Source organism: Cupriavidus sp. H19C3 (assembly GCF_049393815.1).
Lineage (GTDB): Bacteria > Pseudomonadota > Gammaproteobacteria > Burkholderiales > Burkholderiaceae > Cupriavidus.
In genome coordinates this window covers 1756480-1812605 of record NZ_CP184986.1, presented here as the reverse complement: position 1 = coordinate 1812605, position 56126 = coordinate 1756480, and the positions used below count along the sequence as shown (strand labels likewise).

Below are 56126 nucleotides of genomic sequence, written 5' to 3'. Positions count from 1 at the left end.
GACGGCGTCGTGCGCGTCAAGGAGCCGTGCGGCATCGGCGGACTCGGCCAGCATGTGGTGGCCAGCGAAGCCGAACTGGTGGCCGCCATCGGCGCGCTCGACCCGCGGGCGATCGCGGAAGAAGGCATCGTCCTGGAGCGGAACCTCGACGACGTGACCACCTTCAGTGTTGGCCAGGTCGAGATTGGCGAACTGCGCGCGAGCTACTGCGGCACGCAGTCGCTGACGCGCAATCATGCGGGCGAGATGGTGTACGGCGGCTCCACGCTCCGCGCCGTGCGCGGTACGCTGGAAGACCTGCTGGCGTATCCGCTGGAGAGTCACCTGCGCGATGCGGTGCGCGCGGCCATCGATTATCACGCGGCCGCGGTCGCCTGCTTCCCCGGCATGCTGGTGTCGCGCTGCAACTACGATGTGGCGATGGGCACGGATGGGGGGCAGCGCCGGCTCGGCGTGCTGGAGCAGTCGTGGCGCGTGGGTGGCGCCACTGGCGCGGAGCTTGCGGTACTGGCCGCCTTCCGCGACGATCCGCGCTGTCATCGCGCTACCGCGAGCACGCGCGAGGTCTATGGGAACCAGGTGCCGATCCCGGCGGGCGCCGACGTGTATTTCTCTGGCGAGGACAGAAACGTCGGCCCCCTGGTCAAGTACGCAATTCTGGAGTCGAGATCCGATGGCAACACATGAGGAATCCGTACAGATCCATACCGATGAAGGTGCCATCGCGGGCACCCTGATCATGCCCGCCACCAAGCTGCCCGGCGTGCTGTTCGTGCACGGCTGGGGTGGCAGCCAGCAACAGTATCTGGCGCGCGCACGCGAAGTGGCGGGTCTCGGCTGCGTCTGCATGACGTTCGACCTGACCGGGCACGCCGGTACCTCCGCGCAGTACGAGACGGTCAGCCGCATGCGCAACCTGGCCGACGTGCTGGCGGCGTACGACGTGCTGGTGCGGCATCCCGAGGTCGATCGCAACGCGATCGCGGTGGTGGGAAGTTCCTACGGCGGCTACCTGGCGGCCGTGTTGTGCGAATTGCGTCCGGTACGCTGGATGGCGTTGCGCGCGCCGGCGCTGTACATGGACAGCGGCTGGGATTCACCCAAGCGGCAGCTCCACAAGGACCAGGATCTCGTGGCCTATCGCCGCAAGGTGGTCATGCCCGACACCAATCGCGCGCTGCGCGCATGCACCAACTTCAAGGGCGATGTGCTGGTGGTTTCGTCCGAGCATGACGTGATCGTGCCCAAGACCGCGGTACTGAGTTACGTCGATGCGTGCGTGCAGGCGTCGTCCATCACGTATCGCGAACTGAAGGGCGCCGACCACGGCCTGTCGACCGAGGATAACCAGCGCGCCTACGGCAGGCTGCTGGTGGGGTGGCTGCGCGAGATGGTGACCGAGGCGCGCACCGGTCCGCCGGTGCCGGCCCGGCAATCCAAGCCGTCCAACACTTCTGCCGGCACGTCCGCCAGCGGCGCGTCGGCGCTGGCGGCCTCAACGGCCAGGCCAGGGTCGTCCGGCATCGTGGGCGTGCCTGGCGCGGCGGACGGCGGTCTCGCACCCGACGAGGCGCCCGCACCGCCAGCGGCGTCCGACGACGACGAGAACGATCCGCAGGTGATCGCGGCCTCGGCGCCGCGCGCGGCGGAATGATGGCGGTGTGGCCGCGCGCGCCGTCTCAGCGTACGGCATCCACGATGCTGGCCGTGACGCGCTGTTCCATCTCGTGCCCTGCCTTGAGGTGCTCGCGCAGCATGGGCAACAGCCGGTCGGCATAGGCGCGCAGCGCGGGATCCTTGCCGCGGGTGGCCTGGTTCTGGAACAGCAGCACGGCCTGCTCGTGCGCATCCACGGCCACGGTACGGATATACGCTTCCTCGAACTGTGGCGGCTTGAGCGAGCGCAGCCGCGCGAGTTCGGGCGCCTCGGGCACACGCTTCTGCGGCGTCACGCCTTGTTCGCGCGCAAGCTTGCGCAATGCCTCGGCGGCCGCGCCGTGGTCCTTCACCATGCGGCGCGCAAACGCCGTGACCTTCGGATCGCTGGACACCTGCAGCGCCAGCTCGCTGGCGGCCACTTCCATCTCGCTGGCCATGATCGCTTCGTCGACAAAGCGCAGGTCGTCGGTGGAGAGTGACGTGGTGGGCGGTTTGGTCGGGGCGGGATTGGGTGGTACGCGCGATTCGCCCGGCGCCGGTGCGATGGCCTGGGCCGGAACGAACGCCGATGGTTGGGCAAAGGCGGAGACAAACGCAGACGCCAACGTGGACGCCAGGGCAATGCCGGCCGCGAGGCCCGGCAGCCGGCGGCCCGTGTGCAATCCCGTCTGCCGTGACATGTCATTTTGGTTCGGCTTCATGGTGAATGCTCCTTGCGGCGACACAGGACGGGAACCCGCCCTGACCGGCGCAAGAAGCATTCCCGGCCGCTTTGTACGAAATGCGCGCGCGCCGGGCGCGGCCCCTTTTCTGCACCGGGCGCGCGTAAAACATGCAACAGCGGGGCCCGAGGCAGACTGCCGGCCCCGACGCGGCCGGATGACCCGAGCGGTGCGATGGCACAGGAAGCCGGCGTGCCGGCATCGTCCCCCGCGTTTCACGCCGTGGCACGAGACCTGCATGGAGCGCCCGCATGGCCACCTCCTCACCCGTCCGCCTGCGTCATGTCGACGACACCGAGCCCGGCATCCTGCGCAAGCGGGCCGGCACCGGCTTCTACTATGTCGATGCCGACGGCAAGCGGGTGGAAGACGCGGCCACGCTGGCGCGCATCGAAGCGCTGGTCATCCCGCCGGCCTACGAGTCGGTATGGATCTGTGCGGATCCGCTCGGCCATCTGCAGGCGACCGGGCGCGACGCGCGGGGGCGCAAGCAATACCGCTATCACGAGGACTGGACCGCGCTGCGCGACACCGACAAGTACGCGCGCCTGATGGCGTTCGGTCATGCCTTGCCGCGCCTGCGTGGCCGCGTGGCGCGCGATCTGCGCCGTAACGGCATGCCGCGCGAAAAGATCCTGGCGGCGGTGGTGACGCTGCTCGACGCCACCCTGGTACGCGTGGGAACACCGCGCTACGCCAAGCAGAACCGCACCTATGGGCTCACCACGCTGCATCGCCGCCACGTGGCCATACGCGGCAGCCGACTGCGCTTCCAGTTCACCGGCAAGAGCGGCATTACGCACGATGTGTCGGTCAACGATGCGCGTCTGGCGCGCATCGTGCGCAACTGTGCCGACCTGCCGGGACAGCGGCTCTTCAAGTACAAGGATGCCGAGGGCGGCTACCGCGAAGTGGGCTCCGCCGATGTCAACGCGTACCTGCAGGAAGTGACCGGCGGCGAATTCACGGCCAAGGACTTTCGCACCTGGGCCGGCAGCGTCCACGCGCTGGCATTGTTGCGCAAGACCGTGGCCGATAGCGAGACCGCCCGCAAGAAGGCGGTGGCGGCGGTAATCAAGGAGGTGGCGCAGCGCCTGCGCAATACCGTCGCGGTCTGCCGCAAATGCTACGTTCATCCGGACGTGCTGACCGGCTTTATGGCCGACACGCTGCAGGCCCTGCCGGGTGCGCGCACAGGCTTGCGGCTGCGGGCCGACGAAGCGCGCCTGCTGGCGCTGCTCGAGGCCACCGCCGCACCGCAACTCACCGCACGCAAGGCAGCGTAGCACCGGCCCGGAGAGGCGATGGCGGAGCTTGCGGCAATGGCGGAGCTTGCGGCGATGGCGGAGTCAGCGCGGGGGTACGTGCCCGCGCAGATCTGCTTTCGCAGTGTGGCCTCACGCATCCGGCATGGCAATTGCATCCATGAGGGCGGAGGACATCGCGTGGTGCTGCGGCAGGTTCGTAGCGCGGATGCTGTAGCTGCAGCCCCGCGGTGACCAATTCAGGCAAAACATCAAAACAATTCGTAGTACGAGGCCATTGTGGAACCAGCCGTTATCCCTTGCCCCCAGGCAGAAAGCAGCTGCCGGGCAACGGAATCTCCGGAAGCGTTGCAGGCTTCCGCCTCTGCTCAGCCCGCCCGCCTGCATCGTCTCGCCACTCTGCCACACCAGGGCAGTCGCGGCGTGCGTGCGCTGCGTGGCGCCGATTTGCGCCAGACCCGTGTCCTGCTCCATGCGCTTTGTTCGATGCGCCTGGAGTTGAGCGCGCAGCGCGCGCCGTGGTGCGCACTCACGCTGGAGAGCCGGCGCACCGCAACCATGGCGCTGTGGCAGAACCGTCCGCGTGAAATCTTTACGCGGCCCGATGTCGAAAGCGGCATCGAGGCACGGCTCGACGCCGCCTTTGTCCATGCGCATGCGGGCTGCGCGCGCGAGGCAGCCAGTGAACTCAAACGTGCCTACCTGCTGCTGTGCTGCGTGCTGACGCACGCGCGCGACGAGGCACGGGCCGGACGCGGGGGACGCTAGGGACGCTACGGCAGCGGCCCGCCTTACGGTGAAGGGCGCGCGCAAGCGCACCTGCCGGTCCGGTGCATCGACGGTCCTACCGGTGCCGCACGCGTGCCGGATGCGGGCCGATATAGCCGGGCAGCCGGCGCGCCTTCGGGCTCAGCGCCAGCTTCACGCCACGCGCCAGGGCCACCGCAAACGCATGATGAGAATCGAGCGGGCCGTCGATTTCGCGGCGGAAGAAATCGGCCCAGCGGAAATCGGGATAGGCCGTCTTGACCTTGCGATAGCCGCCGGCCAGTTGCACGAATGCCTCCAGGCTGCGATACGGATCGTCGCGCATGCCATGGATATCGTCGGGGAGCGCCTTCAGCGGTTGGCGCCGGCCATGCTCGTCGTACGGATGGACCAGGTGGTGCTTGACCATATCGAGCCAGAACGCGCGCCACGACAGGTGGCTCAGGTCCGCGCGCACGAGCGCGGGCACCGTGGCAATGCCCATCTCGTGCCACGCGCGCACCCAGTGATGATGATCCACGACGAACGGAATATGTCCGGGCCCCAGCACGATGTGGATCTGATGGCGGTCCAGGAAGGCCCATAGCCGCTCGCGTGGCACGCGCCGCGTGACATGCATTTTCTGGGCGACGTGGTAGGCCCCGACGGTGATTTGCGTCGGCCGCAACTGGTCCACCGGTACGCGCAGCCGCGCGCCCGCTTTCAGTCGGAGCGCCATACGTCGGAGCGCCATACGTCGGAGTGCCATACGTCGGGGCGCCTTACGTCGGGGCGCCTTACGTCGGGGCGCCTTACGTAATACGCCGCACGTAACACGTACCGCGCCGCTCAGCTGAGATTGAGCGTGCGTTCGGACGGATCGCTGCCGGCGGCGCCCACGCGAATGCGGTTCTCGACGTCCATGACGCCGTAGACATCGGCGGCGCTCTCTTCCGCCAGACGTTTCTGTCGGCGGTCCGTCACGGTGCCGCCCAGCGTGACGACACCGTTCGCCATGTGCACCGTGAGATCGGAGGCATCGAGATCCGGATTCAGGGCCAGGCGCTCGCACACGTCACCGAGCACGCGGTCATCGGCGCGCTGGTAATTGCGCGGACCCTGCGGCTTTCCGGCGCGCGTGCCGGCATACCCTTGCGGACGCGTGGGATGCGCGCGATAGCCGGGATCGCCGGGATAGACCCGCTGCGCGCCGTTGAACGATTGCCCGCCGCGCCCGCTGTCGCCGAAATAGCCGCCGCCGTAGCTGGGCTGGCCGCCGCGCTGCGCGCGGTCGCGCTCCATGCGCATGCGCCAGTTTTCCGGCGTGTCTTCCGCATTGCCGGTGGGATCGTAGCCGCCGTACTGCATCGTGTCGCGGCCGCTGTAGGGATTGCCGAGGCGATGGTTGGGCATGTCTTTCTCCTTGACCTGTCTCAGGGACACCCGCACGTCGATGACGGCGCCGGCAGGCACGGGCCAGCCGGACAACGTGCAGATGACCGCCCATCCCGTGCAAAAAGCATGCCCCGGCGGTGGGGTGGGATCGGTGTCGGGCGATGGCAGCTTTCGCACGCTCCTCCGTGTCGCCGAAGTGCAATCGTTGCCACAGCTTGTAACGCGGCTTGTAACCGTTACTCAGGCATTCGCCTCGGCGTGCCGCCGCGGGCACGGTGTAGTGGGGCGTGCCGTGCGGCATGGAATTTGCGCGAAGGTCCATGACATCCCGAACATGAATCAGCGCGAGATCGACATGGCAACGCCCAAGAAAATCCCTCCGCAACACCAGGAACGCCAACCGGGGCGCGAAAGCGAGATGACACCCAGGCCTGACAGCGGCGCCGACGACTATGTCGGCAGCGGCCGGCTGGCCGGCAAGCGCGCGCTGGTGACCGGCGGCGACAGTGGCATTGGCCGCGCCATCGCGGTGGCCTTTGCGCGCGAAGGCGCCGACGTCGCCATCGCCTATCTCGACGAGCACGAGGACGCGCAGGAAACCGTGCGGCTGGTCGAGGCGGCCGGGGGCCAGGCGCTGGCCATCGCCGGCGACCTCGGCGAGGTGGGCCACGCGGAGGCCGTGGTGCGCCAGGTGCTCGAACGCTTTGGCGAACTCGATATCCTCGTCAACAATGCGGCGGAGCAGCATCCACGCGAATCGCTCGAGGACATCGACACCGGGCAGCTCGACGCGACGTTCCGCACCAACGTCTTCGCGATGTTCCATGTCACGCGTGCGGCCTTGCCGCATTTGCGCGACCGTGGCTCGATTCTCAATACGACCTCGGTCACGGCCTATCGCGGCAGCGCACACCTGCTCGACTATTCCGCCACCAAGGGCGCCATTGTCGCGTTCACACGCTCGCTGGCGCTGCAGATCGTCAAACGCGGTATCCGCGTCAACGGCGTGGCGCCGGGACCGATCTGGACGCCGCTGATTCCGTCGACATTCTCGGCGGAAGAGGTCGAGGCGTTCGGCAAGAAGACGCCGATGGGCCGGCCCGGACAGCCTTATGAAGTGGCCGCGGGCTACGTGTTCCTGGCTTCGGACGCGGCGAGCTATATCACCGGTCAGATCCTGCATATCAACGGCGGGGAGGTGGTGAATGCCTGACGGCCGCCCATTCGCCTGCGCCAGATCGACCACCTGTCTTGCATCATCATCGAGGGAGCCATCATGTCATCGATCGTAGCTGGACGCTTTGCATCCGTCGCGGACGCCGAGGAAGTCGCGCGCAAGCTGTACGCGCGTGGATTCTCGGTCTGGGACGTCTCGATCATGTCGCTGGCCGGCGACGGCCCGCGCGGCAGCGGCGTATTGCTTGCGGCGCGGGCCAAGGGCGATCGCCGCGACGAAGCGGCGGACGTCCTGCAGGAGGGCGGCGCCGCCGACCTGGAAAGCGCCAGCGGCAAATGGGAGGGCGGCCAGTGGATCGATTTCGATGCGGGGTCGAAGCCGTCGCTGATGGAGGCGCCGGGCGGGGGAATGCTGGCCCGCGCCCGCATCTGGCGGCGCTCACGCCGGGCATCCCGAGTCGCAGCATGGGCAGGGCAATGCGGCGGGCGCCGAGCGCCCGCCCCATGCCGGGCCGGTGGCGCAGGAGGCGGTGGCGGTGGAGAGCACCGGTAACGAAGACCCTGGCAGCGAGCTTGAGCATTTTGTCGATCGCCAGGTCGCAAGCCACAGCTGAGGCCGGCGATGGCGCGCCATCGGATGGCGGACCTGGCGACGCTGCGTCCCACGCAGCTGACGCTCGGCTTCTACCAGGTCCAGCACAAGATGGATGTCACGCGGCGCAAGCTCGGTGGCGCGCGCCAGGGCGGACGCGACGAGGCGGGCCCCGATCCGTCCGCGGCATCGCCGGGCGGGTCGCGCGGCGAGCTGCGCAAGTTCCTGCGCGAACATCGCATCCGCACCATTCGCGGTCCGGGAGGCGCGCTCTATATCAGCGACCACCATCACTGGGCGCGCGCCTGGCTGGAGCTTGGCTGGCACCGTGCGCCGGTCAGCGTCGACGCCGATCTGAGCGATCTCGACCCTGACAGCTTCTGGCAGCGCATGGCCGCGCTCGGGCACGTGAACGTCTACGACGAGCACGGCAAGAAGGGCGATGTCGCGCAGTTGCCTCCGACCCTGATGGGCATGCGCGACGACCCTTATCGCAGCCTCGCGGCCTTTACGCGCGACGCCGGGGCCTATCGCAAGCCCGGCAATGCCTACGGCGATTTCACCTGGACCCGCTTCCTCCACCGGCACGTGGCCGAGGATATGCACAGCGTGGCGGGATTCGCGCGCGCGCTGGCGCTATCGATCAGCCTCGCGCGCAGCCGCAAGGCGCGCAAGCTGCCGGGGTATATCGGACCTTGCGAAGGGGCCGCTTAATGAGGGGCGCTTAATGAGGGCCGCTTAATGAGGGCCGCTTAATGGGCGCTGTTTTAATGGGGGCCGTTGTGGGGGCCGCTTAGTGGGCTGCACCGGTGGGCTGCACCGGTGTGGCCGCATCAGTAGGCCCCTGCAGGCGGGCCCTGGCATGCAAAGCGCCCCGCGCAGCCGCGTGCGCAACGCGGCGACGGGGCCACGGGGCATCAACCCGCACGACGTACCACCGTGCCGTGCGGGAGGGCGCTCAACGCTTGGACTTGTGCTGCGGTTTGCCCTTCTGCGTGGTGTGCGCCATGTCGTGCAGTTCCTTCTCGCTCATGGACTTGTACATCGAGCGCGACGCGCCCTTGAGTGCGCCGGCCTTCTTGTCGCCACGCTTGGCGGACAGCGCCGCGCCGGCGGCCATCTGCTGGGCTTTCGACTTTGCAGGCATGAGGATCTCCTTGGCTATATGCGTCCCAGTACCACCAGCAGCACGACGATCACGACGATGAGTCCCAGTCCGCCGCTCGGCCAGTAACCCCAACCCGAGCTATACGGCCACGCCGGTAGCGCGCCGATCAGCAGCAGAATCAGGATGATCAGAAGAATGGTGCCGATTCCCATGAATTGCTCCTTTGTTCTCGTGGATGGCGTGACATCGCCATTGCACTTTCAGGGTAGAACAGGGGAATGCCAGGCAGAGGCGGGGCCGGACTGATATCGCTGTAGGAATTGGACGACGCATGCGCGGCGTTCCGAACCGCCGGGGGCCGCGCCTGCGGCCCCGGTGGGTTCAGAATGCCGCGCTGTAGATCTCGAAGGCGTCGCGCTCGGTGACCTCGCGCGGATTGTTGACCAGCAGGCGCGTCTGCAACATGGCGTCGCTGGCCAGCCGTGTCAGATCGTCCTGCGCCACGCCGACCTCGCGCAGCGTGCGCGGAATGCCGGTGGCGGCGATCAGGCCCTCGAGATGGCGGATCAGTGCCGCGCACTTGGTCTCGCAACTGCCGGTGGTGCCAGGCACCACCACATCCGCGAGTTCGGCATAGAGCCGGTGCGCCACCGGTGCGTTGAACTTCATCACATGCGGCAGCACCAGCGCGTTCGACAGGCCGTGCGGCACATGGAAGATGCCGCCGATCGGATAGGCCAGCGCATGCACGGCGGCAACCGGCGAGTTGGCAAACGCCTGGCCGGCCAGCATCGCGCCGAGCAGCATGTTCTCGCGCGCCTCGCGATCGTTGCCGTTATCGCAGGCAAGCATCAAGTTGCGCGACAGCAGGTCGAGTGCGCGCACGGCCAGCATGTCCGCCAGCGGGTTCTTCAGGTGTGCACTGGTATAGGCTTCGATCGCGTGAACCATGGCGTCGATGCCGGTGGCGGCCGTGGCCGCGCGCGGCAGGCCAAGCGTCAGCTCGGCATCGAGAATGGCGAGGTCGGCAAACAGCTGCGGGGCCACCACGCCCATCTTGGTGGTCTCGCCCGTGGTGACGATCGAGACCGCCGTGACTTCGGAGCCGGTGCCGGCGGTGGTCGGCATCTGCGCCAGCGGCAGGCGCGTGCCGGTGACCTTGCGTACGCCGTACATGTCCTTGAGCGGCTGCGTGGCCGGCAGCAGCACCGCGATCAGCTTGGCGACGTCCATCGAGGACCCGCCGCCCAGGCCGAGCACGGCTTCGGCCCGTGCCGCACGCGCACGTTCGGTGGCTTCCAGTACGACGTGCTCCGGCGGATCGGCCACCACGTCGTCGATCACCGTGACGTCCCAGCCATGCCGGGCAAGATCTTCGAGCGCCGGCGCCAGCAGGCCGCTGCCGGCGAGAAAGCCGTCGGTCACCACCACGAGGCGACGGGCCGTGGGCCACGACTCGCGCAGCAGGGCACCGAGCCGGCGCGCGGCGCCGAATTCGACGACGAGGCTCGGCACCGTCTGGAAGCGGAACGCGTTCATGTTGTCTCCGATGTCATGTATTTGTTTGCCGTCCCCTTGGGGGATTCGATGCGGGGCGCGGCGGCATGTGAGCAAAGCCGGCGCGGCGACGCTGCACAGTATGCACCGCCGCCGCGCCTGGCGTCGGTTTCAGCTCAGCCTTCGCCTCATGGCCTCGATGTCACGCCGTGGCGCCGCCTGGCACCCCATCGCGCCCCATGGCGCACCACGGCGCCCCATTGCCTTACATCTGCAGGCACAGGTACTTGATCTCGAGGTATTCCTCGATGCCGTGGCGCGAGCCTTCGCGGCCGAACCCCGACTGCTTGATGCCGCCGAACGGCGCCACCTCGTTCGAGATCAGGCCCGTGTTGAGGCCGACCATGCCGTATTCGAGCGCTTCGGAGGTTTTCCAGGCGCGGGCGATATCGCGCGTGTACAGGTAAGCGGCCAGGCCGTATTCGGTGGCGTTGGCCGCGGCAATCGCTTCCTCGTCGTCGTGGAAGCGGAACAGCGGTGCCACGGGCCCGAAGATTTCCTCACGCGCCATGCGCATGTCGGCGGTCGCGCCGGTGATCACGGTCGGCGTATAGAACGTGCCGCCGAGCGTATGCGCGGCACCGCCGGTCACGACCTGTGCGCCCTTCGACCTGGCATCCGCCACCAGCGTGCTGACCTTGTCGAGCGCCTTGGGCTCGATCAGCGGCCCGATCGCCACGCCGTCCTCCAGACCGTTGCCGACGCGGAGACCCTGCGCGCGGGCCGCAAACTTTTCGGCAAACGCCTCGTAGACGCCGTCCTGGATATAGAAGCGGTTGGCGCACACGCAGGTCTGGCCGCCGTTGCGGTACTTGGCCGCGATGGCGCCCTCGACGGCCGCGTCGACATCGGCATCGTCAAACACGATGAAGGGGGCATTGCCGCCGAGTTCGAGCGAGAGGCGCTTGAGCGTGGGCGCGGATTGGGCCATCAGGATACGGCCGACTTCCGTCGAGCCCGTGAACGACAGCTTGCGCACGATGGGGCTGGCGGTGAGCGCGCCGCCGATCGCCTTGGCATCGCCGGTCAGCACCTGCAGCACGCCGGCGGGAATGCCCGCGCGCGTTGCCAGTTCGGCGAGGGCAAAGGCGGACAGCGGCGTCAGCTCGGAAGGCTTGATCACGATCGCGCAACCGGCGGCCAGTGCCGGCGCGACCTTGCGCGTGATCATCGCGGCCGGGAAGTTCCATGGCGTGATAGCGGCGCACACGCCCACCGGCTGGCGCAGCGTGACGATGCGCTTGTCCGCGGCGGGCGAGGCCAGCACCTCGCCGTCGACGCGCTTGGCTTCCTCGGCGAACCATTCGATAAAGCTGGCGGCATAGGCAATCTCGCCGCGTGCCTCGGCCAGCGGCTTGCCCTGTTCGCGCGTCATCAGGTAGGCGAGGTCGTCGGTGTTGGCCACCATCAGGTCGAACCACCGACGCAGAATGGCGGCGCGCTCCTTGCCCGTGCGGGCCGCCCAGGCCTTCTGCGCCTTTTCCGCGGCGGCGATGGCGCGCCCGGTTTCCGCCGCGCCCACATCGGGCACCTTGGCCAGGACTTCGCCGGTCGCGGGGTCGGTCACCGTGATGGTCGCGCCGGAGTCGGCGCCGACCCACTGGCCGTCGATAAAGACTTGCTGTTTCAGGAGCGAGGCATCTTTGAGTTGCATGGCGACAATTCCTTGGAAAAAATCGGGCAGGGGTGGATTCGGCGGGGCGTTGTTTGTTGCGTTATTACTTTGTACGTTGCTTGGTTGCTTGGTTGCTTGGTTGCTTGGTTGCTTGGTTGCTTGGTTGCTTGGTTGCTTGGTTGCTTGGTTGCTTGGTTGCTTGGTTGCTTGGTTGGTTGGTCGCTTGGTTGGTTGGTTGCTTGGTTGCGTCGTTGCTTTCTTTGTCTTTCTTGCCTTGTCATTTCTTGTTGCGTTCAATAGGTTGAATGCTATTCTGTGTATTGAACAAACTGTCGACGAGTTTATAACAAACGAACCAGCGTGGGGAGTCGCCCCCCGTACAATCCCGCCCACCATGCCAAGATCCGCCTCCCAGGACTCCCGCCCGTCCCGCCCAGCCCCGGCGCCCGCCGACACCGGTAACGCTGGGGCGCTGCCGCCCTCAGGCCCGAAGGTGACGGCCCCCGCGGTGGTTCGCGCCGTGCACGTGCTCGACGCCATTGCCGCCGCCAGCGCGCCGCTTTCGCTGGCCGAGCTGGCCCGCGTCACCGGCGCGCCCAAGAGCTCGTTGCATGGCCTGTGCGAGACGCTCGTGCATCTGCACCTCGTCAAGCGCCTGCCCGGCGGGGCCATGGCGCTGGGCCCGCACGTCATGGTCTGGGCCAATGCCTTTCTGGCGCAGACGCAGATCACCGAGGAATTCCGCGCGCTCTGGGCCACCACGCACGCGTTCGACGATGCCACGGTCACGCTGTCGATGCTCGACGATACCGAGGTGGTGTACCTGGCCTGCCACAACGGCGACCGGCCGCTCGGCGTGACCTTCCGCATCGGCATGCGGTTGCCCGCGCCCTATACCGCCACCGGCAAGGCAATGCTGAGCACCTTGCCGCCGGAGAGCGTGCGCGCGCTGCTGGTGGACCGTTGGCCCGACCCGCTCACACGCAACAGCGTGCCCAACCCCGAGGCACTCGGCATCGAACTGGACACCGTGCGCGCGCTGGGCTATTCCACCGACGACGGCCAGATGCGCGAGGGCATGACCTGTTTCGGCGCCCCGGTGTTCGATGCCAGCGGGCCGCATGCGGTGGGCGCCATTGCGGTGAGCTATCTCAGTCACGAAATCGATGCCCCCACCGCCGCCCGGGTCGGACCGCGCGTCCGCGAGCTGGCCGATCGCCTCTCGGCGAGGCTTGGTCATCGCAAATTGCTTAAAACTTGAGCAGTCCAGTGCGGTAACGCACAGATGGGCCCGGGAAGGGAGGCAGGGCGAGGATATCCACAGAACCTGTGGATATCTGTGACAGGGTTGTCCCGAGGCCGGCCGACGTGGGCCGGACCACCTTCCGCACTGCCGCGCGCGGGCGCGAGCGGGTATGCTCGGGCTTCCGCCACTGTCCGCCGAGGGCTTCGTGACCATGTTCCGCCAGCACGCCATCCGGCCCGCGACGACGCTATGCACGAAGGCAATTACCAGGCCACTCAGGCAACGACTCAGGCAACGACTCAGGCGACCACTCGGGCGACCACTCGGGCGACCACTCGGGCGACCACTCGGGCGACCGCTCAGGCGGGCCATGACGGTGCTATCAGCCCTGGCGATGTGCTGCGGGCTGGCGGGCTGCCTGCCGCAATACCGGGTACCGAGCGGAGCGCCCGCCGCCACCGTGCGGCTGCTGACCACCACCGACGACAACACCATTTTCACCATCGCCGACCGCGCCGGCTGCCCCACGCCGCGCCGGCCGGCGGTGCTGGCCGGCACCGGCAAGCAGCTGGCGGCGATGGGGCGTGAACCGGGGCTCGGCATGGCCGGGGCCTCGCCGGAGCCGCCATCGCGCACGCGCGAGCGCCGCATTGAGGCCGGGCGGCGCATCTACGTCGCGGTTTCGTCGACCGCGGCGCCACCATTGCCCGAAGTCCGGTGTGCGGCCGGCGTGTCCTTCGTGCCGCAGGCGGGCGGTCAGTATGAAATCCGGTATGTGCGTGACGACACCGCGAGCCAGTGTTCGGCCCAGGTGTTGCGGGCGGCGCCGCGTGCGGTGGGGGCAGAAAGAGGCGGCAGCGAAGCGGGGGGTGCCACCCTGGTGCAGGAACCGACGCAGCAGGGATTCCGTGCCTTGCGCCGCGAATACGTGTGCGACGCGCAATAGGAATGGCAAATCGGATAAATCGGAAGCCGGGGAATCGGAAGCTGGAGAATCGGAAGCTGGGGGGATCGGAACTCGAACCGGAACGCGAACCGGACCAGTCCAATTGGATCACGCCAATCCAATCGGAACAATGAGATCGTCAGTCAGATAGGCCAGTCCAGATCAAATCGTGCGCCGGCCGCAAGCGCAATGCCGGCGGCGGCGCGCAGGCCTGCTATTTGCAAGCCTTTGACTGCGCAGTCGAATGATGCGCAGTCGGACGATGCATTTACGCCGGCTGCTCGATCAGGAATCGCTCGGGACGCTTGCCCAGCCATGCCGGCGCACGGCCACGGCCCGACCAGGTCTTGCCGGTTTTCGGGTCCAGATACTTGGCCGGCAGCGCCGAAGTCTTGCGCGCGCCACTGGTACCGGTGCCCGCAGGGCGGCCACGACGGCGCTTGGGCGCGATATCCTCGATGGTCAGATCGTAGTCCGCCATCAGTTGGCGAATCTGGTCGATTACGCCGGCCACTTCATTGGCGCGGACTTCGCTGAGCTTGGCTTCCAGTGCTTCTTTTTCGGCCAGTAGTTGCTTGTAGGTCGGCATTTTGGATCCCCGTTCAGAGTTTGACTGCATGTTACAAGAAATCGATGCATGCCAGCATGGAATAATCTTACAAAGAAATACTGGAAATGCACGATTTAAACGCATTGCGACGCGCGCTGGTTGACTGACTTGTTTCGCCTTGTTGTCGCCTTGTTGTCGCGTTGTCGGCTAATCCGCGGACATCGCCGCAGACATCGCCGCGCACATCGCAATTTCCGCAGTCCACCCGAAATTTCTGCATTGTTTCGGGCAGGACGCGGACGGCTGGCATTCGACCTGCAACGCCACCGTCCGGAATCCTATCGAAAAGGAGCCTGCATGACTACCCAGATTTTTGTGAATCTCCCGGTTCGCGATCTCGATAAGTCGATCGCTTTCTTTACGCACCTCGGATTTCGTTTCAATCCTCAATTCACAGATGACAGCGCAACTTGCATGATTGTCAGCGATGATATTTTTGTCATGTTGCTGGCAGAGGACCGTTTTCGCACCTTTACGCCCAATGAAATCTGCGATGCGCGCCGCTTTACCGAGGTGCTGATATGCCTGTCGGTCGAATCACGCGCCAAAGTGGATGCGCTGGTCCAGGGCGCGCTCGCTGCCGGCGGTAATACTTACAAGGAGCCGCAGGACTTCGGCTTCATGTATGGACATGGCTTCCAGGACCTGGATGGACATATCTGGGAATTGGTGCACATGGATGGCATGCCGCCCAAAAAATAGCCATGTGCCGCAACCACGCAGTCAAATCCTCGCGGCCACATGTATCGAAAATATTAAGCGCGGCTTAACTGCGGATTGGAGAAATCCGTCCCGGTGCGGGAGGTGCGCGGCCAGCGACGGAACAAGAAAGGCGTCAGAGCCGGCCGGGCAGTGTAAAGAAGGGAGACATGCCAGGGCAGGACTTCGATCGTCCTGCCCGGTCTGATTGCATCAATACATGGGTGCCAGCTTTATTCAGATGGCCCAGCCTCCGGCATAGAACACGGCCAGTGCCACGGCGATGGCCACGGTGCCGACATTGAGACGGCGCCATTCGCCCGAGACAATGCGGCCGATGACGAGCGTGCAAAAGCCCAGCATGATGCCGGTGACGATATTGCAGGTCAGGACGATAAAGACGGCGCAAACCAGCCCGGCCATGGCGTCGACGAGGTCGTCCATATGCAGGCGGCTGACACTCGACAGCATCAGCAGGCCAACGTACATCAGCGCGGGCGCGGTCGCGTAGGGGGGCACCAGCGCAGCCAGCGGCGAGAAGAACATGACCGCCAGGAACAGCAGGCCCACCGTGACGGCGGCCAGACCGGTGCGCGCGCCGGCGGCCACCCCGACCGTCGACTCGATATACGCGGCAGCCGGCGCACCCCCGAAGATGGCGGAGAAGATCGAGCTCACCGAGTCCGCGGTAAGGGCGCGCCCGCCGTTGTGGATGCGGCCCTGTTCGTCGAGCTGGCCGGCCTGCCCGGCTACCGCGCGAATCGTCCCGGTGGCATCGAACACGGCGGTCATCACGAGGGCCAGCACGCTCGGCAGCACGGCGGCCGAGAGCGCACCGCGCAGGTCCATCGCGCCGATCAGCGAGGCATGGCCCGGCGATGACAGCGACGGCAGCGCAAACACGCCGGTGAATCTGACGGCGGGATCGAACAGCAGCCCCAGCGCCGAGATGGCGACGATCACCAGCAGGATGCCGCCCGGCACGCGGCGCCGTTCGAGCCCGAAGATGGCCGCCAGGCCGAGCACCGACATCACGACCGGAAACGCGGTGATACGCCCGAGCGTAACCGGCAGCCCCGCGCCCGGATTGCGTACCACCAGCCCGACCTCGTTCGAAGCGATCAGCAGCAGGAACAGGCCGATGCCGATACCCGTGCCATGCGCGACGCCCGCCGGCAGGTTGCGCAGGATCCAGGCGCGCACGCCCGTGACCGAGATGGCGGTAAAGACGATCCCCATCAGGAACACCGCACCGAGCGCCACGGCCGGTGTCAGGTGCTGGCCCAGCACCAGGCCGAACGCCATGAACGCGGTCAGCGAGATGGCGCAGCCGATGGCAATCGGCAGGCGCGCCCACAGTCCCATCAGCAGCGAGCCGAAGGCCGTGGTCAGGCAGACCGCGACGAAGACCGCGCTGGTGTCGAAGCCGGCCTTGCCGAGCATGCCCGGCACGACGAAGACCGCGTAGACCATGGCCATGAAGGTGGTGATGCCGGCCACCACCTCGCGCCGCCGGGTACTGCCGCGCGCCGATATCTGGAAGTAATGGTCGATGCGGCTGGGCGGTGTCGGGCGCGCGCGCTCGAGGTCCGCCACCGGCGACGGATAGGGCTGGTCGATCATGATGTCTGCCTCCTTGCAGGGGCGCCGCGGGAGCCGCTTCTCTGGTGGGCGCGGCTTCGCCTCGGCTCTGTCTCACTCGGTTCTTGGTGCAAGGACGATGCGCCCGGCGCATCGGGGCAAGGGTGGGGCGTGTCTGTCCTCGGCGGTGGCCGGCGCTGCCGGCTTGCCGGTCCAGGGCCTCTGACGGGCAGGATCCGGCGAGGCTCAAGGCTAGTGAAGTCATGCGTCCGCTTCATCACCGTGGCCACATGCGGGGTATGCCGTCGCCGGAATAACCGCGGTCCGGGCGCGGTCCGCGTGCTCAGGGATTTCCCTTGGTCGCCCCCCGATGTGTCGGCGGCGTACCACGCCGGTCCTCAATCCGCGCGCTGTCACACCGATATCAGATCAGGGCCCGACAATGCGGCGCCCCTCCGACGTTATGCCGACACTGCCCAAACTCCCCGCCGGTTCCGTGTACTCCGCCTGCGCCATGCAGACCACGCCCGCCCGGCTGATCGCCATGCTCGCGCTGCTGTGCGTGCTGTCGCTTGCCGCCGGCGTGGCCGGGCTGGTGGCCCTGCGCGATGCGAGCCAGGTCCAGATGGCGACGCAGGTGAGCCGCGAGGCCGCCGCCCGCGCGCTGCGCGAGGCGGAACAGAGCCTGGCGCGCGCGCACCGCGCCATCGACGCCGGCGAGGCCGCGCACCAGCTCGCCCGCACGCGCACGCTGATCCAGGCGTCGGAAGACTTTGCGCGTACCGAGGCCACCTACGCCCGTGTGCAGACCACCATGCGCAACGGCGTGCTGGTTGCCGTCACGGTGGCGCTGCTGGCCGCGGGCGCATGCGCGTGGACAGTGCGCAACGCCGCCGCGGTCCCGCTGGAGCGCGACTAAATTTTTGACCGCCGGCGCCGTTAGACGCATGGCAGTCCTTGTACATATATCAATCAACAGCCAGGTAGCGGAGCACAGCATGACCAGCGCGATGAGGGACATCGACGAGCGCACCAACCTCACCAACAACAACCAGTTCGAGTTGTTGCTGTTCCGGCTGGGCGACGCGGACGCGAGCGGACAGTCGGAACTGTTCGGTATCAACGTATTCAAGGTGCGCGAAATTCTCGTCATGCCGACCGTGACCACCGTGGTGGGCGCGGAGCCGTCGATTCTCGGCATGGCGGATATCCGCGGCCAGGTGATCCCCGTGATCGACCTGCCGCGCCTGCTGGCCTGCAAGCCAGGCACCGGCCTCAACATCATGCTGGTGACCGAGTACGCGCGCTCGACGCAAGGGTTTGCGGTGGAGGCGGTGGAGGAAATCGTACGCCTGGACTGGAGCCAGGTGGTTTCGGCCGAGACCAGCGTCAAGGGCGGGCTGGTCACCAGCATCGCCAAGCTCGACGTCGGCGGCGAAAATCCGCGACTGGTGCAGGTGCTCGACGTCGAGCAGATTCTGCGCGATGTCCTGCCGACGCGTCAGCCCGACGTGGACCCGGCCACGGTCGGTCCGCAGCTGACGCTGCGCCCGGGGACCAAGGTGCTCGCGGCCGATGACTCGGCACTCGCGCGCGGCCTGATCGAGAACGGTCTCAAGGCCATGGGGGTCGAGGTGGTCATGACCAAGACCGGCCAGGAGGCCTGGGACATGCTCGGTAGCATCGCGGAAGGCGCGGCCGGCCGCGGCAAGACCATCCGCGACGAGATCGCGCTGGTGTTGACCGACCTCGAGATGCCGGAGATGGACGGCTTTACCCTCACGCGCAAGATCAAGGCGGATGCGCGCCTGAAGTCGCTGCCGGTGGTCATCCACTCGTCGCTGTCGGGCGAGGCAAGCGAGGAGCACGTGCGCAAGGTCGGGGCCGATGCCTATGTGTCGAAGTTCCTGGCCAAGGATCTCGCCGATACCATCCGCGGCGTGCTGGCGCGGCATCCCTGATGACCAGGCGGGGCGTGACACCGGTATCGAAGCGGACGTCACTCCCGCCATACAACGTTGCGCTGATGGTCGTGCGCCGCGCGTGCACAAAATCGCATGGCGTGCAAGCATTCCGCGCCCCACTGTTGTTGCACGTAAATTAGGCACGCCAGCTCCTTCCAATGCTGGCGCGGCTTGCAGGGTTGTCAAGAGGGGGGATATCCACCAAGCCTGTGGATAGTTCTGACACCTCCGGGAGGCCCGCCGTCACGCCCGGCGCCGCGCGTTTGCATCGGCGCCCGGGCCCCGCCTTACCTTCACGCTACTTCGGTTGCGCCACGGTGCGCAGATAGGGCTTGTGTGTGGTGAAGCCCTGGGGATATTTCTTCCTTGCATCCTCGTCGGACACCGAAGTCGGGATGATCACGTCATCGCCGGGTTTCCAGTTGACCGGCGTCGCGACCGTATGCCTGGCATTGAGCTGCAGCGAATCGAGCAGGCGCAGGATCTCGTCGAAGTTGCGGCCCGAACTCATCGGGTAGAGAAAGCTCGCCTTGACCTTCTTGTCGGGCCCGATCAGGAACACCGCGCGAATGGTGGCGTTGTCCACGGCGGTCCGCGGGCCGCCGCCGCTCGCTTCCGGATGGATCATGTCGTACAGCTTGGCCACATGCAGGTCGGCGTCACCGATCATCGGATAGTTGATCTTGCAGTGCTGCGTTTCCTCGATATCGCTGGCCCAGCGTACGTGATCCTCCACCGGGTCGATCGACAGGCCGATGATCTTGGTATTGCGCTTGTCGAACTCGGGCTTCAGCTTGGCCATGTAGCCGAGTTCGGTCGTGCAGACCGGCGTGAAGTCCTTGGGGTGCGAGAACAGGATGGCCCAGCTGTCGCCAATCCACTCATGGAAGTGGATCTTGCCTTCGGTGGTGTCGGCCGTGAAATCGGGTGCCGTCTCGCCTAGTCGAATCGCCATGGTCAGGCTCCTGGTACGTTCATGAGAAGGGTTACCGCCCGGTGGTGTTGCAGCGGGGCAATCCAGTATAGAAACTGTGCGGGCAAAAAACTTCCGGTGCGGAACGATGATGCCCGTAATGCACGCGGCGGCACCGCGTGCGCCGGCGCGCCCATGCCGGCTCGCCCATGCCGGCTCGCTTATGCGACCTCACTTATTCGGGCCGCTCCAGATCGTCGATCACCGCCCGCAGAAAGCGTGCCGCCTCGCCCCCGGTTACCACCCGATGGTCGAACGTCAGCGACAGCGGCATCACGCGATGCACGGCGGGCACCCCGCCGGCCGCGACCACTTCGTCGCGGATACGGCCGGCGCCGAGAATGGCCACGGTCGGCGGTACCACGATGGGCGCCGCATAGCGCCCGGCGATCATGCCGAAGTTCGACAGCGTAATGGTATTGCCGCGCATTTCCTCGGGCGCGATGGTGCGCGCGCGCACGTCGGCGCGCATGCGGTCGAGCCCGCTGCGCAGATCGGCCGCATCGCGCTTGCCGACATTGCGTAGCACCGGCACGAACAGACCTTCGGGCAGGTCGGCGGCGATGCCGACATCGATGCGCTCCAGCACATGGCGCCGCCCGGTCTGGCCCTCGTACCAGGCATTGAGGCCCGGCTCGGCATGGCAGCCGGCCACCAGCGCGCGCACCAGCCGGATGGTGATGTCGTTGGCACCGCTCGCCGCCTGCCACGCATGGAGGTCGGCATCGTCCATGACGGTCGCCGCCGCCACCTCGCTCTGCGCGCGGGCCATGTTCTGCGCCATGGCCCGTCGCACGCCGCGAATGACTTCGGCCGGGCCGAGCTCGGCCAGCGTGGTGGCCACGCGTTGCACATCGGTCGCGGTAATCACGCCATCGGTGCCCGACGGCGTCACCATGGCCAGATCGACGGCGAGCCGCCGCGCCAGCGCGCGCACGGCCGGCGTGGCGCGGATGCCGCCGCCGTTGCCACCGGCGCGGCCCACCGGCGCCGCGGCTTCCGCCATCACCTGCGTGCCCACCTTGACCGCGCCCACCACGGTACCGGCGTCGGCATCGTTGCCGGCACCGTCAAAGCCGACGAGCGGCGCGCCCAGGTGCACGATATCGCCGGCCTGCGCAAACAGCCTGGAGATTTGTCCCGCATACGGCGACGGAATCTCGACGATGGCCTTGGCGGTTTCCACCGACAGCAGCGGCTGGTCGGCGGCCACGGTGTCGCCAGCCCTGACGTGCCACGCCACGATTTCGGCTTCCTGCAGGCCTTCGCCGAGGTCGGGCAGCTTGAAGATCTTCATCGTCATGCGCTCCGCAAAGGAAAATCAGGCCGCCAGCGCGCGCCGCGCCGCATCGACGATGCGGGCCACGCCGGGCACGTAGCTGTGTTCGAGCCGGGCGAGCGGCACCACGGTGTCGTAGCCGGTCACGCGCTGGACCGGCGCTGCCAGCGAATAGAGTCCGGCATCGGCGAGGTTGGCGGCGATCTCCGCGCCAAGTCCCGCGGTGCGCGGGGCCTCGTGCACGATCACGCAACGGCCGGTACGGCCCACCGCTTCCAGAATGGTCTCCATGTCGAGCGGCTTGAGGGTGGCCACGTCGATCACGCCAGCCGAGATGCCTTCGTCGGCCAGCAGGTCGGCGGCCGCCTGGGTCTCCTGCAGCATCGCGCCCCAGCTCACGAACGTGAGGTCGTCGCCGTCACGCAGCGTGAAGCATGCATCGAGCGGCAGCGCCTCGCCGTCGTCCGCCACTTCCTGGCGGAACAGGCGGTAGAGCCGGGTGGGCTCGAACACGATGACCGGATCCGGGTCGCGGATGGCCGCAAGCAGCAGGCCATAGGCGCGCGCCGGCGAGGACGGCATCACCACGCGGATGCCCGGGATATGCGCGAACAGCGCTTCCGGACTTTCCGAATGGTGCTCGGGGGCATGAATGCCGGCACCGCTCGGCGCGCGCACCACCAGCGGCGCGTTCAGGCGCCCCCGCGTGCGGTGCCGCATATGGCCGGCGTGATTGAGGATATTGTCGATGGCGGGATAGATAAAGCCGGCGAACTGGATTTCGGCCACGGGCTTCAGTCCCATTGCCGCCATGCCGATGGCCGCGCCGACGATGCCGCCTTCGGCCAGCGGTGTGTCGATGACGCGTGCTTCGCCAAAGCGCGCCTGCAGGCCGACGGTGGCGCGGAACACGCCACCGTTGACGCCGATATCCTCGCCCAGCAACACCACGTCGGGGTCATGGGCCAGCGCATGGGCCAATGCGAGATTGACCGCCTCCACGAGATTCATGTCAGCCATGATGGGCTCCGGGTTGCGATGCCGGGTCGGTCGTACTGGTGGTACCGGTCGTGCTGGCTGTGCTGCCCGCGTGGGTGGCGGCATCGGTCGCGCCGGCGTCATGCGCGCGATTTGCCGCCTCGCGCCGCGCGGTGTCGAGCTGGTCGGCCATGGCCGCGGGCAGCGTGGCGTAGAGGCAGTCGAACATCGCCGTCGCGGCGGGATGCGGCAAGGCGAGATAAGCCTCCACCGCGGCCGCCACGTCCTGCTGGCAGGCGCGGACCAGTTGCTCCTCGCGCGCGGCATCCCAGGCGCCGAGCGCTGCCAGGTAGTCGCGCAGGCGCGCAATCGGTTCCAGGCGCCAGTGTTCCTTGACGCTGGCCTCGTCGCGATAGCGCGAGGCATCGTCGGCGGTGGTATGGTCGCCCAGCCGGTAGGTCACGGCCTCGATCAGCGTGGGCCCCGCGCCGGCGCGCGCGGCCTCGATGGCGCGGCCCGCGCGCTCGCGCACCGCCACCACATCGTTGCCGTCGATCTGCTCGCCGGGAATGCCGGCGGCAATCGCCTTCTGGGCCAGCGTTTGCGCCGCGGTCTGCTTGCCGCGCGGCATCGAAATGGCCCACTGGTTGTTGTTGATGACGATGACGAGCGGCACCTGCCACGCGCCCGCCAGGTTCATGCCTTCGTAGAAATCGCCCTTGGAGGTGCCGCCGTCGCCGAGGATGCAGACCGCCACGCGAGCTTCGCCACGCAGCTTGAACGCATAGCCCACGCCGGCCGCATGGCCGACCTGCGTGCCGATCGGGACGCAGTTGCCAAAGTCGTGCGGCGCCGCGGCAAACGCGCTGCCGCGCTCGTCGCCGCCCCAGTAGAGCAGGCTTTCGGTCATGGTCACGCCGCGCATGAACTGCGCGGCATGATCGCGGTAGGACGGCACCAGGACATCCTCGCGGCGCATCGCGGCGGCCACACCGACGCCGATCGCTTCCTGTCCGAGGGCCGAGGCAAAGGTGCCGATCTGCCCGGTGCGCTGCATGGCAATCGCCTTGAGGTCGAACTGACGCGTCAGCACCATGGCGCGGTAAAGCGGCACGAGCTGGTCCGGATCGCGGGCAAATTCTGGAAGGGTCAGGCCGGCAGGGGTGCCCTGCGGTTCGAGAAAGCGGGTAAAGCCGATATCAAAACACGCAACAGTGCCCATGTGGCGGTCCCCCGAAGGTTGCCGGTGCTCGTGCGGTGCAGCATCTCGTGAATGCCGGCCGTCCTTGCAGTGTAGGCAACCGCGCGCGAGATGGGGCCGGTATGTGTGGGGCGGGGACCCGGGCGCGGCGGACCCAAGGCGGCAAGCGGGGCTGGCGCGGCGTGCGGCAGGCGCGGACCCGCGGGGGACGAGCGACGGACTGCGATGAGCGGGAACGACGCACAGTCTCGTGCCGATGCCCGCCACACGGAACGAAGCATCGCGCATGTGGATATGCGCCACGCACGCATATGCGCCCAGCACATAAGGCCGCGCGATTTGATTCGTTGGCGGCGCGCTTCGGCATGGCTACAGTCGCCATCTCGTGCTTGCCCCTACGGAACGCCAGACATGACTACCGCCACCCTGCAGGATTTCGAGATTCGTCCGCTCGACGCGGCGCTCGGTGCCGAAGTGACCGGCCTCGACCTGTCGCAACCGCTTGCCGACGCGGACTTCGCGCGTATCCATCGCGCGCATCTGGAGCACCACCTCGTGGTGTTTCGCGACCAGCGCATCACGCCGGCACAGCAGATCGCGTTCAGCCGCCGCTTTGGCCCGCTGCAGATCCATGTGCTGGACCAGTTCCAGCTTGCCGGACATCCCGAGATCCTGATCGTCTCCAACGTGATCGAGGATGGCAAACCCATCGGGCTCGGCGATGCCGGCCACTTCTGGCATTCGGATCTCTCGTACAAGGAGCGGCCGAGCCTCGGCTCGCTGCTGCATGCGCGCGAACTGCCGCGCACGGGCGGTGACACGTTGTTCGCCAACATGCATGCGGCCTGGGATACCTTGCCGCCCGACCTGCAGCGCCAGCTCGACGGGCTGCGTGCCGAGCATACCTACCTCGCGCGCTATGCCGAACTGCAGCGCCGCAGCCCATGGCGGCCCAACCTGACGCCCGCGCAGATCGCGCAGGTGCAGCCGGTGCTGCAGCCCGTGGTGCGCACGCATCCGGAAACGGGACGCAAGGCCCTGTTCGTCAGCGAGCATTTCACCACGCGCATCGCCGGCCTGCCGGACGACGAAAGCCGCGACCTGCTGGCGCAATTGTTCGCGCACAGCGTGCAGCCGCGCAACGTGTACCGGCACCAATGGCGGCCGCACGATCTCGTGTTCTGGGACAACCGCTCGCTGATGCACCTCGCCGCGGGCACGCCCGACAGCGAGCGCCGCGTGATGTACCGCACCACCATCGAAGGCGATCTGCCGTATTGAAGCGTCGCCACAACTCGCGGGTCTGGCCACGGAAATCCCGCGGCCAGACCCGCCCACTGACTGGAGCCTCTTGCATGCTCGTGTTCTCTTCCCGACCGCGCTGGCTGCGCCTGGCCGTGATCGCGTTGCTCACCGCCGGCGCGGCGTTGGCCGGTCCCGTGCGTGGCGAAAATCGCCTGCCGGAAGCCAGATTACGGATCGCCGAACAATTCGGCGTGGTCTATCTGCTGCTCAATATCGCGCGCGACCGGCAACTGATCGAGCAGCACGGCAAGCAACAGGGCATCGACCTCAAGGTGGAATGGACGCGGCTGTCCGGCGGCGCCGCCGTCAACGATGCGCTGCTGTCGGGCGCGATCGATATCGCCGGCGCCGGGGTGGGGCCGTTGCTGACGCTGTGGGACCGCACGCACGGCCGGCGGAACGGGCAGCAGGTCAAAGGCGTGGCCTCGCTCGGCAACTTTCCGTACTACCTGGTCAGCCATAACCCCAAGGTGAAGTCGATCGCGGACTTCACCGAGCGTGACCGCATCGCACTGCCGGCCGTCACGGTATCGGTGCAGTCGCGCGTGCTGCAGATGGCCGCGGCGCGGCAGTGGGGCGACAAGGCCTTCGATCGGCTCGACCAATGGACCGTGGCGGTGCCGCACCCCGACGCCGCAGCCGCCATCATCGCCGGCGGTACCGAAATCACCGGGCATTTCGGCAATCCGCCGTTCCAGGAGCAGGAGCTTGCCGGCAATCCGCAAGCGCATATCGTGCTCGACTCCTACGACGTGCTCGGCGGCCCCAGTTCCGCGACGGTGCTCTATGCCACCGAGAGATTCCACAACGAGAACCCGAAGGCCTACCGCGCGTTCGTCGACGCGCTGGCGGAAGCCGCGCAATTCGCCACCACGCAGCCGGAAGCCGCCGCGGATATCTATATCCGCGTGAACCAGGCCAGGATCGAACGCGCGTTGCTGGTGAAAATCCTGAAGAACCCGCAGGTGCAGTTCAAGATCGCGCCGCAGAACACCTTCGCGCTCGCCAGCTTCATGCACCGCGTGGGCGCCATCCGCAACGCGCCGAAGTCCTGGCAGGACTACTTCTTCGCGGATCCGGCCACCGCGCAGGGGAGCTGACATGGCAAGGCGCGAACGTCTGCACGTGGTGCCCGGGCAGCAGCATCGGGACCATCCCCCGCAACCGGCGACCGGCATCCTGCTCGAGGTCGACGGCGTCTCGCTCGAGTACCGTACGCCGGACCGCGTGGTGCGCGCCACGCACGAGGTCAGCTTCGACGTGCACGCGGCGGATCGCTTCGTGCTGCTGGGGCCGTCGGGCTGCGGCAAGTCCACGTTGCTCAAGGCCGTGGCCGGCTTCGTGCCGCCCGTGGCGGGAGAGATCCGTCTGGAGGGCCAGCGGGTACGGGCACCCGGCCCCGACCGCATCGTGGTGTTCCAGGAGTTCGACCAGTTGCCGCCATGGCAGACGGTGCGGCAGAACGTCATGTTTCCGCTGCGGCAGGCGCGCGGCATGTCGCGCGCGGAAGCGGCCGAATGCGCGCTGCATTATCTCGACAAGGTCGGGCTGGCAGGGTTTGCCGATGCCTATCCGCATACGCTGTCGGGCGGCATGAAGCAGCGCGTGGCCATTGCGCGCGCCCTCGCCATGCGGCCCAAGGTCCTGCTGATGGACGAGCCGTTTGCCGCGCTCGACGCGCTGACCCGGCGCCGCATGCAGGAGGAATTGCTCGGCCTGTGGGAAGACGCCGCCTTTACCCTGCTGTTTGTCACCCATTCGATCGAAGAGGCGCTGGTGGTCGGCAGCCGCATCCTGCTGCTGTCGCCGCATCCGGGCCGTGTGCGCGCCGAACTGAACAGCCACCAGTTCTCGCTCGCCAGCCAGGGCAGCGCGGAGTTCCAGGCCGCCGCCCAGCGCATCCACCGCCTGCTGTTCGACGCAGACCCCGTCCCCGCGCCGGGCCAGCGCGCCACCGCGTGAGCGCGGTGCCATCGAAGTTGCCACCATGCCAGACACGCTGACCGTCCGTTCCCCCATCGCTTCCCCCATCCGTCCCGCCATCCGCGCGGAATACGAGCACACGCTCGCGCCCCATGCCGCCGTACCGGTGTCGCGCCCGTTGCCATGGCACCGGCGCCTGGCGCGGCAGCGGTGGCTGCGCAAGGCGCTGATCCTGGCGGGGCTCGCCCTGCTGTGGGAGGGCATCGCGCGCGTGCAGGACAACGACCTGCTGTTGCCGACCTTTGCCGCCACCGCGCGCGCTTTTGCCCACGGCATCGCCAGCGGCGAGCTGCCGGGCAAGGCGGCGCTCTCGCTGTCGGTGCTGCTGCAGGGATACGCCGCCGGTATCGTGCTTGCGTTCGTGCTGACCACGCTTGCGGTCTCCACGCGCATGGGCCGCGACCTGCTCGATACGCTCACGGCGATGTTCAATCCGCTGCCGGCCATTGCGCTGCTGCCGCTGGCCCTGCTGTGGTTCGGCCTTGGCAGCGGCAGCCTGGTCTTCGTGCTGATCCACTCGGTGCTGTGGCCGCTCGCGCTCAATACGTACGCGGGCTTCCGCGGCGTGCCCGCCACGCTGCGCATGGCGGGCCGCAACTACGGCCTGCGCGGCCTGCGCTATGTGGTGCTGATCCTGGTGCCGGCCGCGCTGCCGGCGATTCTGTCGGGCCTCAAGATCGGCTGGGCCTTTGCGTGGCGCACGCTGATCGCGGCGGAACTCGTGTTCGGTGCGTCGTCGGGCAAGGGCGGGCTGGGCTGGTACATCTTTCAGAACCGCAACGAACTCTATACCGACCGTGTCTTTGCGGGCCTGGCCACGGTCATCCTGATCGGTCTGGCAGTCGAGGGCATCGTGTTCGCCGCGCTGGAACGGCTGTCCGTGCGGCGCTGGGGCATGCAGCACGGCTGAGCCTTGTTCGCGACACACTTGGGGAGTAAGGTGTGGGGCGCCCCGCGACCTGCTCCCCGACGGACGGCAGGTCGCTCTCCCCACGCTCCCCACGCTACCCACGCTCCCCAGGTTCGCCACTTCCCCATGACCGCCATCCACCACGCCGCCGCCCAGGGCTTCTCGAGCCAGGCCGATACTTACGCCCGCGGGCGTCCCGACTATCCCGCCGAAATCGCCGCATGGCTGACTGGCACGCTACGCCTGTCCGCCGGCAAGACCGTGGTTGACCTTGGTGCCGGCACCGGCAAGTTCACGCGCCTGCTGGCGCCCACCGGCGCCACCGTGCTCGCGGTGGAACCGGTCGCGCAGATGCGGGCGCAGCTAGCCGGCGCAGTGCCGGGTGTGCAGGCGCTGGAAGGCACCGCGGAAGCGCTGCCGCTACCCGATGCCAGCGTCGACGCGATCGTCTGCGCGCAGGCCTTCCACTGGTTTGCCAATACCGCGGCCATGCGCGAGATCCGCCGAGTGCTGCGTCCGGGCGGCCGGCTTGGCCTGGTCTGGAACGTGCGCGACGAGTCGGTGGGCTGGGTGGCACGGCTCACGGAAATCATGAGGCCGTTCGAGGGCGACGCGCCGCGCTTCCATCGCGGCGACTGGCGCAAGGTGTTTCCAGCCGAGGGCTTCGGGCAACTGGTGCTGACCAGCCTGCCGTATGCGCACACCGGCGCGCCCGAGCAGGTCATTGTCGACCGCGTGATGTCGGTCAGCTTTATCGCCTCGCTGCCACCGGCCCGGCAGGACGCCGTGCGTGCGCGCCTGCACGAGGTGATCGCGCAGGATCCGGCCCTGGCCGGACACGATACGGTGTCGTTTCCCTATCGCACCGAAGCGTACTGCTGCGAACGGTTGTCCTGACGCGCACGCGTCGCGATCACGCGGCTGGCGCCAAGCGCGAGCAGCGCGGCCAGCGCCGCACACAGGTAGACCGGCGCATAGCCGGCCTGCCTGACCACCAGGCCCGCGAGCGGGCCGGTGAGCCCCAGCGCAAAGTCGAGGAACAGCGAGTACGCCCCCAGCGCGGAGCCGCGGTTGGTTTGCGGCACGCGCTTGACCGCTTCCATGCCAAGCGAGGGAAATACCAGCGAGAAGCCGAAGCCCGTGATCGCGGCGCCGACCAGCGCCTGCCAGGGCGCCTGCGCCAGCCACAGCACCGCGAGGCCGGCAGCTTCCACCGCGAACGAGACCAGGGCCACCGGAAAGCCGCCAAAACGATTGATGCTGCTGGCGAGCAGCAGGCGGGCGAGGATAAAGCAGCTGCCGAGCGAGGTCAGTGCCAGCGCGGCATGGTCCCAGCCGCGGCTGGCGTAGTAGAGCGTGATAAAGGCCGTGATCGACCCAAAGCCGACCGAGCCGAGCGCGAGGCACAGGCCGAACGGCGTCATCGCGCGAAACACGCGGCGGAAGGGCAGGCGCTCGCCCTTGATGACGGGCGATGGCGACTTGCGGCGCGCCAGCAGCAGGGCCAGCGCGGTAATGACCATGGTGACCGCGCCGATCGACGCCAGGCCGCCCTGGCCGGCAAGCAGCACGCCCACGGGCGCTCCGATGGCGAGCGCGCCGTAGGTGGTCATGCCGTTCCATGAGATCACCTTGCCGGTATGCGGCGCGCCGGCGCTGCCGATGCCCCAGGCGATGGTGCCGGTGGTCACCAGGCTCTCGCCGGCACCCAGCACCAGCCGCGCGCCAAACAGCACGGCGAGGCCGAGCCAGTGCGTATGGGCCAGCAGTGCCGCCACCAGCGTCAGCGCGCCGCTGCCGACGCACAGGGCCAGGCCGGTCAGCACCGAGCGTTTGGGTCCCTCCATGTCGCACAGGTTGCCGGCCCAGGGGCGCGACAGCAGCGTGGCAAGGTACTGGATGCTGACGGCCAGGCCGGCCAGCACCGCGCTGTAGCCGAGATCGCCGTGCACGAAGCCAGGGATCACCGCAAGCGGCAGGCCCACCGCCAGATACGCGATGAAGTTGAAAAAGACGACGGACAGGATGCGCGGCATCACGCCGTGGGTGCCGGGCTCGGCATGCGAGGTCGAGTCCGGCGAGAGCGTTGGGGCGGTCATGGAAGGGGGTGTGGCACGGCGCGTGCGGGGCGGAGACGGTCCGATGTTGCGAGGGTGCGGCCGGCGGTTGGGTACACTCCGGCACGCCAGCACAGGGACGGGTCCGGCCAAAAACTAAGGGAAAACCCGTAAAGACGCCATGATACCCGGAATGCCGCGGCGTTGCCGGGGTAGTGTCAGTGGTGCCGACGTGGTGTGGGGGTGGTGCGAGGGTGGTGGGGGGGGGGCGCGGGGGTGGTGCAGCCGGGCCATGGCACCCCCCTTCCGCGATTGACAAGCCAGATACCGTTCTATACGGTGGATGATCGTTCCGTTATGCAGGCTAGCCGCCTGTGGATTGCCGTAGCGGCGAAGCCTGCGCTGACATCGGGCCGCGGGTTCAGGTCGTCGCAGCGCCAGGTCGTCAAATCGGCAAGCCACTCAGTCACCTAGTCACCCAGTCACTCAGCGATCAAGGTATCCAGCCAATATGCCCAGGAAAGCCGCACAACTCTCTGAAGCCGACAAGAACGCCGCCCAGGGCGGGGCGGTTGCCGTCGACCGGGCCCTGTTCGTGCTGTCGGTCTTCCGCGAGGGCGACACCGCGCTGGGTCTGGCGGAACTGGCACAGCGCAGCGGGCTGTACAAGAGCACGCTGCTGCGGCTGCTGGCCTCGCTCGAGCATGCCCGCCTCGTGCAGCGGCTGGCCGATGGCCGCTATGGCCTGGGGCCCGAGGTGGCGCGCCTCTACGCGGTCTATGCGGCGTCGTTCTCGCTCGAGGCCGTGGTCATGCCGGCGTTGCGCCAGCTGGTGCAGGTCACGCGTGAATCGGCCGCTTTCCATATCGAGCAGGGCGAGCATCGGCTCTGCCTGTATCGCGTCGATTCGCCGCAACCCGTGCGCGACCATATCCGCGCCGGCGACGTGCTGCCGCGCAGCCGCGGCGCCGGCGGCCGTGTGCTGCGCGCATTTGCCGGCGCGCGCGGCGAGCTCTACCAGAAGATCCGCGAAGAAGGCGTGATCGCGCTGGTTGGCGACCGTAGTCCCGATATCGCCGGGGTTTCCTCGCCGGTGTTCGGCCCCGCCGGCGACCTCAAGGGCGCGCTCACCCTGACGTGCCCGACGCCGCGCTTTTCGTTGGCATTCCGCGCCCAGGTGCTCGATGCGGCGCGCGCGCTGACGCACGCCCTCGGCGGTAATTTTCCGGACTTTGCGCCGCCCACCGCCAGCGCGGTGACGCCCGCCGCGGAAGACTGATTTTGCCGGATCGCGCCGACGGCGTTGCGCGCGTGCGAATGCCCACTTGCTGGGGGTGCCGGCCCTAAGACATGGTCGTTATGATTCGCGTTTTCGCGCGCCGCGCTCATCACCTACGCCGTCATATGCCCATCCCGGGCTCATGGCCTGCTCGCGGCTCTCCACCCTTCGAGGCATCCCGTGCACCTGGCCCAGCAGACGATTCTCGTCGTCATGATGGTGATTTTCCTCAGCTCGCTGATCATGTCGGCGGGGCTGGTGCTCGCGCTGCGTACCAATGAAGCGGGGCGGCTGTGGGCGCAGGGACATATCGTCGCCTCGGCCGCCGGCCTCATGCTCGCCACCAGCGCCACCGGCAGCGGCTCGCTGCAACTCAGTGCGCTGGGCGCGGGTTTCTATATTCTCGGGCGCCTGGCAATCTATCGCGGGGTGCGTGCCTACTACGGTCTGCCGCAGCGCGTACTGCCAATCCGCCTGTTCGGCTTTGTCGTGCTGACGCTGCTGGTGCTGGCCACCGGCCTGCGCGACGGCAGGCTGCTGATCCATGCGCTTGCCTATGGCGTGCTGGCCATGATCTGCTTCGGCACCATCGTGACCATGCTGCGCAGCGTGCGCGGACGCACCGGCATCGGCGGCCCGCTGGTGCTGCTGTCGCATGTGGTCCTGCTGGGCGCGCAACTATGGGCGCTGACTTCGGCCTTTGCCACCGCCGCTTCGCGCCAGCCGCTGACGTTGACGCCGTTTTTCATGTCGGCGTCCGGCTCCGCCTGGTCGCTGGCGCCGCTGGTGGCGGTGCTGCTGGGCCTGTTCGGCTTCTGCCTGATGGCGATGGACCAGATCATCGCGCGCAACGAGAGCGGGGCCCGGCTCGATGCGCTGACCGGGCTGCTCAACCGCGGCGCGCTCGATCACGCCGCGGTCGGGCTGATCAGCCGCTGGCAACGCGGTGGCGAGGCCCTGTCGTGCCTCGTGATCGACGTCGATCACTTCAAGCAGGTCAACGATACGTTCGGCCATCATGCCGGCGACGGGGTGCTGTGCGAAATCGCCGCCGCGCTCGACCACTCGCGCCGTGCCTCCGATATCGCCGCGCGTTACGGCGGCGAGGAGTTCTGCATCCTGTGCCCGCACACCGACGAGCAGCAGGCTACCGCGCTAGCCAACCGCATCCTGCGCAAGGTGCGCGCGATCACGCTGCCTGGCGAGAATCGCCATGCCTCGGTCAGCATCGGCGTGGCCCAGCTGCGCACGAACACCGGCGCACGCGATGCGGTCTGGCGCGCCCTGTTCGCCGAGGCCGACCGTGCGCTTTACGTCGCCAAGGAGCGCGGACGCGACCAGTATGTACTGGCTTCCGCCATGGTTTCGACCGATGACGCAGTGCGGCAGCCGGACTGTATTTCGGCCTGATCCGCGCTTTTTTTCCGCCGGTTCCCCCTCGGCTCGCGCGCCGCGCGCACGGCTGGCGCGGCCATGCGCCGTGCTGGTGCGCGCCCGTTAGCGCCGGGCGCGTCGCACCTGCGCGGCGCATAAATGATGCAATGCGGCACCGTGCTGGTGCCGCCAGGCGCCAGATTCCGTCCCATGCAGAAATCGCTTTTCGATTCGTCAACCTGTATATACAGTGTTAGACAAGCTCGCTACATGCGCGCTACAACGATCGCCGCGGGTTATCGCAAGCGGCGGCCACATCGACCCAACGGGGAGTGTTCAGCGTGAATCGATCTGTCTGCAAACTGGCGGCCAGCGTACTGCTGCCTGCGGCCGTCATGGCCATGATGTTGCCCGCGCATGCGCAGGGCGACGCCTATCCGGCCAAGCCGGTCCGCATCGTGGTGCCGTTTGCCGCCGGCGGCGTGGCCGACGCGCTGCCGCGGCTGGTGGGCCAGAAGCTGTCGGAGCAGTGGGGCAAGTCCATCGTGGTCGACAACAAGCCCGGCGCGGCCGGCAATATCGGCATGGAGAACGTGGCCCGCGCCGCGCCCGACGGCTACACGCTCGGCCTGGCGCCGGCCGGCAACCTCACCGTCAATCCGATCCTGTTTCCCAAGCTTGCGTACAACGTGCGCGATTTCGTGCCGGTAACCATGCTGGCGGCCTCGCCCAATGTGCTGGTGGTGAATCCCGCCGTGCAGGCGCGCACGCTCAAGGATCTGGTCGGCTATGCCAGGACCCATCCGGGCCAGCTCAACTTTGCCTCGCCGGGCAATGGCAGTGGCGCCCACCTGGCCGGCGAGCTGCTCAACCTCGAAGCCGGCATCAAGACCGTGCACGTGCCGTACAACGGCATGGCCACCGCGCTTAACGACGTGCTCGGCGGGCAGGTGCAGATGATGTTCGGCGGTATTTCCACCGTGCTGCAGCACATCCGCACCGGCAAGCTGGTGCCGATCGCCGTGGCCGGCCCGCACCGCCTGCCGCAGTTGCCCAACGTGCCCACCGTGGCCGAGTCCGGCTATCCGGGCTTCGACGTGACCTCGTGGTACGGCCTGGTGGCGCCCAAGGGCACGCCCGATGCGATCGTGCACAAGTGGCAGACCGATGTGGCCGCCATCCTGCGCCAGCCCGATGTCCGCGACAAGCTCGATGCCCTCGGGCTCGAACCCGTGGGCAACACCCCGCAGGCCTTCGGCACCCAGATCGCGAGCGAAACCCTCAAATGGCGCGCTATCGTTCATCGCGCCAATATTCCGCCCCTGCAGTAAGGAGACACCGTGAAAGAGCTTTACCTGACCTACCTCAACGGTCCCGACGTGGCCGAACTGGCCTTGACCGATGCCGAGATCCTCGCCGCCGTGGAAGCCGCGCTGGCGGCCCAGGGCCGCCGCGAGACCGTGATCGAGCCGCGCGTGCACCTGGTGCCGGAATCGTCGGACAAGGGCCACTTCAATGTGCTGCGCGGCTATATCCAGCCGCTGCATGTGGCTGGCGTCAAGGTAGTGTCCGACTACGTCGACAATTACAAGCACGGTCTGCCGTCCGAGATGGCGCTACTCAACCTGTTCGACCCCGACAATGGGGTGCCGCTCGCGGTGATCGACGCCACCGCGATCACCGACATGCGCACCGGTGCCGTCACGGCGCTCGGCGCGCGGCATCTGGCACGCAAGGGCAGCAAGATCCTGGGCCATGTGGGTGCGCGCGGTACCTCGTACTGGAACGTGCGTCTGCTCGACTCGATCTTCCACTTCGACGAGATCCGCGTGCATTCGCGTCGGCCGGAAAGCCGCGAGGCATTCGCCGCACGGCTCTCGCGCGACCTTGGCAAGCCGGTCACGGTGACCGAGGACTGGGAGTCGTGCGTGCGCGATGCCGACATCGTGGTGGAAGCCTCGCGCCTGCCCGAGCCGCGTCCGATGCTGCTGACCGAGTGGATCAAGCCCGGCGCGCTGGTGATTCCGTACGGCACGATGAGCGCCGTGGAACTGTCGCTGACCGACATCATGAGCAAGATGGTGGTCGACGACTGGGGCCAGTGCCGCAAGGGCCTGCCGTTTGGCGCGCTGCGCCAGCACGTGGACAGCGGCCGGCTCAGCGAGGAGAACCTCCACGCGGAGCTGGGACAGATCGTGGCCGGAATCAAGCCGGGGCGCGAACGCGATGACGAGACCATCCTGTTCTGGCACCGCGGGCTGTCGACCACCGATATCGCGCTGGGCCACGCGATGCTGACCAAGGCGCGCGCGCGGCAGATCGGCCAGACGCTGCGCTTTGCGTAAGGGTCCATCCATGACCGCCGGCATTGCGTCGTTTCGCATGTACAACGCCACGCCGGCGGTCGCCGCCGCGTGGCAGGCACTGTTCGCACGCGTCTTTGCCGAACTCGGCTGGCCGGTGCAGGTGATTCCGCACGCGTGGCCCGCGCCGCTGACGGCGCTCTGGCAGCGGCGCGACCTCGTATGCGGATTCATGTGCGGCCTGCCGTTCGTGCGCGGGGCGGCGCCGGTGGTGCCGCTGGTCGCACCCGTGCCGCGCGGCGCGCACGAGGGTGCGAACGGCGGTGCGGCGGGCGATGTCGACCGTAGTGGCGCGCGTGCGCGCTATCGCTCCGAATTTCTGGTGCGGGCCGAGTGCGGGTGGCGGACGCTCGCGGATACCTTCGGCCATCGCTTCGGCTGGATGGCCGAGCATTCGCAATCGGGCTACCACGCCGCCCGGCGCGCGCTGGCAGCGCATGCGACCGCCGGGCAGTCGTTGTTCGCGGCGTCGATCGGTCCGCTCGATACACCCGCGCGTACGCTTGCCGCCTTGCGCACGCGCCAGATCGACGTGACGGCGCTCGACGGTTTCTACCTGGATCTGCTGCGGCACCATGCGCCGGACGAACTGGCCGGGCTGCAATCCATCGCGGTCACGCCGTGGACGCCCAATCCGTTGCTGGTGGCCTCGGACACCATGCCCGAGCCAGCGCGGCGCGCGCTGGCAGACAAGCTCGCGGGCCTCGATGCCAGCTATCGGGCGTTGCTCGATGCGGTGCTGGTGGAACGCTTTGTGGTGCCCGACGTGGCGGCATATCGCGTGCTGCTGGAGCCGGTGTCAGCATATCCGGAGATTCACTGAGCGGCCATCCGGCGCGCGATCATCCACGGAGCGGCCATCCACGGAGCGGCCATCCACGGAGCGATCATCCACGGAGCGATCATCCACGGAGCGGCCATCCACGGAACGGTCATCCCGTGGCGCGTTGCCGCCGCGCGCCGCTCCTTACCGCGCCGCTCGGGACTCGCTTGGCACGTCGCGTTGCGGCTGACCGTCGTAGGTCCACAGGAACTGCCGCGGAATCGGTCCCTTGTTGCGGCCACCCTGCCGGGTTTGCTCCCATGCGTGCGCAAGAATGCCGACCGAGCGCGACAGGCAGAACAGCCCGCGTGCGAGCGGGGCCGGAAAGCCGAGTTCCGCATAGATGACCGCGGTGGCGCCGTCGATATTCATCGGGATGGGCTTGCTGCGGCCGGCGCCGAGCGCGGCTTCCACCGCGCGCGCGATGGTCGCGTAGCGGCCCGATACCACGCCGTCGGCAGCGGCCTGGTCCACCAGCGCCAGCAGGCGCGGCGCGCGCGGGTCGAGCGGGTGGAAGCGATGCCCGAAGCCCGACACGAACTTGCCGTGCCGATCGCGATAGTCCTGCAGCGCGGCCGCCACCGCATCGTCCTGCGTGGCACCGTCGTCGATGCGCCGCGCGATGTCCTGGTACAGCTCCACCGCCTGCTCGCCGGCGCCGCCATGCACGTCGCCGAGCACGTTGACGGCCGATGCCATGGCATTGTTGAGCCCCACGCCGCAGGTCGCCGCCATGCGTGCGATGGCAATGCTCGGTGCCTGCGGGCCGTGGTCGACCGCCGCCATCAGCGCGGCATCGAGCAATTCCCCTTCGCGCCGCGCGGGCAGTTCGCCGCGCAGCATCAGCCAGATCATCTGCGCGAACGACACATTGCCGATCAGCTGTTCGATCGGATAGCCGCGATAGCGGATTTCGCCGGGGCGCATATCGATGATTTCCGTGCGCCACCAGTCCTGGGACATCTGCTGTCCCGCATCCATGGTGTCCTTGGTGTTTTCGTTCATACGGCGCGCTCCTCCTTGAGCGATGCGATGGCGGCGGCATCGTAGCCGAGCTGCGCGAGGATCTCGTCGGTATGCTCGCCAAGCCGCGGCGGCGGGGTATCGACCTTCGGCGCCTCGCGATTGACCTTGAAGCCCGTGCGCAGCAGGCGGATGTCGCGGCCCACGCCCGGCACATCGGCAAAGTGCCCGATCATGCCGCGGTCGCGCACCTGCGGATGCGCGAGCGTATCGGGCACCTGCATCACCGGCCCCGCCGGCACGCCGGCCTCGTTGAGCAGTTGCCACCATTCGGTGGCGGACTTGCCGGCCAGTTCGGCCTCGAGCGCCTGCGTGAGCGCGGCGCGATTGGCCAGGCGCGCCTGCCGCTCGGCAAAGCGCGCATCGGCGGCAAGCTCGGGCTTGCCGATCACGCGGCATACGGCCTCGAACTGTTCCTGCTTGTTGGCCGCGATATTGAGCAGGCCCTCGCCGGTGCGGAAGGTGCCGGACGGGCTCGCGGTCATGTTCTCGTTGCCCATCGGCGCGGGCTGCTTGCCCGCGACCAGGTGGTTGGAGACGACCCAGCCCATGGTGGCGAGCGTGGCCTCCAGCATCGACACGTCGAGGAAATAACCTTCGGTGCGCGTGTGATCGGCCAGCGCGGCCGCGATCGAGAATGCCGCGGTGATGCCGCCGATGGTGTCCGACACCGGGTAGCCGACGCGATATGGCGCGGTCTCGGGATCGCCGGTAATGCTCATCACGCCCGACATGCCCTGGATGATCTGGTCGTACGCGGGCAGGTCCGACAGCGGACCGTCCTGCCCGAAGCCCGAAATCGCGCAGTAGATCAGGCGCGGATTCTCCTTGCGCAGTTCCTCATAGCCGAGGCCGAGCCGCGTCATCACGCCGGGACGGAAATTCTCCACCACCACATCGGCGCTGCGCACGAGCTGGCGGAAGACGTCCTTGCCACGCGCATGCTTGAGGTTGACCGTGATCGAGCGCTTGCCCGGGTTCTGCGCCAGGAACGACACGCCCATGAGCTTGCGGTTGAGCTCCGCGTCGGCGCCAAGCTGGCGCGCGAGATCGCCGGTGCCCGGCGTCTCCACCTTGATGACCTCGGCGCCCATATGCGCGAGCTGATGGCAGCAGAACGGGCCCGCCAGCACGTTGGTGAGGTCGAGCACGCGGATATTGCGTAATGGCAGTTGCATGGCGAGGCCTCCTTACTCCACCTTGGCGCCCGATTCGTGCACGATCCCGCCCCAGCGCGCATGCTCGCTCTTGATAAACGCGCCGAGGTCCTGCGCCGAGCCGCCGCGCGGCTCGCTGCCTTCCTCGCGCATGCGGGCGATGGTATCGGGCTGCTGCAGGGCCTTGTTGACTTCCTCGTTGAGGCGCTTGATCACGTCGGCCGGGGTGCCGACCGGTGCCACCAGCGCCTTCCAGTCCTCGGCCTGGAAACCTGCGTACCCCTGCTCGGCCACGGTCGGCACGTTGGGCAGCAGCGGCATGCGCTTGCCCGACGTTACCGCGAGCGCGCGCAGCCGGCCGGCCTTCAGCATCGGCAGCGCGATCGGCGGCGTGGCGAAATAGAAATCGGTCTGGCCGCCCATCAGGTCGGTCAGCGCCGGCGAGGCGCCCTTGTAGGGGACGTGCAGGGCCTTGATGCCGGCGCGGCGCTGGAACATCTCGCCGGTCAGGTGGCCCACCGTGCCGGTGCCGGCCGAAGCCATCGACAGTTGCTTGCTCTTGGCCGCCGCGACGAGGTCGGCCAGCGTCCTGTAGGGCGCGTCCTGGCGCACGATCAGCACCACCGGCTGCGCCGACACCAGTGCCACCGGCGCGAAATCCTTGAGCGCGTCGTACGGCATCTTTGGATAGAGCGAGGGATTGATGGCGAGGTTGGCGGTCTGGCCCATGCCGATGGTGTAGCCGTCCGGCCTGGCCTTGGCCACGGCGTCGAGGCCGATATTGCCACCCGCGCCGGCGCGGTTTTCCACCACCACGGTCCAGTGCGCGGCCGCGCCGACCTTGTCGAACACGAGGCGCGACAGCACATCGGTGCCGCCCGCGGGCGGGAACGGCACCACCAGCCGGATGGCCTGCGCCGGATAGGCGCCGGCGGCGAGCGCGGGCGCCATGCCGCCCAGCAGCGCCGGGGCGGCGAGGCACAGTAGCGTCAGGCGACGGCGCAGGGCGCGGCGTGCGGAGGTGGGCGCGCTGGTGATGGCAACGGTGGGGGGCGGTGGGGGTGGTGGGGGGCGGTGGGGGCGGTGGGGTCGATACGCATGGGGAGTCTCCGGAGGGCGCTCGGGCTTCGAGGCGCCGATGGCTCGTTATGGTGTTGGGGTCTGTCCTGCCGTGGTTCTATACTGCTGGTGTTCTATACAACAGAACATCGATCCTAAAGAAAGAACATTGGCAGGATAGAAGCGGACGCCCTGGCCTGTCAAGTCGATTGGCCGGGCCCGCTCTCCACTACAATGGCGCGCCATCCAGCATTCGAAAGCGATTGAGATATGTCCCAGGCATGCGGCCTCGACTTCGGCACCTCCAACTCGACCATGGGCTGGCTGCGGCCCGGACACCCGGTACTGCTGCCGCTCGAGGACGACAAGACCACGTTGCCGTCGGTGCTCTTTTTCCACGCCGAGGATCCGCTGGTGAGCTACGGCCGGGCCGCGCTCGCAGACTACCTGGCGGGATACGAGGGCCGGCTCATGCGGTCGCTCAAGAGCCTGCTGGGCACGTCGATGATGGACGACAGCACCGAGGTCATGGGCCGCGCCATGCCGTTCCGCGAACTGCTCGCGCACTTTATCGGCGAGCTCAAGCGGCGCGGCGAGCAAGCCGCGGGGACCACCTTCACGCAGGCCGTGCTGGGCCGGCCGGTGTTCTTCGTCGACGAGGATCCCGCCGCCGACAGGCTGGCGGAGGACACGCTCGGCGAGATCGCGCGGGCCGCGGGCTTCCGCGAGATCGCGTTCCAGTACGAGCCGATTGCCGCCGCGTTCGACTACGAAGCCGGCATTGCCCGTGAGGAACTGGTGCTGGTGGCCGATATCGGCGGCGGTACTTCGGATTTCTCGCTGGTGCGGCTCTCGCCTGAGCGCGCCAGCAAGCTCGACCGCCATGCGGACATCCTCGCCAACGGCGGCGTGCATATCGGGGGGACCGATTTCGACCGCGCGCTCAGCCTGGCCAGCGCGATGCCGCTGCTGGGGCTGGGCAGCACGTTGCGCAACGGCAAGGAAATGCCGTCGAGCCAGTACTTCGACCTGGCCAGCTGGCACACCATCAACCACGTCTACACGCGCCGCGCATGGTCGGTGGTGATGGACAACTACCGCGAGGCGGCCGATACGGAGAAGCTCGACCGGCTGATTCGCCTGATCAAGGAGCGCGCCGGGCACTGGCTCGCGATCCAGGTGGAGGCGGCCAAGATCGCGCTGTCCGACAGCGACGAGACCGGGGTCGACCTCGAACGCATTGCGCCGGGACTGGTGCTGACGATCACGCGCGACGACTTCGACGGCGCCATCGCCAGACTGGTGACCAAGACCGAGAACGCCGTGCGCGGCACGCTGGCCGATGCGGGCGTGACGCCCGCGCAGGTCGACACGATCCTGTTCACCGGTGGGTCGAGCAGCGTGCCGCTGCTGCGCGAGCGGCTGGCCCACCTGCTGCCGCAGGCGCGGCGCGTGGAAGGGGATCTGTTCGGCGGCATCGGCGCCGGACTCGCGCGCGACGCGGCACGCAAGTTCGGCTGATCAGGCGGCGCCGCGCGGGCGGTCCGGGGAGGGGGCGGTGCCCGCAGGGGCGAGGCCGTCGGCAACGGCGGCGGATGCGGCGCCCGCGGTAGCACCGGCATCGGCACCCAGGCAAGCGGCACCGAAGGTCGCGCCCGCCAGGCGTCGTGCCTGCACCAGCGCCGCTTTGGCTTGCGCGGCATCGCGCCCCAGCCGGAGCAGGCTGCCCAGTTGCCAAGGCGCCTTGAGCAATCCGGCCAGGATGGCGCCGATATCGGTGCTGCCATCGGCCGCCATGCCGGCCACCGCCAGCGGCGGCACGGGCCGGTCGGCCGGATCGACCACCACCCGCAACGCCGCGAACGGCACGCCATGGTCGCGCGCCGCGCGCGCGGCGAGATGCGATTCCATATCGACGGACAACGCGCCGCGCGCGCGATGCAATGCGGATTTGTCGGCGACGGCGGTGACCGCGGCATCGCTGCCGGCGATGCGGCCGGCGGTGGCGGTGGGCAACAGGCACATCAGCGCCGCATGCCAGCGGGGATCGCACGGCAGCAGCGGAGCGTCGTGGCCTGACCCGGCAGCATGGACATCGGTCGCCACGATCACGGTGCCGGGCGGCAGGCGCGGATCGAGTCCGCCCGCCACGCCGATGCTGATCACGCCGGCATAGGACGCGGCCGCCAGCCGCTGCGCCAGCACGGCGGCCAGCGCGCGATCGCGATAGCCGTACAGGGTTTCCACGCCGGCGGCCGCCACGATGCGGGATTCGAACTGCATCCCGCTGACCGCCAGCACGGGGCCGGGACGCAGCTCGCCGGGCGCCATTACATGCCCCAGGTCAGCGCGCCGTTGCCGTCGCGCAGCAGGTTGCGGAAGCGCGCCAGCGCCCACAGCGGGAAGAAGCGCGCGTAGCCGTGATAGCGCAGATAGAACACGCGGGGGAAGCCCACCGCGGTAAAACGCGGCTCGTCCCACAGACCGTGGTCCGCCTGGGTGCGCAGCAGATAGTCGACGCCACGTGCCACGGCCGGATGATCGCCCTTGCCGGCCGCCATCAACCCCAGCAGCGCCCACGCCGTTTGCGAGGCCACGCTCGGCGCCGGCTCGTGGCCGTTGTACTCGAGCTTGTAGCTGTTGCCGTCCTCGCCCCAGCCACCGTCCTCGTTCTGGATGCCGAGCAGCCAGGTGGCGGCGCGCTGTACCTCGGGCGCATCGCTGCCCAGGCCGGCGGCATTGAGCGCGCACAGCGCGCTCCAGGTACCGTAGATATAGTTGGTGCCCCAGCGGCCATACCAGCTGCCGTCGGCTTCCTGTTCGTCGAGCAGGTAACGCAGCGCGCGCGCGGCCGGCTCGCTGACCGAGGGCATCTCGCCGATCTGGCACAGCATGGCCAGGCAGCGCGCGGACACGTCGGCGGTGGGGGGGTCGAGCAGTGCGCCGTGATCGGCGAACGGAATATTGTTCAGGTACAGGTGCGTGTTCTCGGGTTCGAACGCGCCCCAGCCGCCGTTGCTGCTCTGCATGCCGACCACCCATTCGCGCGCGCGCGCCACCGCCTGGTCATAGCGTTGCTTGCGCTCTTCCTGGTCGGCGCGATGCATCGCCAGGGCCACCACGGCGGTGTCGTCCACGTCGGGGTAGTGCGGATTGGCGTACTGGAAGGCCCAGCCGCCCGGGCGCACGTGCGGACGGCGCACCGCCCAGTCGCCGATGACCTCGAGCTCCTGCAGCGGCACCAGCCAGTCCAGCCCGCGCGCCGCCGCGGCGCTCGCGCGCGGCTCGCCGACTTCCAGCAAGGCATGGGCCGCCAGCGAGGTATCCCACACCGGCGACAGGCACGGCTGGCAATACGCCTCGTCGGCATCGTCGTGGAACGTCAGCAGCTTGTCGACCGACTTGCGCGCGATGGCGCGGTCGGGGTCGCTGGCCGGCACGCCGAGCACGTCGAACATCATCACCGAGTTGGCCATGGCCGGGAAGATCGCGCCGAGGCCGTCCTCGCCGTTGAGGCGTTCGACGGTGAAGCTGCGTGCCAGCGCGATGGCGCGTTTGCGCGCACCGCGCGGGAACAGCGGCTCGGCCATGCGCACGCCGGCGTCGAGCGCGCGGAACACGCCAAACCAGAACCAGCTCTGGTGCGCCGCCTTGCCCGGCAGCCGTGTGGACGCGGCGGGCTTGAGAAACAGTTCGTCGATGCCGATCTTGCGCGGGTTGCGCGCCACCGGCCGCAGGCTGTTGAGCACCAGCAGCGGCACGATCACGGTGCGCGCCCAGTACGAAACCTTGGACAGATGGAACGGGAACCACTCCGGCAGCAGCATGATCTCCACCGGCATCATCGGCACCGCGCGCCACGGCATCACGCCGAACAGCGCGAGCAGGGTACGTGTGAAGACGTTGCTGGCCTCGGCGCCGCCCATCGCGTGGATCGCGCGGCGCGCGCGCACCATATGCTCGGCGGCGGGATCGTCGCCGATCATCTTGAGCGCGAAATAAGCCTTCACGCTCGCGCTGACATCGGCGGCGCCCTCATGGAACAGCGGCCAGCCGCCTGCGGGATTCTGGATGCGGCGCAGATAGCGGCCGATCCGGCGTTCGAGTTCGAGGTCCGGGGTTTCGCCCAGGTAATGCACCATCAGCACGTATTCGGCCGGGATCGTCGCATCCGCTTCGAGTTCGTAGACCCAGTGGCCGTCGGCCTGCTGCTGGGCGAGCAGGGCGTCGACCGCGTGGGCGATGCCGGCGTCGAGCGGATCGGGCAGGGCCGGTTGCGGGGCGGCCGACTGAAGGGCGGTCGGCGAGAGGCGGGGAGAAGACAGTGCGACCTGGTTCATCAATTCTGGGGCGGTACTCACAATGGCAGTGCGATGGGGCAGTACGATGGCCGCGGCCATCGCATCAACAGGGTCAGAAGAGGGTGTGTCGCAGGAGGATCCACACCAGCTTGGCCTTGGGCACGCGTACGCGTTGACGCGGTGCCCGCCAGCCACGCGCGAGCAGGCGCGTGAGGATGCCGTGGTAAACGTCGAACATGATGCGCGGCGAGCGCACCAGTTTCGACGGGCAGCGCGCCATCACGGCGGCGGCGGCATCGTAATGGGCCTGCGCTTCGTGCGCGAGCGCCACGCAAACCTGGTCGAGGTTGGGGTGGGCGATGACCTCGTGCGGTGTGCCGAGCGGAATGCCGGCCGCGGCCAGCCCTTCGGCGGGCAGGTAGAGCCGGTTGATGGCGGCATCCTCGTCGACGTCGCGCAGGATATTGGTCAGCTGAAGCGCGCGGCCGAGATGATAGGCCAGTTCGATGCCGGGCGCCTCCGCCAGGCCGAACACGCGCACCGCCAGCCGGCCGACCGCGCTCGCCACGCGGTCGCAATAGGTGTCGAGCATGGCGGCACCTGGCGCCTGGATGTCGGCTACCACGTCCATGGTCATGCCGTCGATGACGTCGAGAAAGTCCTGCTGCCTAAGGTCGAACGCGCGGATCTGCGTGTCCAGCGCATTCAGGCGCGGCGGGGCCGTGCCGGCATAGCAGGCGGCCAGATCGGCGCGCCATTGCGCAAGCGCGGCCAGGCGCTCGTTCTCGGGTGCGTCGCCGTCGTCGGCAATGTCGTCGACCGCGCGGCAGAACGCGTAGATCTCGAACATGGCCTGCCGCTGCGAGGGCGGCAGGATGCGCAGCGCCGTATGGAACGAGCTGCCGGATGATGCGGCGGGTCCGGCAACCGGGCCGCCAGTCGATGCGATGTCTGTACCGGCCACGGATTTCCTCGGCACGCTCTTTCTTGCTGTCCTGGATGGCGACCTGAGCCCGTTCTGGCGGGCCCGCGGCGTGCCGCAGGACGGCGCAGTTTTTTGGGTCGGGCGATTATAGCAACATCACCGGGAGCTGCCCCGGGTCGGAAGCGACGGATCTGACATATGGTACGTCGCGACTTGGCGGTGTAGTGGCCTTTTCGGTCACTTTTTCCCGGGCGCGCGCGTCCGGCCGTGCATTCCGGAAACGCGTGCGGGGCTGTCGGCCTCGCCAACCGCAGCGATGCGCCGACAAATAACAAGGCCCCGCATGCGCGGGGCCTTGTCGCGGTAGACAGACCGGTATTACATCGCCTGAATCTTCGTCGCTTGTTCACCCTTCTGGCCCATCGCCTTCACGTAGCGGACCTTCTGGCCTTCCTTGAGCGACTTGAAGCCCGTGCCCTCGATCGCAGAGAAGTGTGCGAAGAGGTCGTTGCCGCCCGCATCCGGGGTGATGAAGCCGAAGCCCTTGGCGTCGTTGAACCACTTAACGGTACCGGTTTCCATATTTCTATCCAACCTTGAATTTCAGATGAGCGTGATTGCCCGACTTGCAGGAGCCGCAAAAAGAACGATAAGAACGATCGGCGGTGATTCGCTCATGGTGTTCCGGTGTTTCGGTGTTTCAGTTTCACTGTCATCACCAAAGGATTCCGCCGTTGCCAGGCTCGGTTGCGGGAATCATTCTGCCGGTTTTTTTCAACGTGTCAATCCACCAAACCCCTCAGTCCGGCAGAAACTCGTTTACGAGTACAAAGGACAGATATTAGAAATATTGACTTCGAATCGCGCTTTGTCTGACATCCGAATCATTTAAACTCGGTAAGAACTTCATGCACGACTAAAAAGTGATGACAGAAAATACATATTAGTCCAGACAAATTGCGGGATACGAAATGAACCACGGGATTGAACCCGCGGGAATGAGCCCCGGGAATGAACGCCGGGGATTGAACTCCGGGGATTGAAGCCCGGGGATTGACCCCGGCGCCTGCCCCCCCGGATTCGCCGACCGGCGGTGCCGCGCGGACCGGCTCCCGAGCCGGCATGCGATGCCGGGCGGCACGTCGACTCATCCTTTCTTACTCCGTATGGACTATGGTCAGCGTGCGCCAACGCACCGACAATCCGCCCACGACAAGACACACACGGCCGACTCGATCGGCACGGCATGCTCGCGCATGCCTTCAATCTCATGGAACCGGGGATCGCTCATGCATGCCACCTTGCTCCGGTGGGCATATTGCCCACCGCCGTCCTGACCGGACATCCGTCCACCGCTACCGACATTCCGTGTCCGCCCAGACCCGCTTAAGCGCGTCGGTTGACACGATTTTTGACAATCTGTTTGAAACGAATGGCCTAGGATGCTGGCTGCTTGCGCCACGGGTTTTTTCAGTTACCGTGTCGACGAGCCGGCATCAGCGGGGTCACCGCGTTCCAGACGCATGCAACGGGGCAAGCGTCGGCGTTGCGCGATGCCGTAACAGAAGAAGCGAAACAGCCAGTGAAGCCAACCAACAGATCGGCCTGGGTACGCCTGTGGTCGCGCCTCTCTTACTGCTTTTCTCTTGCCTTCGCACTGTCCGCATTCGGAACCGGTGCGGCTGCGCAGGGCACGCTCGACATCGCCTTCCACTATGGCGCCAAGCCGCCGGTGGACGCGTTGCAGGCATTCGATGCCGCCGTGGTGGAGCCCGACAGCGGCTTCGATCCGCGCCAGGCCGACACGCCGCATACCGCCTGGTTCGCCTATGTAAGCGTGGGCGAGGTGCTGCCGGGTCGCGCCTACTTCAAGGACATGCCCGCGGCATGGCTCAAGGGCAACAATGACGCCTGGCAGGCGCGCGTGGTGGATCAGGCCGCGCCGGACTGGCCCGCGTTCTATGTCGACAAGGTCATCGCGCCGCTGTGGGAACGCGGCTATCGCGGCTTCTTTCTCGATACGCTCGATTCCTATCACCTGATTGCCCGGACCGATGCCGAGCGTGCGCGCCAGGAAGCCGGTCTCGTCAAGGTCATCCGCGCGATCAAGGCGCGCTATCCCGACGCGAAGCTGGTATTCAATCGCGGCTTCGAGATCCTGCCGCAGGTCCACGATCTTGCCTATGCGGTGGTGTTCGAATCGCTGTTCCGCGGCTGGGACCAGGGCAAGTCGCGCTATGTCGAGGTGAGCGACAAGGACCGCGAGTGGCTGCTCGGCCAGGCCCGCATCGTGCGCGAGCAGTATCGCCTGCCGGTGGTGTCGATCGACTACTGCCCGCCGCTCGACCGCCGCTGCGCGCGCGACACCGCGCGCCGCATCGCCGCGCTCGGCATCACGCCGTACGTCACCGATCCGGCCTTGCAGACGGTCGGCATCGGCCGCGTCGAGGTGATGCCGCGCCGCGTGCTGGTGGTGCAGGAGAGCCAGTCCGATGTGGTGATCGACGATACCGCCGGGGTGCGCTTTGTCTCGATGCCGCTCAACTACCTCGGCTACCGCGTGGACTTTGCCGAGACGCGCGACCCGCTGCCCGAGATCGGCCCGGATCGCTATGCCGGTGTGGTGGTCTGGCTCAACGGTAACGTGACCAACCAGCCGGGACGTTTCTACGCGTGGATCGAGAAGCAGATCGCGCAGGGCATGCCGGTGGTATTCATGAACGATTTTGGCGCGCAGGTGGGCGGCTCGCTGGCGCGCACGCTCGGCCTCAGGAGCGTCAAGGGCCGCGTGGCCGGTCCCGTGCAGATCGTCTCGCAGGACGCCATGATGGGCTTCGAGACGCCGGTGGCGCCAGACCGCAACGACGCGGTGCCGGTGCAGGTGCCGGACGGCCCCAATGCGCGTTCGCTGCTGCGCCTGAAGTCCGGCACGCTGACCTATGACGCCGCGGCGATCATGCCGTGGGGTGGCTATGTGATGGGTCCGTACGCGGTGCGCGAGAACGCCTCGACCAACCAGGACCGCTGGGTGGTGCAGCCGCTCACGTTCCTGCGCGAGGCGCTGCGCCTGCCGCGCATGCCGGTACCCGACACCACCACCGAGAGCGGACGGCGCCTGCTGACGATCCATATCGACGGCGACGGCTTTGCCTCGAAGGCCGAAATCCCGGGCGGCGGCTACTCGGGCGAGGTGCTGTTCCGCGAGATCTTCGATCGCTACCGCTTGCCGATGACGATGTCCGTGATCGAGGGCGAAGTCGGCAAGAGCGGCATGTATCCGAAGCTGTCGCCCGAGCTCGAGCCGATCGCGCGCAAGATCTTCGCGCAGCCTTACGTCGAGATTGCCAGCCATACCTATTCGCATCCGTTCGAGTGGACGCGTACGGTGGCCAGGCAGGAAAGCAGCGCGCGCTTCCAGGAAGGCGACGACGACTACCACCTCGCCATTCCGGGTTACAAGCTCAGCCTCGAGCGCGAGATCGGTGGCTCGATCGACTACATCAACCGCGTGCTGGCGCCGCCCGGCAAGCCGGTCAAGATGCTGCTGTGGCCCGGCGACTGCCAGGCGCCGCCCGAGGCGCTCAAGCTCACCGAGCGCGCCGGCGTGCTCAACATGAACGGCGGCGACACGCTCATCACGCGCAGCAATCCGTCGTGGACGGCGGTGGCCCCGCTCGGCATCAACAAGGCCGACGACACCTTCCAGGTGTTTGCCACCAACCAGAACGAGAACATCTACACCAACCTGTGGCATGGCCCGTTCTATGGCTTCGAGCGCGTGATCGAGACCTACGAGCTGACCGACAGGCCGTATCGCTTCAAGGCCGTCAACATCTACTATCACAGCTACTCGGGCACCAAGGCCGCGTCGCTGCGCGCGCTGCGCAAGGTGTACGACTACGTGCTGACGCAGCCGCTGATGCCGATCCACTCGACCGACTACGTGCGCAAGGTGATCGACTGGCAGGGCATGGCGGTCGCCCGCGAGCTTGGCGGCGGCACCGACGGCGCGCCCGCCAGCGGCGCCTGGGTGGTGCGTGGCGACGGCAACCTGCGCAACCTGCGCTGGAGCGGCGACGGCGTGCCCGACGTGGCCACGGCGCGCGGCGTGACCGGCTCGTCGCCGGCACCGGGCGGTGGCGTCTACGTTCAGCTCTCGGGCGGCGATGCGCGCTTCAGCTTTGCCGACAAGCCGAGCCGCGCGGTGCCGGAAATCGCCGAGGCGAACGGCCTCGTGCGGGCCTGGCAGCGCGACGGCGATACCACGCGCTTCCGCTTCGGCGGCTACTACAAGCCCTTCTTCCGGCTCGCGAATGCCAGCCAGTGCAGCGTGACGATCGATGGCAAGCCGGTGACCGGCCAGCGCGATCGCAACACGGTGCGTTTCGATCTTCCCGCGGTTACCGATCCGATAAATGTCCAGCAATCCGTCGAAGTCCGCTGCGCCGGTTGAGCGAGAGCGGCTCCTGCCGCCGGCTCTGGTGCTGACCTTCACCGCGATGGTGGGGATCGGCCTTGGCCTCATGTTCCCGCGCGAAACGCTGCGCGAGCGCCTGCTCGGCCAGGGCCGTACCGTCGACGGGCTGACCGTGGCGTATCTCGAGGCCTGGTCACGCGTGGCGCCGGACGACGTCAGCTTCATGGGCGTGCTGGCCGAACAGTATGCGCGCAGCGGCCGCCTTGACGATGCCGAAAAGCTGCTCGAACGCATGCAGGCGGTGCAGGGTACCGACCTGTCGGGCCCGATCCTGCGCACGCGCCTCGATATCACGCTGCAGCGCGCCTATGCCGCGCAGCCGGATACGCCCGAGCGCGCGCAACACCTCGAACATATGCGCGCGCTGCTCGATACCGCCACCGATGCGCGCCTGATGTCGAAGTGGTCGCTGGCGGAACTGCAGGCACTGGCCACGCAGGCACGCGCGGCCAGCGCGCCCGATGCGGCCGGCAAGCTGTATCGCGCGCTGGCGGCGCGCGATCCCGCGCATGCGGACTTCTATAACAAGCAGCTGGCGGGCATTGCGCTCGGTGGCGGCGACTATCGTGCATCGGCCAACGCGCTGTTCGAGGCGCAGGCGCGTGCGACCCGCGTGGAGGAACAACGCGCGCTGTTCCTGCAGGCGTTGCAGACGCTGCAGTCCGGCAACCTGCTCGACGAAGCGCTGGCCGAGGCCGAGCGCCACGGCGGCAAGCTGCTGAACGACGCGGAAGTCCTGCGCTATCTGACCAGACTCGCGCTGGCGGCCAACCGGCCCGATGTGGCGGCCAGATATGTCGAACGCCTGCTGCGGCTGTCGGCGCGCGTGGTGGTGCCCGCGCGCGAGCGCGGTGGCGACGAGAGCGTGCGCAGGGCGCAGCTCGATCTGGCACGGCTGTCGGCCTCGACTGGCATCCGTCGGGTCTCCGATACCGAGCCGTGGCTGGCGCGCGGCTTTGTCTACCTCGACGGTCCGCGCGGACTGCAGCGGCGTGCGGCGCTGGCCGAAGGCGGCGCTGCGTTTGGCGTGCGCAAGGTGGCGGACCAGAAGGTGGCGGACCAGAAGGTGGCAGACCAGAAAGTGGCGGCGTCGGCGGTAGCGCCCGCACCGGCGCCGGCCGCCGCGCAAGCACCGACCCCAGCGTCGACACAAGCGTCGACCCCAGCGTCGACCCCAGCGTCGACACAAGCGGCAGGTCAACCGCCCTCGCAGGCCGCGGCGCAGGCCCAGGCCCGCGCCGAGATCGAAGCGGCCACCGCGTCCGGCAAGGCGTTCAATCCCGAGGATCATGAACTCGCCTATCGCGTATTCCTGGCATCGGGCAAGCTCGACCAGGCCCAGCGCGTGGCGCAGGCCGCCGTGCAGAAGCTGCCGGGCGAGATGGTCTGGCGCGAGCGCCTGGCGCAGGTGGCCGAATGGAACCGCCAGCCCGCCGTCGCGCTGCAGAGCTGGCTCGCTTACGCGCAGGCCACCAACGACGAGCGCGCGTGGAACAACGTGATGCGGCTCGCGCCCGGCCTGTCCGACGATCGTGCCTATCTGGCAGCCTTGCGCCATCGCGCGCAGGGTGGCGATCTCAAGACCGTCGACGAAGTGGTGGCGGCGTACGAGCGGCTGGGCGAGCCCGAGGCCGCCATGGCCTTCCTGGACGGCCTCGGCAACGGTCCGCGCGCACGTCAGATCATGGAGCGCAATGCCGCGCTGGCCGAACGCGCCGGTCGCGACGACCGGGCCTTCGAACTCTATACGCAGCTCGACCGCCGCTTCGGTCCGCAACCGGAGTACGCGCTCAAGCGCGCCAACATGCTGTACGTCAAGGGCCGTCTGACGCAGGCCATGGATACCATGCTGCCGGCGCGCGCCAAGGCGGGTCCGAAGGATGTGCTGTACTGGCGCACCTTCACCGAGCTCGCGCGGCTGACGCAGCGCGACGACCTGCTGCGCGATGCCTATCGCCAGATGATGGTGGCGGTGGCACAGACCCATGACGAGCACTGCATGGAGATGCCGGCCGGGGCCGCACGCAACGACTGCCTGGCCGAAGTGCGCGACACCGAGGAGTCGGATTTTTCGACGCTGATCGCGTACTACGACAAGACCCCGATCGACGCAGGCCGCATCGCCGAGGCCGGCTGGCAGAAGCACGGCAAGCTGTCGCAGCTCGAACTCGCGGTGTATTACTACACGCGCGCCCACGCCTGGGTCCGGATCGAGCGCCTGCTGGCCGGCCTGACGCCCGAGCAGAAGCTCGAGGCCGAGCAGTCGGCGCGCTTCATGATGCGCCGCGCCGAGTACTACCGTGCCACTGGCCGGCGCGAGCTGTCGCTGGCCGACCTGCGCCATGCGGCCAGCCTGCCCGATGCCGACAGCGAGACCCTCGCCGCCCTGCTGTGGGCGCTGGTGGACATGGGCACGGACGACGAAGTGCGCGCCGTGATGCAGCGCCTGCGCGTCGAGGCCGAGGACAACCCCGACCTCTGGGGCGCCTATGCCGCGGGCGCGATGCGCTTCCAGGATGGCCGCACCGCGTTGCACTACCTGCGCAAGATGGCGGTGGGCAAGTCGGCCGATCCGCTCTGGCTGGGACTTGCGGCCGATGCCTACGAGGCGATCGGGCAGACCGACATGGCCTGGCGCATCCGCCGGCAGGCGTGGGTGGACCTGCATCACACATGGGCACCGGGCGGACTCAGGGGATCCGAGGCCGCCAGCGACGAGGCCGAGGACGAAGACAATGCGCAGGGCGCGCCCGCGCGTGCCGACCTGCGGCGCGAGATGGTCGCGCTGGGCCAGACCTTCGCCTCCGCCGACGTCTCGCGCAGCCTGGTGATCGAAATGCTGCGGCGCGACCGCGCTACCGTGGCCGGGCGCAACCTGCATCCGGCCGCGCCCGGCGGGCCCTCGGAGCTCGGCAACGTGCCCGGCCTGCCACCGCTCGAAGTGGCACCGCCGGCGGCCGTGACCGAACGCGAGCGCCGCCGCCAGAACGCGATTTCCGCCGAGAGCCGCGATGTGGCGATGGCCTGGGCCAGTTCGTCCGAATCCAATGAACTGGCGCGCGCCTGGCTGGCACGCCAGTACGCCAACCGGTGGCAGCGGCCGGCCTATGCCGAGATCGCGCTCGCGCTGGACAGCAACGACCTCAACGCGCTCGACCGCATTCTGGAGCGCCAGACCGGCCGCGTGCCGGTGGCCAACCAGATCGAGGCCAACCGCGCGCTGGATCGCCTGGGCGCGGCGCAGACGCAGGCGTTCGAGACCCAGGAGCGCGCGCGCAGCGACGATGCGCTGCAGGACGCGTTGCAGGATGCGCTGCTGTTCAATGCGCAGGCGATCGAGCCGCGCTTTACGCTGCAGCACCAGAAGCCGCTCGAATACTACGAATATGGTCTTGCCGGCGGTGCGCGGCTGTGGGGGCCGTATGCCCTCAATCTGCGCGGCACCTGGCGCGACCAGCGCTCGACCGACCCGAACCAGCTCGCCAACGTGCCGTCGCAGGACCGGCGTGCCGAACTGCAGCTGACCTACCGCGACTCGCAGCAGCGCTGGCTGATCGGCGTGGGCCGCCGCGACGGGCTTGATAACATGACCACGGCGCGCTTTGCCGGCGACTGGAACCAGGACGGCCGCGTGACCTTCAGCACGCTGGCGGGCTACAACCAGCAGGCCGACGAATCGGCCGCGTTGCGCGTGGGCGGGGCCAAGGACACGTTCAGCGTGGGCGCGCAATGGCGCCTGAGCCTGCGCGAGTTCATCGGCGGCCGCGTGCAGTACGACCATTTTTATGGCCAGGACCGTTCGGTGCTGGGTCACGGCATGGTGTACGACGTCGAGGCTGGCTATCGCATCCGCACCTCCTATCCTGATTACACGGTGCGCCTGGTCGGCACGCATGCCAACTACAGCGGCAACGGCAACACGCTGTCGTCGCGGCAGCAGCAGCTGGTGCCGGCCGACGACGGCGAAACGACCTCGGCGTTCTATATGCCGCAGGGCTTTACGCAGGCCGGTGTGGTATTCGACTTCGGCACCGAGCTGCTCGACGACTACACGCGCAAATGGCGTCCGTTCGCGGAAGTAGGCCTGCTGCGCGATACGCGCGCGGGACAGAACTTCCGTGCGCGGCTGGGACTTGCCGGACGCGTGTTCGGCAACGACCATCTGGCGGTTTACTGGTCGCACGAAACGGCGGCCCGCAACGGCGGCACGCCGCTGACCGAGATTGGCCTGCGCTATCGCTGGCTGTATTGACGACGATGAAGGTTTTCAGCAGAAACAGGGGGATCGAGATGGACAAGCGGATGACGACTCGCATGGGACGCCTGATGGCATGGTGCGGCGCGCTCGGCGCGGCGCTGTGGCTGGCCGGCTGCGCGGTCACGGACGTGGGCCGCGCGCCGCAGATGGCGCGCGGCGATACGGTGGCCATGCTGCCGATCGTGAATTACACCGAGACGCCGCAGGCCGGCCTGCGCGCCGAGGCGATTGCCGAATCGCTGCTCAAGACCGGCGGCGTGACCGGTGTCAAGCGCTACCCGGCCAATCTGAACCCGGAAACGCTGTTCGAGCCGGCCGAGCGTGAATCGGTGGGCAAGGCGCTCGAATGGGCGCGCGGCGAACGCGCGCGCTACGCGCTGACCGGTGCCGTGCAGGAATGGCGCTACAAGGTCGGTGTCGATGGCGAGCCGGCGGTGGGCATTTCGCTGCAGCTGATCGACGTGGCGAGCGGCGACGTGGTGTGGTCCGCCACCGGCAGCGACAGCGGCTGGAGCCGCGAATCGCTGTCCGGCACGGCGCAGAAGCTGCTGCGCCGCCTGCTGGCGCCGTTGATGCAGGGTTGATTCGCAAGGGGAAGATCGTGGCCAATTCCACGGAAAAGACCCGGCAGGGGCAGGGCATCGGGCTCGGCGGGCGCTATGCGCGCGTGCTCGCGCCCGCGGTGAGCGGTCGCGCCGCCGCGGTGGAACTCGTCGTCACCATGGTAGTGGCGATGGCGCTCGCGTACGCAATGCTGCCGCAGAATCCGCTGCTGCTCGGCATGGGCTTCCCGTGGGCCTGGCTGCTGCCCGTCATCCTGGCGCTGCGCTACGGCACGCTGATCGGCGTGGGCGCGGTGCTGATGCTGCTCGGTGGCTGGTTCTTCTTCGACAGCCTGCACGTCGCCAGCGCGCCGTTCCCGCGCATGTTCTTCCTGGGTGGCCTGCTGCTGGTGCTGATCGCGGGGCAGTTCGGCGATATCTGGGGTACGCGCCTGGCGCGCGCCCGCGCCGTCAACCGCTATCTCGACGAGCGCCTGGCGGCCCTGACCAAGAACCACTACCTGCTGCGCATTTCGCATGCGCGGCTCGAGAACGACCTGCTGGCCCGCCCGACCACGCTGCGCGACACGCTTTCGCAGCTGCGCACGGTGGCGCTGGAAGACATCGCGCGCGCCGGCGGCACGCGCGGCACGCTCGTGGGTGGGCAGTCCATGCTGCAGGTGGTGGCGCAAGCGTGCCAGGTCGAGGCCGCGGCGCTGTTCCCGTGCGATGGCGACGCGGTGTCGACGCTGGCATCGGCGCGCATCGGTCCGGATTTCACCCTGGACGTCGACGATCCGCTGGTGCGGCACTGCCTCGAGACGCGCACGCTCGCGCATCTGCGCGCCACCGGGCTGCAGCGGGACGCGCAGACGCGCTACGTGGCGGTGGCGCCGGTGCTGGCCGGTTCGGACCGGCTGCTCGGCGTACTGGTGGTCGAGCGCATGCCGTTCCTGTCGCTGACCTACGAGAACCTGCAACTGCTGATGGTGCTGCTGGGCTACTACGCCGACGGCGTGGAGCACGCCCCGGCCACGCACGGCATCCAGCAACTGGTACCGGCCTGCCCGTACCCGTTTGCGCTCGACTATGCGCGCCTGGCGCGGCTGCGGCGCGAGACCGGCATCGAGAGCTCGGTGGTGGCGCTGGTGTTCGACCTGGACGAAGCGCGCGACGCGCTGTTCGAACAGGTGGTGCGCAGCCGGCGCGCGCTCGACGTGGCCTGGCCCGCGCGCAGCCCGCGCCAGCGGGCCATGCTGACGTTGATGCCGCTCTCCGACGGCCAGGCGGTCTCGGCCTATCTGCTGCGTATCGAGGACATGCTGCGCGCGCAGTTCGGCGTCGACTTTGCCAGCGCGCACATCGGCGTGCATAGCCTGTCGGTGCCCGCCCACGGCGCCGAGGAAGCGCTGGTGCGCCTGCTGCAGCGCTGCCAGATCGACGGCGCGACCGTCACGGACGCCACCGCCGGCAATAGCGGCGGCAGTGCGGCAGGGGGCGGCACGCTCAGCGTGGAACCGGGTCAAGTCCATGTTTAAGCTAGCGCTCGGCGGCATCGCCGCCCAGATCGCCGCTCTCGCGCTGCTGATCCGCGGCGTGACGGGCCTGCAGACCGGCACCGGCCTGCTGCTGGCGTTTCTCGGCATGCAGCTCATCGCCGCCGCGCTGCTCGGGCTGGCGCTGTGGCGCATGTTGCCGCGCCGCTTCCGCGTGCCGTTCGGCTGGACCTACGCGTATCTCGCGCTGTTCTGCTTCTTCGTGCCGCTCGGCGGCGTGCTGGTGTGCCTGGGCAGCCTGCTGTTCGCCAAACTGTTTCCGGGCCGGCACGACGCCACCGGCATTGCCTCGATCGAACTGCCCGAGTTCGTCACGCACCTGATCTCGCGTGTCACGCACGGCGGCGGGGCGCGCCTGCGGGCGCAGCTCGGCAATACCCGCGCACCGCTGCCCGAGCGCATGACCGCGCTGGTGGCCATGCAATCGATGCCGGCACGTACGGCGAGCCCGGTTCTGCGCGAGCTGCTGGCGGACAGCACCGACGACATCCGGCTGCTGGCCTACGGCATGCTCGACGGCGCCGAGAAACAGCTGACGCAGCAGATCCTGGCCGAACTGCCGCGTCTGGAGTCCGCCGACACGCCGCATGCGCGCGGCGAAGTCAACAAGCGACTGGCGGACCTGTACTGGGAACTGATCTACCAGAACCTGGTGCAGGGCGACGTCTACCGCTATACCGCGAGCCAGGTGGAACGCTATGCAAGCGCCGCGCTGGAGACCCAGCCCGACAATGCCTCGCTGTGGTACATGCGCGGCCGTCTCGCGCTGGTGCGCAACGCGCCCGCCGAGGCACGCGAATGGCTGCGGCGCGCCGAGTCGCTCGGCTTTCCGCGCGAGCGCGTATTGCCGCTGCTGGCCGAGGCTGCCTACCTGGAACGCGATTACGCCGCCGTCCGCGCCTTGATGACGGCATTCGACAGTCCTTCGCCGCTCCCGCTGGTGCGGCCCCTGCTGCGGTACTGGCAATCATGAGCGAGATTCTGGTCAAGGGCGATTCCGCCGACGTCATGCTGTTGCTCGAGGGCACGTTCCCCTATGTGAGCGGCGGCGTCTCGAGCTGGGTCAACCAGATGATCCGGGCGTTCCCGGAAATCCGCTTCGGTATCGTCTTTATCGGCAGCCGGCGCGAGGATTACGGCAACATGGCCTACCCGCTGCCGGACAACGTGGTCCATCTGGAAACGCATTTCCTCTACGACTTTCCGCCGCCGCCGCTGGTACACGGCAGCGCCGGCGATGCCGAGGCCTTCGCGCGCGCCGACGAGCTGCACGAGGTGCTGCGCGAGCCGGGCCAGGAAGCGCGGGCCGGCGAACTGATGCGCGAGCTGATGCCGGCGCTGCGCGAAGGCGGCGCGCTGTCCGAGGACGCATTCCTCTACAGCAAGCGCGCGTGGCAGACCATCACCGAGCAATATCGCCG

At 67.9% G+C, this 56126-nt stretch carries 51 protein-coding genes (2 of these 51 only partly in view); 29 read left to right on the top strand and 22 right to left on the bottom strand.

Going from position 1 to position 56126, the window contains the following annotated elements:
- Positions 1-687 carry the 3' portion of a DUF3182 family protein gene (locus DFLDMN_RS27660; protein WP_423198937.1) on the top strand. The gene continues 486 nt to the left of window position 1, outside the view, so only the last 687 of its 1173 coding nucleotides appear in the window; the start codon falls outside the window, past its left edge; the stop codon is at positions 685-687.
- Positions 674-1654, top strand: a complete 981-nt coding sequence (locus tag DFLDMN_RS27655; RefSeq protein ID WP_423198936.1) for an alpha/beta hydrolase family protein — start codon at positions 674-676, stop codon at positions 1652-1654. The genes DFLDMN_RS27660 and DFLDMN_RS27655 overlap by 14 nt, the downstream gene beginning before the upstream one ends.
- A 25-nt stretch (positions 1655-1679) precedes the next feature.
- On the opposite strand, the gene DFLDMN_RS27650 is transcribed toward DFLDMN_RS27655, so the two are convergent.
- Entirely contained in the window at positions 1680-2360 is a 681-nt protein-coding gene (locus tag DFLDMN_RS27650; RefSeq protein WP_423198935.1) for a DUF4142 domain-containing protein, read from the bottom strand.
- Between the two features lie 272 nt (positions 2361-2632).
- Between DFLDMN_RS27650 and DFLDMN_RS27645 the strand changes: the two genes are divergently transcribed.
- Positions 2633-3667: a DNA topoisomerase IB gene (locus DFLDMN_RS27645; protein WP_423198934.1), complete on the top strand. Its 1035-nt coding sequence runs from the start codon at positions 2633-2635 to the stop codon at positions 3665-3667.
- 111 nt (positions 3668-3778) lie between these two features.
- On the opposite strand, the gene DFLDMN_RS27640 is transcribed toward DFLDMN_RS27645, so the two are convergent.
- Positions 3779-4120: a hypothetical protein gene (locus DFLDMN_RS27640; protein WP_423198933.1), complete on the bottom strand. Its 342-nt coding sequence runs from the start codon at positions 4118-4120 to the stop codon at positions 3779-3781.
- A gap of 12 nt (positions 4121-4132) precedes the next feature.
- On the opposite strand from DFLDMN_RS27640, the gene DFLDMN_RS27635 reads away from it, so the two are divergent.
- The gene (locus DFLDMN_RS27635) at positions 4133-4414 is read left to right on the top strand and encodes a hypothetical protein (RefSeq protein ID WP_423198932.1); all 282 of its coding nucleotides are present in this window, start codon (positions 4133-4135) and stop codon (positions 4412-4414) included.
- A 76-nt stretch (positions 4415-4490) separates the two neighbouring features.
- On the opposite strand, the gene DFLDMN_RS27630 is transcribed toward DFLDMN_RS27635, so the two are convergent.
- Positions 4491-5132: a ParB-like protein gene (locus tag DFLDMN_RS27630; protein ID WP_423198931.1), complete on the bottom strand. Its 642-nt coding sequence runs from the start codon at positions 5130-5132 to the stop codon at positions 4491-4493.
- Positions 5133-5242: 110 nt separating this feature from the next.
- Positions 5243-5806: a BON domain-containing protein gene (locus DFLDMN_RS27625; RefSeq protein ID WP_423198930.1), complete on the bottom strand. Its 564-nt coding sequence runs from the start codon at positions 5804-5806 to the stop codon at positions 5243-5245.
- A 337-nt stretch (positions 5807-6143) separates the two neighbouring features.
- Between DFLDMN_RS27625 and DFLDMN_RS27620 the strand changes: the two genes are divergently transcribed.
- From DFLDMN_RS27620 to DFLDMN_RS27610, 3 genes are all read left to right on the top strand, one after another.
- On the top strand, positions 6144-7001 hold the full coding sequence (locus DFLDMN_RS27620) for an SDR family oxidoreductase (protein ID WP_423200594.1): 858 nt from the start codon (positions 6144-6146) through the stop codon (positions 6999-7001).
- Positions 7002-7064: 63 nt separating this feature from the next.
- A complete protein-coding gene (locus DFLDMN_RS27615) occupies positions 7065-7517 on the top strand; it encodes a hypothetical protein (RefSeq protein WP_423198929.1) in 453 nt (150 codons plus the stop codon).
- Positions 7518-7586: 69 nt separating this feature from the next.
- The gene (locus DFLDMN_RS27610) at positions 7587-8270 is read left to right on the top strand and encodes a ParB-like protein (protein ID WP_423198928.1); all 684 of its coding nucleotides are present in this window, start codon (positions 7587-7589) and stop codon (positions 8268-8270) included.
- Between the two features lie 244 nt (positions 8271-8514).
- Here DFLDMN_RS27610 and DFLDMN_RS27605 read toward each other — a convergent pair whose 3' ends face one another.
- From DFLDMN_RS27605 to DFLDMN_RS27590, 4 genes are all read right to left on the bottom strand, one after another.
- Positions 8515-8703 carry a DUF3008 family protein gene (locus DFLDMN_RS27605; RefSeq protein WP_423198927.1) on the bottom strand — a complete coding sequence of 63 codons (189 nt, stop codon included), beginning with the start codon at positions 8701-8703 and terminating at the stop codon, positions 8515-8517.
- A 14-nt stretch (positions 8704-8717) separates the two neighbouring features.
- Positions 8718-8876 (bottom strand): DUF3309 family protein, encoded by a 159-nt coding sequence (locus DFLDMN_RS27600; protein WP_423198926.1) that lies wholly within the window; start codon positions 8874-8876, stop codon positions 8718-8720.
- A gap of 169 nt (positions 8877-9045) precedes the next feature.
- Positions 9046-10203, bottom strand: a complete 1158-nt coding sequence (locus tag DFLDMN_RS27595) for an iron-containing alcohol dehydrogenase (RefSeq protein ID WP_423198925.1) — start codon at positions 10201-10203, stop codon at positions 9046-9048.
- Between the two features lie 223 nt (positions 10204-10426).
- Entirely contained in the window at positions 10427-11875 is a 1449-nt protein-coding gene (locus DFLDMN_RS27590) for an NAD-dependent succinate-semialdehyde dehydrogenase (protein WP_423198924.1), read from the bottom strand.
- 454 nt (positions 11876-12329) lie between these two features.
- On the opposite strand from DFLDMN_RS27590, the gene DFLDMN_RS27585 reads away from it, so the two are divergent.
- A complete protein-coding gene (locus DFLDMN_RS27585; protein WP_423198923.1) occupies positions 12330-13097 on the top strand; it encodes an IclR family transcriptional regulator in 768 nt (255 codons plus the stop codon).
- 355 nt (positions 13098-13452) lie between these two features.
- Positions 13453-14028: a hypothetical protein gene (locus DFLDMN_RS27580; RefSeq protein ID WP_423198922.1), complete on the top strand. Its 576-nt coding sequence runs from the start codon at positions 13453-13455 to the stop codon at positions 14026-14028.
- Between the two features lie 268 nt (positions 14029-14296).
- Here DFLDMN_RS27580 and DFLDMN_RS27575 read toward each other — a convergent pair whose 3' ends face one another.
- On the bottom strand, positions 14297-14617 hold the full coding sequence (locus DFLDMN_RS27575) for an H-NS histone family protein (RefSeq protein WP_423198921.1): 321 nt from the start codon (positions 14615-14617) through the stop codon (positions 14297-14299).
- A gap of 318 nt (positions 14618-14935) precedes the next feature.
- Between DFLDMN_RS27575 and DFLDMN_RS27570 the strand changes: the two genes are divergently transcribed.
- Positions 14936-15340, top strand: a complete 405-nt coding sequence (locus DFLDMN_RS27570; protein ID WP_423198920.1) for a VOC family protein — start codon at positions 14936-14938, stop codon at positions 15338-15340.
- A gap of 234 nt (positions 15341-15574) precedes the next feature.
- Here the strand turns inward: DFLDMN_RS27570 and DFLDMN_RS27565 are convergent, their stop codons facing one another.
- Positions 15575-16960 (bottom strand): NCS2 family permease, encoded by a 1386-nt coding sequence (locus DFLDMN_RS27565; RefSeq protein WP_423198919.1) that lies wholly within the window; start codon positions 16958-16960, stop codon positions 15575-15577.
- 472 nt (positions 16961-17432) lie between these two features.
- Between DFLDMN_RS27565 and DFLDMN_RS27560 the strand changes: the two genes are divergently transcribed.
- Together DFLDMN_RS27560 and DFLDMN_RS27555 are read left to right on the top strand one after the other, a co-directional pair.
- A complete protein-coding gene (locus tag DFLDMN_RS27560; RefSeq protein ID WP_423198918.1) occupies positions 17433-17837 on the top strand; it encodes a Tar ligand binding domain-containing protein in 405 nt (134 codons plus the stop codon).
- A gap of 79 nt (positions 17838-17916) precedes the next feature.
- Positions 17917-18879 carry a chemotaxis protein gene (locus tag DFLDMN_RS27555; protein ID WP_423198917.1) on the top strand — a complete coding sequence of 321 codons (963 nt, stop codon included), beginning with the start codon at positions 17917-17919 and terminating at the stop codon, positions 18877-18879.
- A gap of 301 nt (positions 18880-19180) precedes the next feature.
- Here the strand turns inward: DFLDMN_RS27555 and DFLDMN_RS27550 are convergent, their stop codons facing one another.
- The 4 genes from DFLDMN_RS27550 to pdhA all read right to left on the bottom strand — a co-directional run bounded on the left by DFLDMN_RS27550 (position 19181) and on the right by pdhA (position 23334).
- Entirely contained in the window at positions 19181-19837 is a 657-nt protein-coding gene (locus tag DFLDMN_RS27550; RefSeq protein WP_423198916.1) for a peroxiredoxin, read from the bottom strand.
- A gap of 193 nt (positions 19838-20030) precedes the next feature.
- Positions 20031-21152, bottom strand: coding sequence for a dihydrolipoamide acetyltransferase family protein (locus DFLDMN_RS27545; RefSeq protein WP_423200593.1), 1122 nt, complete (start codon positions 21150-21152; stop codon positions 20031-20033).
- Positions 21153-21176: 24 nt separating this feature from the next.
- Complete coding sequence (locus DFLDMN_RS27540) at positions 21177-22154, bottom strand: alpha-ketoacid dehydrogenase subunit beta (RefSeq protein WP_423198915.1); 978 nt, start codon at positions 22152-22154, stop codon at positions 21177-21179.
- A complete protein-coding gene (gene pdhA, locus DFLDMN_RS27535; protein ID WP_423198914.1) occupies positions 22147-23334 on the bottom strand; it encodes a pyruvate dehydrogenase (acetyl-transferring) E1 component subunit alpha in 1188 nt (395 codons plus the stop codon). Before pdhA ends, DFLDMN_RS27540 begins: the two co-directional genes overlap by 8 nt.
- Before the next feature lie 390 nt (positions 23335-23724).
- Here pdhA and DFLDMN_RS27530 point away from each other — a divergent pair, with 390 nt between their 5' ends.
- The 5 genes from DFLDMN_RS27530 (at position 23725) to DFLDMN_RS27510 (ending at position 28408) form a co-directional block, all read left to right on the top strand.
- Positions 23725-24594: a TauD/TfdA dioxygenase family protein gene (locus DFLDMN_RS27530; RefSeq protein WP_423198913.1), complete on the top strand. Its 870-nt coding sequence runs from the start codon at positions 23725-23727 to the stop codon at positions 24592-24594.
- Between the two features lie 74 nt (positions 24595-24668).
- On the top strand, positions 24669-25718 hold the full coding sequence (locus tag DFLDMN_RS27525; RefSeq protein WP_423198912.1) for an ABC transporter substrate-binding protein: 1050 nt from the start codon (positions 24669-24671) through the stop codon (positions 25716-25718).
- A gap of 1 nt (position 25719) precedes the next feature.
- Entirely contained in the window at positions 25720-26580 is an 861-nt protein-coding gene (locus tag DFLDMN_RS27520) for an ABC transporter ATP-binding protein (protein WP_423198911.1), read from the top strand.
- Positions 26581-26605: 25 nt separating this feature from the next.
- A complete protein-coding gene (locus DFLDMN_RS27515; protein WP_423198910.1) occupies positions 26606-27511 on the top strand; it encodes an ABC transporter permease in 906 nt (301 codons plus the stop codon).
- A gap of 126 nt (positions 27512-27637) precedes the next feature.
- A complete protein-coding gene (locus DFLDMN_RS27510; RefSeq protein WP_423198909.1) occupies positions 27638-28408 on the top strand; it encodes a class I SAM-dependent methyltransferase in 771 nt (256 codons plus the stop codon).
- Here DFLDMN_RS27510 and DFLDMN_RS27505 read toward each other — a convergent pair.
- Positions 28369-29610: an MFS transporter gene (locus DFLDMN_RS27505; RefSeq protein WP_423198908.1), complete on the bottom strand. Its 1242-nt coding sequence runs from the start codon at positions 29608-29610 to the stop codon at positions 28369-28371. The two genes, DFLDMN_RS27510 and DFLDMN_RS27505, sit on opposite strands and share 40 nt — an antisense overlap.
- A gap of 469 nt (positions 29611-30079) precedes the next feature.
- On the opposite strand from DFLDMN_RS27505, the gene DFLDMN_RS27500 reads away from it, so the two are divergent.
- The 5 genes from DFLDMN_RS27500 (at position 30080) to DFLDMN_RS27480 (ending at position 35407) form a co-directional block, all read left to right on the top strand.
- Positions 30080-30847, top strand: a complete 768-nt coding sequence (locus DFLDMN_RS27500; RefSeq protein WP_423198907.1) for an IclR family transcriptional regulator — start codon at positions 30080-30082, stop codon at positions 30845-30847.
- A 180-nt stretch (positions 30848-31027) separates the two neighbouring features.
- On the top strand, positions 31028-32257 hold the full coding sequence (locus DFLDMN_RS27495) for a diguanylate cyclase (protein WP_423198906.1): 1230 nt from the start codon (positions 31028-31030) through the stop codon (positions 32255-32257).
- Between the two features lie 305 nt (positions 32258-32562).
- Positions 32563-33552 (top strand): Bug family tripartite tricarboxylate transporter substrate binding protein, encoded by a 990-nt coding sequence (locus DFLDMN_RS27490; RefSeq protein WP_423198905.1) that lies wholly within the window; start codon positions 32563-32565, stop codon positions 33550-33552.
- A gap of 9 nt (positions 33553-33561) precedes the next feature.
- Positions 33562-34566: an ornithine cyclodeaminase family protein gene (locus DFLDMN_RS27485; protein WP_423198904.1), complete on the top strand. Its 1005-nt coding sequence runs from the start codon at positions 33562-33564 to the stop codon at positions 34564-34566.
- 10 nt (positions 34567-34576) lie between these two features.
- Complete coding sequence (locus DFLDMN_RS27480) at positions 34577-35407, top strand: phosphate/phosphite/phosphonate ABC transporter substrate-binding protein (protein ID WP_423198903.1); 831 nt, start codon at positions 34577-34579, stop codon at positions 35405-35407.
- A gap of 144 nt (positions 35408-35551) precedes the next feature.
- Here DFLDMN_RS27480 and DFLDMN_RS27475 read toward each other — a convergent pair whose 3' ends face one another.
- From DFLDMN_RS27475 to DFLDMN_RS27465, 3 genes are read right to left on the bottom strand one after another with little or no spacing between them, the layout of a single operon-like run.
- The gene (locus tag DFLDMN_RS27475; protein WP_423198902.1) at positions 35552-36412 is read right to left on the bottom strand and encodes a citryl-CoA lyase; all 861 of its coding nucleotides are present in this window, start codon (positions 36410-36412) and stop codon (positions 35552-35554) included.
- Entirely contained in the window at positions 36409-37608 is a 1200-nt protein-coding gene (locus DFLDMN_RS27470; RefSeq protein WP_423198901.1) for a CaiB/BaiF CoA transferase family protein, read from the bottom strand. Before DFLDMN_RS27470 ends, DFLDMN_RS27475 begins: the two co-directional genes overlap by 4 nt.
- A gap of 12 nt (positions 37609-37620) precedes the next feature.
- Positions 37621-38538: a Bug family tripartite tricarboxylate transporter substrate binding protein gene (locus DFLDMN_RS27465; RefSeq protein ID WP_423198900.1), complete on the bottom strand. Its 918-nt coding sequence runs from the start codon at positions 38536-38538 to the stop codon at positions 37621-37623.
- Between the two features lie 378 nt (positions 38539-38916).
- Here DFLDMN_RS27465 and DFLDMN_RS27460 point away from each other — a divergent pair, with 378 nt between their 5' ends.
- Positions 38917-40167 (top strand): Hsp70 family protein, encoded by a 1251-nt coding sequence (locus DFLDMN_RS27460; RefSeq protein ID WP_423198899.1) that lies wholly within the window; start codon positions 38917-38919, stop codon positions 40165-40167.
- On the opposite strand, the gene DFLDMN_RS27455 is transcribed toward DFLDMN_RS27460, so the two are convergent.
- The 4 genes from DFLDMN_RS27455 to DFLDMN_RS27440 all read right to left on the bottom strand — a co-directional run bounded on the left by DFLDMN_RS27455 (position 40168) and on the right by DFLDMN_RS27440 (position 44454).
- Complete coding sequence (locus tag DFLDMN_RS27455) at positions 40168-40977, bottom strand: phosphorylase (protein WP_423198898.1); 810 nt, start codon at positions 40975-40977, stop codon at positions 40168-40170. It lies immediately after the preceding gene.
- A complete protein-coding gene (gene shc, locus DFLDMN_RS27450) occupies positions 40977-42986 on the bottom strand; it encodes a squalene--hopene cyclase (protein WP_423198897.1) in 2010 nt (669 codons plus the stop codon). The genes DFLDMN_RS27455 and shc overlap by 1 nt, the downstream gene beginning before the upstream one ends.
- Positions 42987-43059: 73 nt before the next feature.
- Positions 43060-43911, bottom strand: a complete 852-nt coding sequence (gene hpnD / locus DFLDMN_RS27445; RefSeq protein ID WP_423198896.1) for a presqualene diphosphate synthase HpnD — start codon at positions 43909-43911, stop codon at positions 43060-43062.
- 339 nt (positions 43912-44250) lie between these two features.
- Positions 44251-44454 (bottom strand): cold-shock protein, encoded by a 204-nt coding sequence (locus tag DFLDMN_RS27440; protein ID WP_423198895.1) that lies wholly within the window; start codon positions 44452-44454, stop codon positions 44251-44253.
- Between the two features lie 1075 nt (positions 44455-45529).
- Between DFLDMN_RS27440 and DFLDMN_RS27435 the strand changes: the two genes are divergently transcribed.
- The 6 genes in view from DFLDMN_RS27435 to pelF are tightly spaced (at most 50 nt apart) and all read left to right on the top strand, a layout consistent with a single transcriptional unit that may run on beyond the window.
- A complete protein-coding gene (locus tag DFLDMN_RS27435) occupies positions 45530-48325 on the top strand; it encodes a bifunctional glycoside hydrolase 114/ polysaccharide deacetylase family protein (protein ID WP_423200592.1) in 2796 nt (931 codons plus the stop codon).
- Positions 48288-52601 (top strand): tetratricopeptide repeat protein, encoded by a 4314-nt coding sequence (locus tag DFLDMN_RS27430; RefSeq protein WP_423198894.1) that lies wholly within the window; start codon positions 48288-48290, stop codon positions 52599-52601. The genes DFLDMN_RS27435 and DFLDMN_RS27430 overlap by 38 nt, the downstream gene beginning before the upstream one ends.
- 50 nt (positions 52602-52651) lie before the next feature.
- Entirely contained in the window at positions 52652-53191 is a 540-nt protein-coding gene (locus DFLDMN_RS27425; protein WP_423198893.1) for a penicillin-binding protein activator LpoB, read from the top strand.
- A gap of 17 nt (positions 53192-53208) precedes the next feature.
- Entirely contained in the window at positions 53209-54687 is a 1479-nt protein-coding gene (locus tag DFLDMN_RS27420) for a PelD GGDEF domain-containing protein (protein ID WP_423198892.1), read from the top strand.
- Positions 54680-55678, top strand: a complete 999-nt coding sequence (locus tag DFLDMN_RS27415) for a tetratricopeptide repeat protein (protein WP_423198891.1) — start codon at positions 54680-54682, stop codon at positions 55676-55678. The genes DFLDMN_RS27420 and DFLDMN_RS27415 overlap by 8 nt, the downstream gene beginning before the upstream one ends.
- Positions 55675-56126 carry the 5' end (the start) of a GT4 family glycosyltransferase PelF gene (gene pelF, locus DFLDMN_RS27410; protein ID WP_423198890.1) on the top strand. Its footprint extends 1147 nt past the window's final position, so 452 of the gene's 1599 nt are visible here — the first part of the coding sequence; its start codon is at positions 55675-55677; the stop codon falls past the right edge of the window. The genes DFLDMN_RS27415 and pelF overlap by 4 nt, the downstream gene beginning before the upstream one ends.

What these genes read in the sequence shown, in the direction of transcription:
- DFLDMN_RS27655 (WP_423198936.1), top strand. Translation starts at nt 674, where the DNA reads ATGGCAACACATGAGGAATCCGTACAGATCCATACCGATGAAGGTGCC.
- DFLDMN_RS27650 (WP_423198935.1), bottom strand. Translation starts at nt 2,360, where the DNA reads ATGAAGCCGAACCAAAATGACATGTCACGGCAGACGGGATTGCACACG.
- DFLDMN_RS27645 (WP_423198934.1), top strand. Translation starts at nt 2,633, where the DNA reads ATGGCCACCTCCTCACCCGTCCGCCTGCGTCATGTCGACGACACCGAG.
- DFLDMN_RS27640 (WP_423198933.1), bottom strand. Translation starts at nt 4,120, where the DNA reads ATGGAGCAGGACACGGGTCTGGCGCAAATCGGCGCCACGCAGCGCACG.
- DFLDMN_RS27635 (WP_423198932.1), top strand. Translation starts at nt 4,133, where the DNA reads ATGCGCCTGGAGTTGAGCGCGCAGCGCGCGCCGTGGTGCGCACTCACG.
- DFLDMN_RS27630 (WP_423198931.1), bottom strand. Translation starts at nt 5,132, where the DNA reads ATGGCGCTCCGACTGAAAGCGGGCGCGCGGCTGCGCGTACCGGTGGAC.
- DFLDMN_RS27625 (WP_423198930.1), bottom strand. Translation starts at nt 5,806, where the DNA reads ATGCCCAACCATCGCCTCGGCAATCCCTACAGCGGCCGCGACACGATG.
- DFLDMN_RS27620 (WP_423200594.1), top strand. Translation starts at nt 6,144, where the DNA reads ATGGCAACGCCCAAGAAAATCCCTCCGCAACACCAGGAACGCCAACCG.
- DFLDMN_RS27615 (WP_423198929.1), top strand. Translation starts at nt 7,065, where the DNA reads ATGTCATCGATCGTAGCTGGACGCTTTGCATCCGTCGCGGACGCCGAG.
- DFLDMN_RS27610 (WP_423198928.1), top strand. Translation starts at nt 7,587, where the DNA reads ATGGCGCGCCATCGGATGGCGGACCTGGCGACGCTGCGTCCCACGCAG.
- DFLDMN_RS27605 (WP_423198927.1), bottom strand. Translation starts at nt 8,703, where the DNA reads ATGCCTGCAAAGTCGAAAGCCCAGCAGATGGCCGCCGGCGCGGCGCTG.
- DFLDMN_RS27600 (WP_423198926.1), bottom strand. Translation starts at nt 8,876, where the DNA reads ATGGGAATCGGCACCATTCTTCTGATCATCCTGATTCTGCTGCTGATC.
- DFLDMN_RS27595 (WP_423198925.1), bottom strand. Translation starts at nt 10,203, where the DNA reads ATGAACGCGTTCCGCTTCCAGACGGTGCCGAGCCTCGTCGTCGAATTC.
- DFLDMN_RS27590 (WP_423198924.1), bottom strand. Translation starts at nt 11,875, where the DNA reads ATGCAACTCAAAGATGCCTCGCTCCTGAAACAGCAAGTCTTTATCGAC.
- DFLDMN_RS27580 (WP_423198922.1), top strand. Translation starts at nt 13,453, where the DNA reads ATGACGGTGCTATCAGCCCTGGCGATGTGCTGCGGGCTGGCGGGCTGC.
- DFLDMN_RS27575 (WP_423198921.1), bottom strand. Translation starts at nt 14,617, where the DNA reads ATGCCGACCTACAAGCAACTACTGGCCGAAAAAGAAGCACTGGAAGCC.
- DFLDMN_RS27570 (WP_423198920.1), top strand. Translation starts at nt 14,936, where the DNA reads ATGACTACCCAGATTTTTGTGAATCTCCCGGTTCGCGATCTCGATAAG.
- DFLDMN_RS27565 (WP_423198919.1), bottom strand. Translation starts at nt 16,960, where the DNA reads ATGATCGACCAGCCCTATCCGTCGCCGGTGGCGGACCTCGAGCGCGCG.
- DFLDMN_RS27560 (WP_423198918.1), top strand. Translation starts at nt 17,433, where the DNA reads ATGCAGACCACGCCCGCCCGGCTGATCGCCATGCTCGCGCTGCTGTGC.
- DFLDMN_RS27555 (WP_423198917.1), top strand. Translation starts at nt 17,917, where the DNA reads ATGACCAGCGCGATGAGGGACATCGACGAGCGCACCAACCTCACCAAC.
- DFLDMN_RS27550 (WP_423198916.1), bottom strand. Translation starts at nt 19,837, where the DNA reads ATGGCGATTCGACTAGGCGAGACGGCACCCGATTTCACGGCCGACACC.
- DFLDMN_RS27545 (WP_423200593.1), bottom strand. Translation starts at nt 21,152, where the DNA reads ATGAAGATCTTCAAGCTGCCCGACCTCGGCGAAGGCCTGCAGGAAGCC.
- DFLDMN_RS27540 (WP_423198915.1), bottom strand. Translation starts at nt 22,154, where the DNA reads ATGGCTGACATGAATCTCGTGGAGGCGGTCAATCTCGCATTGGCCCAT.
- pdhA (WP_423198914.1), bottom strand. Translation starts at nt 23,334, where the DNA reads ATGGGCACTGTTGCGTGTTTTGATATCGGCTTTACCCGCTTTCTCGAA.
- DFLDMN_RS27530 (WP_423198913.1), top strand. Translation starts at nt 23,725, where the DNA reads ATGACTACCGCCACCCTGCAGGATTTCGAGATTCGTCCGCTCGACGCG.
- DFLDMN_RS27525 (WP_423198912.1), top strand. Translation starts at nt 24,669, where the DNA reads ATGCTCGTGTTCTCTTCCCGACCGCGCTGGCTGCGCCTGGCCGTGATC.
- DFLDMN_RS27520 (WP_423198911.1), top strand. Translation starts at nt 25,720, where the DNA reads ATGGCAAGGCGCGAACGTCTGCACGTGGTGCCCGGGCAGCAGCATCGG.
- DFLDMN_RS27515 (WP_423198910.1), top strand. Translation starts at nt 26,606, where the DNA reads ATGCCAGACACGCTGACCGTCCGTTCCCCCATCGCTTCCCCCATCCGT.
- DFLDMN_RS27510 (WP_423198909.1), top strand. Translation starts at nt 27,638, where the DNA reads ATGACCGCCATCCACCACGCCGCCGCCCAGGGCTTCTCGAGCCAGGCC.
- DFLDMN_RS27505 (WP_423198908.1), bottom strand. Translation starts at nt 29,610, where the DNA reads ATGACCGCCCCAACGCTCTCGCCGGACTCGACCTCGCATGCCGAGCCC.
- DFLDMN_RS27500 (WP_423198907.1), top strand. Translation starts at nt 30,080, where the DNA reads ATGCCCAGGAAAGCCGCACAACTCTCTGAAGCCGACAAGAACGCCGCC.
- DFLDMN_RS27480 (WP_423198903.1), top strand. Translation starts at nt 34,577, where the DNA reads ATGACCGCCGGCATTGCGTCGTTTCGCATGTACAACGCCACGCCGGCG.
- DFLDMN_RS27475 (WP_423198902.1), bottom strand. Translation starts at nt 36,412, where the DNA reads ATGAACGAAAACACCAAGGACACCATGGATGCGGGACAGCAGATGTCC.
- DFLDMN_RS27470 (WP_423198901.1), bottom strand. Translation starts at nt 37,608, where the DNA reads ATGCAACTGCCATTACGCAATATCCGCGTGCTCGACCTCACCAACGTG.
- DFLDMN_RS27465 (WP_423198900.1), bottom strand. Translation starts at nt 38,538, where the DNA reads ATGGCGCCCGCGCTCGCCGCCGGCGCCTATCCGGCGCAGGCCATCCGG.
- DFLDMN_RS27460 (WP_423198899.1), top strand. Translation starts at nt 38,917, where the DNA reads ATGTCCCAGGCATGCGGCCTCGACTTCGGCACCTCCAACTCGACCATG.
- DFLDMN_RS27455 (WP_423198898.1), bottom strand. Translation starts at nt 40,977, where the DNA reads ATGGCGCCCGGCGAGCTGCGTCCCGGCCCCGTGCTGGCGGTCAGCGGG.
- shc (WP_423198897.1), bottom strand. Translation starts at nt 42,986, where the DNA reads ATGAACCAGGTCGCACTGTCTTCTCCCCGCCTCTCGCCGACCGCCCTT.
- DFLDMN_RS27440 (WP_423198895.1), bottom strand. Translation starts at nt 44,454, where the DNA reads ATGGAAACCGGTACCGTTAAGTGGTTCAACGACGCCAAGGGCTTCGGC.
- DFLDMN_RS27430 (WP_423198894.1), top strand. Translation starts at nt 48,288, where the DNA reads ATGTCCAGCAATCCGTCGAAGTCCGCTGCGCCGGTTGAGCGAGAGCGG.
- DFLDMN_RS27425 (WP_423198893.1), top strand. Translation starts at nt 52,652, where the DNA reads ATGACGACTCGCATGGGACGCCTGATGGCATGGTGCGGCGCGCTCGGC.
- DFLDMN_RS27415 (WP_423198891.1), top strand. Translation starts at nt 54,680, where the DNA reads ATGTTTAAGCTAGCGCTCGGCGGCATCGCCGCCCAGATCGCCGCTCTC.